Origin of the sequence: Candidatus Lernaella stagnicola, from assembly GCA_030765525.1 — a bacterium.
GTDB lineage: Bacteria > Lernaellota > Lernaellaia > Lernaellales > Lernaellaceae > Lernaella > Lernaella stagnicola.
This window is the reverse complement of the sequence record JAVCCK010000022.1, coordinates 1-57,671: the sequence shown is the minus strand read 5'-3', so window position 1 is coordinate 57,671 and position 57,671 is coordinate 1. Positions and strand designations below refer to the sequence as shown.

Annotated in this window: 50 protein-coding genes (1 of these 50 running past the window's edge); 31 read left to right on the top strand and 19 right to left on the bottom strand. The window is 59.4% G+C overall.

All coding sequences use genetic code 11. The features are described 5' to 3' along the window. The 5 genes from P9L99_10545 to P9L99_10525 all read left to right on the top strand — a co-directional run. Positions 1–1,254, top strand: the 3' portion of a protein-coding gene (locus tag P9L99_10545) for a trypsin-like serine protease (protein MDP8223787.1). It extends 645 nt beyond the left edge of the window; 1,254 of the gene's 1,899 nt are visible here — the last part of the coding sequence; its start codon lies beyond the left edge, outside the window; the stop codon is at positions 1,252–1,254. Positions 1,255–1,579: 325 nt separating this feature from the next. Continuing rightward, positions 1,580–2,977 (top strand): cytochrome ubiquinol oxidase subunit I, encoded by a 1,398-nt coding sequence (locus P9L99_10540; GenBank protein MDP8223786.1) that lies wholly within the window; start codon positions 1,580–1,582, stop codon positions 2,975–2,977. Then, on the top strand, positions 2,974–3,990 hold the full coding sequence (gene cydB / locus P9L99_10535) for a cytochrome d ubiquinol oxidase subunit II (protein MDP8223785.1): 1,017 nt from the start codon (positions 2,974–2,976) through the stop codon (positions 3,988–3,990). The genes P9L99_10540 and cydB overlap by 4 nt, the downstream gene beginning before the upstream one ends. Before the next feature lie 255 nt (positions 3,991–4,245). Then, positions 4,246–5,688: a hypothetical protein gene (locus P9L99_10530; GenBank protein ID MDP8223784.1), complete on the top strand. Its 1,443-nt coding sequence runs from the start codon at positions 4,246–4,248 to the stop codon at positions 5,686–5,688. Between the two features lie 215 nt (positions 5,689–5,903). Then, a complete protein-coding gene (locus tag P9L99_10525) occupies positions 5,904–7,811 on the top strand; it encodes a KamA family radical SAM protein (GenBank protein ID MDP8223783.1) in 1,908 nt (635 codons plus the stop codon). A gap of 69 nt (positions 7,812–7,880) precedes the next feature. On the opposite strand, the gene P9L99_10520 is transcribed toward P9L99_10525, so the two are convergent. Next, the gene (locus P9L99_10520) at positions 7,881–8,189 is read right to left on the bottom strand and encodes a cytochrome c3 family protein (protein MDP8223782.1); all 309 of its coding nucleotides are present in this window, start codon (positions 8,187–8,189) and stop codon (positions 7,881–7,883) included. Positions 8,190–8,411: 222 nt separating this feature from the next. Here P9L99_10520 and P9L99_10515 point away from each other — a divergent pair, with 222 nt between their 5' ends. The 3 genes from P9L99_10515 to P9L99_10505 are packed head-to-tail and all read left to right on the top strand — an operon-like array spanning position 8,412 to position 13,030. After that, positions 8,412–10,898: a hypothetical protein gene (locus P9L99_10515; protein MDP8223781.1), complete on the top strand. Its 2,487-nt coding sequence runs from the start codon at positions 8,412–8,414 to the stop codon at positions 10,896–10,898. A gap of 15 nt (positions 10,899–10,913) precedes the next feature. Then, positions 10,914–11,891 (top strand): ArsA family ATPase, encoded by a 978-nt coding sequence (locus P9L99_10510; protein MDP8223780.1) that lies wholly within the window; start codon positions 10,914–10,916, stop codon positions 11,889–11,891. Next, a complete protein-coding gene (locus tag P9L99_10505; GenBank protein MDP8223779.1) occupies positions 11,888–13,030 on the top strand; it encodes an ArsA-related P-loop ATPase in 1,143 nt (380 codons plus the stop codon). Before P9L99_10510 ends, P9L99_10505 begins: the two co-directional genes overlap by 4 nt. A 15-nt stretch (positions 13,031–13,045) precedes the next feature. Here P9L99_10505 and P9L99_10500 read toward each other — a convergent pair whose 3' ends face one another. Beyond that, positions 13,046–14,035, bottom strand: coding sequence for an MBL fold metallo-hydrolase (locus P9L99_10500; protein MDP8223778.1), 990 nt, complete (start codon positions 14,033–14,035; stop codon positions 13,046–13,048). Between the two features lie 245 nt (positions 14,036–14,280). On the opposite strand from P9L99_10500, the gene P9L99_10495 reads away from it, so the two are divergent. Both P9L99_10495 and P9L99_10490 read left to right on the top strand, forming a co-directional pair. Further along, positions 14,281–16,107 carry a glycoside hydrolase family 31 protein gene (locus tag P9L99_10495; protein MDP8223777.1) on the top strand — a complete coding sequence of 609 codons (1,827 nt, stop codon included), beginning with the start codon at positions 14,281–14,283 and terminating at the stop codon, positions 16,105–16,107. A gap of 25 nt (positions 16,108–16,132) precedes the next feature. Then, positions 16,133–19,306 carry a PAS domain S-box protein gene (locus tag P9L99_10490; GenBank protein ID MDP8223776.1) on the top strand — a complete coding sequence of 1,058 codons (3,174 nt, stop codon included), beginning with the start codon at positions 16,133–16,135 and terminating at the stop codon, positions 19,304–19,306. On the opposite strand, the gene P9L99_10485 is transcribed toward P9L99_10490, so the two are convergent. The 5 genes from P9L99_10485 to pncA form a co-directional block, all read right to left on the bottom strand. Then, complete coding sequence (locus tag P9L99_10485) at positions 19,303–19,686, bottom strand: response regulator (GenBank protein ID MDP8223775.1); 384 nt, start codon at positions 19,684–19,686, stop codon at positions 19,303–19,305. The two genes, P9L99_10490 and P9L99_10485, sit on opposite strands and share 4 nt — an antisense overlap. 34 nt (positions 19,687–19,720) lie before the next feature. Continuing rightward, complete coding sequence (locus tag P9L99_10480; GenBank protein ID MDP8223774.1) at positions 19,721–21,400, bottom strand: response regulator; 1,680 nt, start codon at positions 21,398–21,400, stop codon at positions 19,721–19,723. Between the two features lie 607 nt (positions 21,401–22,007). Then, on the bottom strand, positions 22,008–22,532 hold the full coding sequence (locus tag P9L99_10475) for a type 1 glutamine amidotransferase domain-containing protein (protein MDP8223773.1): 525 nt from the start codon (positions 22,530–22,532) through the stop codon (positions 22,008–22,010). Between the two features lie 76 nt (positions 22,533–22,608). Further along, positions 22,609–24,036, bottom strand: a complete 1,428-nt coding sequence (locus P9L99_10470; protein ID MDP8223772.1) for a nicotinate phosphoribosyltransferase — start codon at positions 24,034–24,036, stop codon at positions 22,609–22,611. A 19-nt stretch (positions 24,037–24,055) separates the two neighbouring features. After that, complete coding sequence (gene pncA / locus P9L99_10465; protein MDP8223771.1) at positions 24,056–24,676, bottom strand: bifunctional nicotinamidase/pyrazinamidase; 621 nt, start codon at positions 24,674–24,676, stop codon at positions 24,056–24,058. Positions 24,677–24,787: 111 nt separating this feature from the next. Between pncA and P9L99_10460 the strand changes: the two genes are divergently transcribed. The 16 genes from P9L99_10460 (at position 24,788) to P9L99_10385 (ending at position 38,381) form a co-directional block, all read left to right on the top strand. After that, positions 24,788–25,417 carry an O-methyltransferase gene (locus P9L99_10460; protein ID MDP8223770.1) on the top strand — a complete coding sequence of 210 codons (630 nt, stop codon included), beginning with the start codon at positions 24,788–24,790 and terminating at the stop codon, positions 25,415–25,417. Between the two features lie 382 nt (positions 25,418–25,799). Then, positions 25,800–27,614, top strand: a complete 1,815-nt coding sequence (locus P9L99_10455; protein MDP8223769.1) for an NAD(P)H-dependent oxidoreductase subunit E — start codon at positions 25,800–25,802, stop codon at positions 27,612–27,614. Positions 27,615–27,624: 10 nt separating this feature from the next. Next, positions 27,625–28,350 (top strand): 2Fe-2S iron-sulfur cluster-binding protein, encoded by a 726-nt coding sequence (locus P9L99_10450; GenBank protein ID MDP8223768.1) that lies wholly within the window; start codon positions 27,625–27,627, stop codon positions 28,348–28,350. Between the two features lie 12 nt (positions 28,351–28,362). After that, positions 28,363–28,908 (top strand): hypothetical protein, encoded by a 546-nt coding sequence (locus P9L99_10445; GenBank protein ID MDP8223767.1) that lies wholly within the window; start codon positions 28,363–28,365, stop codon positions 28,906–28,908. A 22-nt stretch (positions 28,909–28,930) separates the two neighbouring features. Further along, complete coding sequence (locus P9L99_10440; GenBank protein ID MDP8223766.1) at positions 28,931–30,373, top strand: Ni/Fe hydrogenase subunit alpha; 1,443 nt, start codon at positions 28,931–28,933, stop codon at positions 30,371–30,373. Beyond that, positions 30,370–30,873: a hydrogenase maturation protease gene (locus tag P9L99_10435; GenBank protein ID MDP8223765.1), complete on the top strand. Its 504-nt coding sequence runs from the start codon at positions 30,370–30,372 to the stop codon at positions 30,871–30,873. Before P9L99_10440 ends, P9L99_10435 begins: the two co-directional genes overlap by 4 nt. An 8-nt stretch (positions 30,874–30,881) precedes the next feature. Beyond that, positions 30,882–31,256 carry a response regulator gene (locus tag P9L99_10430; GenBank protein ID MDP8223764.1) on the top strand — a complete coding sequence of 125 codons (375 nt, stop codon included), beginning with the start codon at positions 30,882–30,884 and terminating at the stop codon, positions 31,254–31,256. An 82-nt stretch (positions 31,257–31,338) separates the two neighbouring features. Further along, positions 31,339–32,436 carry a hypothetical protein gene (locus P9L99_10425; protein MDP8223763.1) on the top strand — a complete coding sequence of 366 codons (1,098 nt, stop codon included), beginning with the start codon at positions 31,339–31,341 and terminating at the stop codon, positions 32,434–32,436. Between the two features lie 22 nt (positions 32,437–32,458). Further along, positions 32,459–32,722, top strand: a complete 264-nt coding sequence (locus tag P9L99_10420; protein ID MDP8223762.1) for a HypC/HybG/HupF family hydrogenase formation chaperone — start codon at positions 32,459–32,461, stop codon at positions 32,720–32,722. Further along, entirely contained in the window at positions 32,712–33,809 is a 1,098-nt protein-coding gene (gene hypD, locus P9L99_10415; protein ID MDP8223761.1) for a hydrogenase formation protein HypD, read from the top strand. Before P9L99_10420 ends, hypD begins: the two co-directional genes overlap by 11 nt. Then, entirely contained in the window at positions 33,802–34,815 is a 1,014-nt protein-coding gene (gene hypE / locus P9L99_10410; protein MDP8223760.1) for a hydrogenase expression/formation protein HypE, read from the top strand. The genes hypD and hypE overlap by 8 nt, the downstream gene beginning before the upstream one ends. 1 nt (position 34,816) lies before the next feature. Beyond that, positions 34,817–35,161: a hydrogenase maturation nickel metallochaperone HypA gene (locus P9L99_10405; protein ID MDP8223759.1), complete on the top strand. Its 345-nt coding sequence runs from the start codon at positions 34,817–34,819 to the stop codon at positions 35,159–35,161. Continuing rightward, positions 35,158–35,841: a hydrogenase nickel incorporation protein HypB gene (gene hypB, locus P9L99_10400; protein ID MDP8223758.1), complete on the top strand. Its 684-nt coding sequence runs from the start codon at positions 35,158–35,160 to the stop codon at positions 35,839–35,841. The genes P9L99_10405 and hypB overlap by 4 nt, the downstream gene beginning before the upstream one ends. A gap of 52 nt (positions 35,842–35,893) precedes the next feature. Continuing rightward, entirely contained in the window at positions 35,894–36,160 is a 267-nt protein-coding gene (locus P9L99_10395; GenBank protein ID MDP8223757.1) for a hypothetical protein, read from the top strand. Then, positions 36,105–36,806, top strand: coding sequence for a hypothetical protein (locus P9L99_10390; protein MDP8223756.1), 702 nt, complete (start codon positions 36,105–36,107; stop codon positions 36,804–36,806). The genes P9L99_10395 and P9L99_10390 overlap by 56 nt, the downstream gene beginning before the upstream one ends. A 54-nt stretch (positions 36,807–36,860) precedes the next feature. Continuing rightward, the gene (locus tag P9L99_10385; GenBank protein MDP8223755.1) at positions 36,861–38,381 is read left to right on the top strand and encodes a radical SAM protein; all 1,521 of its coding nucleotides are present in this window, start codon (positions 36,861–36,863) and stop codon (positions 38,379–38,381) included. Between the two features lie 12 nt (positions 38,382–38,393). On the opposite strand, the gene P9L99_10380 is transcribed toward P9L99_10385, so the two are convergent. Next, a complete protein-coding gene (locus tag P9L99_10380; protein MDP8223754.1) occupies positions 38,394–38,690 on the bottom strand; it encodes a hypothetical protein in 297 nt (98 codons plus the stop codon). A 124-nt stretch (positions 38,691–38,814) separates the two neighbouring features. Here P9L99_10380 and P9L99_10375 point away from each other — a divergent pair, with 124 nt between their 5' ends. Then, the gene (locus P9L99_10375; GenBank protein ID MDP8223753.1) at positions 38,815–40,482 is read left to right on the top strand and encodes a diguanylate cyclase; all 1,668 of its coding nucleotides are present in this window, start codon (positions 38,815–38,817) and stop codon (positions 40,480–40,482) included. On the opposite strand, the gene P9L99_10370 is transcribed toward P9L99_10375, so the two are convergent. The 4 genes from P9L99_10370 to P9L99_10355 all read right to left on the bottom strand — a co-directional run bounded on the left by P9L99_10370 (position 40,479) and on the right by P9L99_10355 (position 44,195). Beyond that, positions 40,479–41,966, bottom strand: coding sequence for a hypothetical protein (locus P9L99_10370; protein ID MDP8223752.1), 1,488 nt, complete (start codon positions 41,964–41,966; stop codon positions 40,479–40,481). The genes P9L99_10375 and P9L99_10370 overlap by 4 nt on opposite strands. Then, a complete protein-coding gene (locus P9L99_10365) occupies positions 41,963–42,604 on the bottom strand; it encodes a hypothetical protein (protein ID MDP8223751.1) in 642 nt (213 codons plus the stop codon). The genes P9L99_10370 and P9L99_10365 overlap by 4 nt, the downstream gene beginning before the upstream one ends. After that, a complete protein-coding gene (locus tag P9L99_10360; GenBank protein MDP8223750.1) occupies positions 42,601–42,840 on the bottom strand; it encodes an SEC-C metal-binding domain-containing protein in 240 nt (79 codons plus the stop codon). The genes P9L99_10365 and P9L99_10360 overlap by 4 nt, the downstream gene beginning before the upstream one ends. 62 nt (positions 42,841–42,902) lie before the next feature. Beyond that, the gene (locus P9L99_10355) at positions 42,903–44,195 is read right to left on the bottom strand and encodes an SDR family oxidoreductase (GenBank protein ID MDP8223749.1); all 1,293 of its coding nucleotides are present in this window, start codon (positions 44,193–44,195) and stop codon (positions 42,903–42,905) included. A 286-nt stretch (positions 44,196–44,481) separates the two neighbouring features. Here P9L99_10355 and P9L99_10350 point away from each other — a divergent pair, with 286 nt between their 5' ends. Genes P9L99_10350 through P9L99_10340 form a run of 3 tightly spaced genes read left to right on the top strand, consistent with a single transcriptional unit; the run spans position 44,482 to position 46,521 of the window. Beyond that, positions 44,482–45,144, top strand: a complete 663-nt coding sequence (locus tag P9L99_10350; protein ID MDP8223748.1) for a TIGR00266 family protein — start codon at positions 44,482–44,484, stop codon at positions 45,142–45,144. 12 nt (positions 45,145–45,156) lie between these two features. Next, complete coding sequence (locus tag P9L99_10345) at positions 45,157–45,840, top strand: TIGR00266 family protein (GenBank protein ID MDP8223747.1); 684 nt, start codon at positions 45,157–45,159, stop codon at positions 45,838–45,840. 9 nt (positions 45,841–45,849) lie between these two features. Next, positions 45,850–46,521: a TIGR00266 family protein gene (locus tag P9L99_10340; GenBank protein ID MDP8223746.1), complete on the top strand. Its 672-nt coding sequence runs from the start codon at positions 45,850–45,852 to the stop codon at positions 46,519–46,521. Between the two features lie 59 nt (positions 46,522–46,580). On the opposite strand, the gene P9L99_10335 is transcribed toward P9L99_10340, so the two are convergent. Then, positions 46,581–47,909, bottom strand: coding sequence for a GH1 family beta-glucosidase (locus P9L99_10335; protein ID MDP8223745.1), 1,329 nt, complete (start codon positions 47,907–47,909; stop codon positions 46,581–46,583). Continuing rightward, positions 47,906–48,907 carry a creatininase family protein gene (locus tag P9L99_10330; protein MDP8223744.1) on the bottom strand — a complete coding sequence of 334 codons (1,002 nt, stop codon included), beginning with the start codon at positions 48,905–48,907 and terminating at the stop codon, positions 47,906–47,908. The genes P9L99_10335 and P9L99_10330 overlap by 4 nt, the downstream gene beginning before the upstream one ends. Positions 48,908–48,943: 36 nt before the next feature. Here P9L99_10330 and P9L99_10325 point away from each other — a divergent pair, with 36 nt between their 5' ends. Further along, positions 48,944–50,092, top strand: a complete 1,149-nt coding sequence (locus P9L99_10325) for an FAD-dependent oxidoreductase (GenBank protein MDP8223743.1) — start codon at positions 48,944–48,946, stop codon at positions 50,090–50,092. Positions 50,093–50,142: 50 nt separating this feature from the next. On the opposite strand, the gene P9L99_10320 is transcribed toward P9L99_10325, so the two are convergent. From P9L99_10320 to P9L99_10300, 5 genes are all read right to left on the bottom strand, one after another. Beyond that, entirely contained in the window at positions 50,143–54,210 is a 4,068-nt protein-coding gene (locus P9L99_10320) for a S8 family serine peptidase (GenBank protein ID MDP8223742.1), read from the bottom strand. Positions 54,211–54,341: 131 nt separating this feature from the next. Further along, the gene (locus P9L99_10315) at positions 54,342–55,025 is read right to left on the bottom strand and encodes a hypothetical protein (protein MDP8223741.1); all 684 of its coding nucleotides are present in this window, start codon (positions 55,023–55,025) and stop codon (positions 54,342–54,344) included. Beyond that, positions 55,026–55,898, bottom strand: a complete 873-nt coding sequence (locus P9L99_10310; GenBank protein MDP8223740.1) for a hypothetical protein — start codon at positions 55,896–55,898, stop codon at positions 55,026–55,028. A gap of 2 nt (positions 55,899–55,900) precedes the next feature. Continuing rightward, entirely contained in the window at positions 55,901–56,521 is a 621-nt protein-coding gene (locus P9L99_10305; GenBank protein ID MDP8223739.1) for a hypothetical protein, read from the bottom strand. 6 nt (positions 56,522–56,527) lie between these two features. After that, a partial coding sequence (locus P9L99_10300) for a hypothetical protein (protein MDP8223738.1) occupies positions 56,528–57,671 on the bottom strand: 1,144 nt, incomplete at its 5' end.

Here is a 57,671-nt window from a genome sequence, read left to right as displayed (position 1 = left end):
ACTGCGGCTCATTGCGTATTCAACCGCGATAAAGGCTCGTTTATACAGAACATTACCGTATCGCCCGGCGTGGAGGGGGGCGTTGCCTATTTCGGGCACGCGCAGGTCCTCAAAGCGTACATACCGTACCAATATTTCTTGGGCGGACAGGAGGCATACGATTTCGCGGTGATCAAGTTGGATCGTCGAATCGGAGCTTATACCGGCTATTGGACCATGGCGGCGCTCGACCCCGTGGCCATGACCTACACGACGTCGCACACCGCGGGCTACCCCAGCGATATCGACGACGGAGTAGACCTGAGGTACACGTGGAGCGACTGGAACGACGTAACGCAAAGCTATTTCTACACATGCATGGACAACATGACTCGACAAAGCGGCAGCCCGATTTGGTATCACGTGAACGGACTACGCTACATTGGGGGAGTCTTCACCAGACAAAGGACGGTTTGCAATTCGGCATCCCGGATTACCCAGGAAGGACTGAATGCCATCGTCCATTGGGCGACGGCCGACGGGGTTTTCCCGCAACGCGATGACCGACCCGACCTCGTCTCCGACGGTTTCCCGGGAGGCGGAGTCAGTGCGACCAGCGTCATCCCCGGCCAATCCGATTTCACCGTGTATCACGAAATCAATAACATCGGTACTGTGGCGGTAGGCGGAGGGAAAGTCGATTTCTATATCTCGACCGACCAAACCATTGACGCCACGGATTACTACCTCGGGCAAGTTACGTTCAACGTTTTTCCGTTCCAACCAAAGCTCGCACAATGGGAAGGAACATTCCCCGAGGAGATTCCTCCAGGCCAGTATTACGTTGGATACATCATTGACCCCAACAACACCTTCGACGAGTACAGCGAAAACAATAACGACGGCTTGGTCACACCGCTGCGGGTGACTGCGACGCAGCGTCAATGGACAATCTCCGGTTCCGTAATGATGTCAGGCGGTGATCCGCTGCCGGATGTCGAAATGCAAGGCTTCCCGGCGACGGTCGTCACGAACGGAGACGGGTATTACGCCGGCGCCGTGCCGGAAGGATGGGTCGGAACCGTTACTCCGGTGAAAAACAACTATGAGTTCGATCCAGCCGACCGTAACTACACCAATATCGTCATCAACCGAACAGACGAAAGTTACAGTGCGACAACCAACTACTGCAACGACAAGCAAAGCGCCCCTGGGACGCTGGCCCTGCTGACCCTCGTCGGCATCGGCCTGATGTTCTTGAGGCGGCATAACTAACCTAAGCGGTCAGTAAGCGAATAACCGACGCACGGCACGCCCCTCTCCCGGTTGGGAGGGGGGCTTTTTTATAGCGGGTTAATGTGCGCCGAAGCGGCGGGCAAGGATTGGCCAACGGCGACCAGGCTGTTGTGGCTGGCGCGAATATCCAGCGCTTATTCTTGAAACAGCGGGGCTTTCCAATATCGTTTTGACGGTGTTATAAGCGTATTCGACACGCTGGATATTGGATTTTTGTCTTTTTCACGCGCTTTTAAAAAAGAAGAGAAAAATCGGGTCCGTCCCGTCCCTGCAATAGAATCATTCGGTTCAAGGAGGCAAAACGTTGGACGCGACAATCCTGGCACGGATTCAATTCGCGGTAACCATCGGTTTTCATTACATCTGGCCGCAGATCACCATCGGCATGGCGTGGATCCTGGTGTGGATGATGGTCCGTTGGGTGAAGACCGGCGACACCTTTTATCAGTCGATGGCTCGCTTTTGGGTGCACGTGTTTGCGCTTTCCTTTGCCATCGGCGTGGCGACGGGCATCGTGATGGAGTTTCAGTTCGGCACCAATTGGGCGGACTACTCCCGCTTCGTCGGCGACATTTTTGGCGCGCCGCTGGCCGCCGAGGGAGTGATCGCGTTCTTCCTGGAATCGACGTTCCTCGGGTTCCTGCTTTTTGGATGGAAGAAACTCAAACCCAAATGGCATATGTTTTCGGCGATCATGGTGGCGTTTGGGTCGACCCTGTCGGGGCTTTGGATTCTCATCGCCAACTCGTGGCAGCAAACGCCGGCCGGTTACGCGGTCGAAAACGGCCGCGCGGTGCTGGTCGATTTCTTCGCCGCAGCCCTTAACCCGTCGGTCGCGATTCGTTTTCTGCACACGATCGACGGCGCCGTCATGACCGGCGCGTTCATGGTCGCGGGTTTGAGCGCGTGGTTCCTGGCGCGCGGACGGCACGTCAAGTTCGCGACGGAGTCGATGAGAATGGCGCTGATTATCGGCTTGATTGCTACCGGCGCGCAGTTCATTTTCGGGCATCACCACGCGGTGCAGGTTTACAAAACGCAGCCGATCAAGCTTGCGGCCTTCGAAGGCCATTTCGAGACCACGAAAAACGCGCCGCTGCTGGTGTTCGGCATTCCGGACCGGGAGGCACGCGAAACGCATTTCAAAATCCCGCTGCCGGGAATGTTGAGCTTCGGCGTTTCCGGCGATTTCGAAACCGAAATCAAGGGCCTCAACGACTACGAGGAAGAGCATTGGCCGCCGCTGCTTCCGACCTTCCTTTCTTTCCACACGATGGTTGCGCTGTGGGCGGTCATGATGGGGCTGATGATCCTGGGCGTCGTGCTGATGTGGAAAAATTCGTTGCAGAAATTCAAACCGTACCTGCACGCGATGGTTTGGGCGATCCCGATTCCCATCATCGCCAACACCTTGGGTTGGATTGTCACCGAAGTCGGGCGACAGCCGTGGGTCGTGTATCCGGTGTTCAAGGACGGCGTGATCTTCGACGATTCCATCGCGCTGCTCACCCGTGACGGTGTGTCGCCGCTCGTTTCGGCGGGGGAAATCATCTTTTCGCTGGCGCTGTTCAGTGTGATCTACGCGCTGCTTTTCGGCGTGTGGTTTTTCTTGATTCGACACAAGTTGAACAAGGGGCCGGATATCCAGGAGGCCGTATCGGCCAAGGGTGAAGCAATCACCGGAAAGGAGGCGTCGGCATGATGACGCTGCAGGTCCTCTGGTATTTCCTGGTCGGTATCTTGCTCACGGGTTACGCGGTGCTCGACGGCTTCGATTTGGGCACGGGTTACTGGTATCTCCGGGACAGTAAAGATAGGCATCGCACGATCATGCTCAACGCCATCGGGCCGGTGTGGGACGGCAATGAAGTGTGGTTGATCACCGGCGGCGGCGCGTTGTTCGCGGCGTTTCCGATGGTCTACGCGTCGGTTTTTTCGGGCATGTATTTGGCGTTGATCCTCGTGCTTTTCGGGCTGATTCTGCGCGCTACGTCGATTGAGTTTCGCGGTCAACTCGAAAACCCGAAGTGGCGGCGGGTTTGGGATCTCGCGTTCGGCGTCGGTAGTTTGCTGCCGGCGCTGTTGTTCGGCGTGGCGCTGGGTAACGTCATCGTCGGGATGGATCTGAACGACCACGGAGACTACGTCGGCGGCTTCCTGGGGCTGCTCAATCCTTATTCGCTATTCGCCGGGGTTTATACGGTCGTCGCCTTCGTCGTGCACGGCGCGCTTTTTCTGCTGATGAAGACCGAAGACGAACTTGCCGAAAAAATCAAAGCCCACCTGCCGATCTGGTGGAAGGCGTATCTCGCGCTCTTCCTGCTGGTCGGGCCGATGACCGCGATATTCGCCTTGCACATGTTCCGGAACTTCATGAAGTTTCCGATTTTCTTCTTCATGCCGGCGGCGATCCTGGCCGGTATCGTGTTGATCAGCGTGTACGTCAAGAAAGAGGAATTCGGCAAAGCTTTCCTGGCTTCGGCGGTCGCCATCGCCTCGATCATGCTGACGGTGGGCGTCATGGCCTTTCCCACTTTGGTCCACGCCACGGACGCGGCAAACCATTTGACGGCGTTCAATTCGTCCTCCGGGAAGCTGACGCTTGCGGTGATGCTGGGGATCGCCTTGTTCGGCATGCCGATCGTGTTGGTCTACAATATTTGGATCTACCGCACCTTCGCCGGGAAAGTGAAACCGGAAGACTTAGCGTACTGAGGAAAGCCAAGTGGGCGGGGGCTTATCGATCCCAACGCCCGAGTTTGAACGGTCACTCAAATAATCCGTCCGAAAACGCGAAAATCAGCTATAAATAAAGACCGGCGGTCGTTCGCTGCGGCCGCGGCAACCCAGGAAAAACGATGTTCCGAAATCTCGCGATTCTTTTCTTGTCGGTGGTTCTCGTGGTCTGCGGCGCCGCGGCTTTCGCGCAGGAACCCGATCCGGACCTGTTGGCCAAAGCGCAAGGCTACGATGAGCAGGCGCCGTTACGGCACGTGCCCGCCTACGGGGGGGTTGGTGCAGAATGTCTACACCGACACGACCTACACCGAGATTCTTTATTACCGCGGGCAGGGCGACTCGACCATGTGGACCTCCACGTACGGCGCGACGCAGGCGTTGCGGTATGCCGTCACCGGGGAAGCGGCGGCCAAAGCAAATACCATCGCCGTCGTCGAGACGTTGCGCGATCATTTGCGCGTGACACGCACCGAGGGCTATGTCGGGCGTTACGTCGGGCCGCTGGACAACCCGATTTTTTGGCTCGACGTGTTCCAGCTCGATGAGTTTCGTTACGGCGAAGGCATATGGTTGGGCACGTTCTACCTCTCGAATTCGAGTTCCGACCAATACGACGGCTTCTTCAACAACCTTGCGACGATATATGATCTGGTGGACGACGCGGCGACGCGGCAATTGATCAAGTCCATGATCAAGGAAGTGATCGACAAGCTGGCGGCGAACCGCTGGCTGATCTTGAACGAGGAAGGGCTGCCGACCACCGCCGCGCCGCAAATCGCCGGCAGCGAACGAATCTCCTTCGCGCTGATCGCGGCCCACATCATCGACACACCGGAATATTGGCAACTCTACGAGGACGTCTACGAAGACCAAATACAGACCCTGCCGTTCAGTTCAGTCGCCTTCTGGAATCGGTATACCGAGTACTTCGCGATGAATCTGAAACACTTAAACTATTTCACGATTTTTCGTCTCGAACCCGACGAAGAACGCTTGCGGGAGCTGTTTCGGATTTACATGCAGAAAGTGCGGCCTTGGGTCGAAGACGGCCGCCAGGTGTATTTCGACTACGTCTACCTCACGGGCTGCGAGCGGCTGGGTGTCTGCGAGGGCTCCTACGGAATCATGGAGAGGGGCGTCAACTCGCTGCACAAATTCCGGGAGTGGCCCAACGTGCAGTGGTTCGTGACCCCGCCGCCGGCCGAGGTGGATCCCATCTCTCAATGGCTGGTCGACCTTCAAGAGAAGCTGCCGGCGTTCCTACAGGACCTCTTAGGCTTCGAACTCCAAGCCAAGCAGGGGTACGACTTGGACGAGCGCTGCATCCAGGACTACATGTGGCAACGCAGCCCCTACAAAATGAGTTGCGGCCCGTTCCCGCTGGACTGGCCGGAACACATGCTGCCCGGCGCGGACTACCTGATGGCCTATTGGCTTGGCCGCCATACGGGCTACCTCACTCCGCACGACATCGACGCGCCGCCGGGCGACGACGACGATGACAACGACGATACCACTGACGATGACGCCGGAGACGATGATGCGGGGGATGACGATGCCGGGGACGACGATGCCGCCGACGATGACACCGCCGACGACGATGCCGCCGATGACGACAATGACGATGCGGCGGGGTCGGACGACGAATCCGAGCAGGGCGGTTGCGGCTGCTAAGAAGGGCCATTATTCAGAGTCTGCGGATACCCCAAAAACAGCAAAAAACAATTTCTTACGACGTTTTAGTTAAAGTTCGGCCTCACGTCCGCCGCCGTTGCGATACTCGGCCGGAATGCCTATGATTAATACAGTTGTTATTGAATTCGGCAGTTATTGCCAGGCGTGTATCTGCTTAATACAGCATTGTGATGTCTTAACATGAAGGGAGAATCATGCCCCGAAAACCCGACCTGACTTCGATTCCCAAAAAAGAACCGGCCGGCCCCCGCGAACAGGCCGCACGTCCCGGCGATGCGAGTGTTAGCGCAGCCTCATGGTATTCGGCATATGCGGAAATACCGAATTCCAAGCTTCGGTTTTCCGCGGCGGATTTTCGGTTGGAAGCCGCGGAGTTGCTCGCGGCCGTCCGTGACGCCAAGAGTATCGATGAGGCACGAGGGAGGGCGATCGATTTTATCAATCAGACGGCCCACGATTTGTGCAACCGGTCGGATTTATCGACGTCGGAGGAGATTATCGGCCGGCACGCGGCGCGAATTTGGCGGAATCTGCTATCGCTTCACGCCGAGCAACGATCCGATTTCTCAACGCTACGGGCGTTGATCGACTTGGCCGGCGGCAAAAAGCGGGCGGACTTGTCTCCGGGTTTTTTCGCGGAATTAACCCATTTATGGCGTGCCGTGGCGGGAGATACCGGCGTGTTGCCCGCCGAGGACGATCATCGCCAAGAGAGGCTGTCGGGTCGCGAGGCCGCGCGGTGCCGGTCGAATCAACTCGATCGCTTTTGGGTAAGCGCTAAAACAAAGCTCGAACGATACCGCCACGGGTTGGAGCCGGAGTTCGCCGAATTGCGTCGGCACCAGCGCCGCAACATACGCATGCTATTCGATGCGTCACTGGAGCAATGGAACGACTGGCACTGGCAAGCGGCGCATGTGATCAAAGACCCGGAACTCATTGCGCGAGCCGTTTCGATTCCGGCCCCTTTGTTTGAGTCGGTTTGCGAAGCTCGTCGAAACGGTTTGCCCTTTGGTGTGACGCCGTTCTACCTTTCCCTATTCGACCCCCAAGGGAGGTACGACCAAGCCCTGCGGGCGATCGTGTTGCCGCCGCCGGACTACGTGGCCGAACTTTCCAACAAGCGGGAAAGCCGAAGCGAGTCGTTCGACTTCATGCGCGAGCATGACACTTCCCCCGTGGACTTGGTGACCCGTCGCTATCCGAACATCGCCATTTTCAAGCCTTACAATACGTGCCCGCAAATCTGTGTGTACTGTCAGCGGAATTGGGAAATCGATGACGCGATGGATCCACATGCCATGGCGTCAGCGGAGAAAATCGATGCGGCCATCAAGTGGCTTGCCGCGCATCCGGCGATCTACGAGATTTTATTCACGGGCGGCGACCCCTTGGTAATGAGTGATCGCAAACTCAAGGAGATACTCGACCGTCTGGCGGCCATTCCGCACGTGGAACGAATTCGTATCGGCACGCGTACGCCGGTGACCATGCCCATGCGCATTACCGACAAACTGGTGGAATTACTTGGCAGCTACCGCGAACCGGGGCGTCGCGAGATTTGTGTGATCACCCACATCGAGCATCCTTTTGAGGTGAATCAAGACATGGTGTCGGCGGTGGAACGCCTGCGCCGCCGCGGTATTCCGGTATACAACCAGCACGTCTACACCTTTTACTCTTCAAGGCGTTTTGAGGCGGTGGCGTTGCGGCGCTTGCTGCGATTGATTGGTGTGGATTCCTATTACACCTTCAACGCGAAGGGAAAAGAGGAAACGGCGGCGTACCGCGTGCCGATTGCGCGGTTGCTGCAGGAACAACGCGAGGAGGCGCGGCTTTCGCCCGGTCTCGTGCGAAGCGACGAGGCCGTGTACAACGTGCCGGCACTGGGTAAGAACTATATACGGGCTGCGCAGGATCGTGAATTGCTTGCGATTCTGCCCGATGGTTCGCGGTTGTACGAGTTTCACCCCTGGGAAAAATTTACATCCAGCAAGAAAACCTATGTCGCTCGCGACGTCTCGATTCTCAGTTACCTAAAGCGACTCGAAGCGATCGGCGAAGATCCCGACGATTACGCCACGATCTGGTATCATTACTGAGTATTTCTCGGCCCATAAAAAAAGCCCGCCGCATCATGCGGCGGGCTCGGTCGTTTTAACGCTGACTAATCAGCTGGGGTACTCGTGGCACTCGAGGCACACGGCGTCGATGGTCTCTTCATCAATGGCGCCCCCGTGCGCATCGATGGTGTCCTGATCGCTATGGCAATCCATGCACGCGTTTTCCGCGACGGGTTCATGCCCGATAACCGGCGCCGTAGCGGCCGTATCGTCGTCGGCCGGTTCGTCGGTGTCGTCGTCGGCCGGTACGTCGGTATCGTTGTCGTCGTCGTCGTCATCATCGTCGCACGCAACGATAGCCTGCACCGCAAACGCGGCGATCAGGAACAGCAGAAAGACGAACAGTGTTTTTTTCATGGGCCCTCTCCTTGGTTATTTTGTCCCTAACTACCTGAAAAAGTATCTCAATTTCGGAGAGTTAATGTCAAGTTTTTGTGGACGCAGTGGGTTTTTTAATTCTAAATACCCTTAACTGTATAGATTTTGTTGGGTGGCGTCGGGGCCTCACGGGCGAAAAAGGTCAGCTTGACCGCGTGTCCAGATACCCCTTAAATAACAGCGACTGATTGGGAGGACCCGATGCGCAAAACCACCGTGATTTTTTTCTTCCTCTTGTGCGCAATTGGTGCGCTGGTCGCAGGCTGTAGTTCGGGTGATTCGAATGTTTACGACTCGCCGAATTATCACCCGCCGGGACTCGACGACGATGCGGCCGATGACGACACCGATGGCGGTCCATCTTCGGGAGACGACGACGGAAACGAGACGGGCGACCTGCCGCAATGGTTGCTCGACCGCCCGTACTTACAGAATCGTAGCTTATGGGCGCAGGAAATCGATATGGCCGATCCCGAGTGGGTCCGCAATCTGGGCTGCATGGGCGTGGGCAACGGCAAGGTCTTCGGGATCCTCGGCGATCAGTATCCATCGGGCACGTGGCACAATTTGGGCGGGCCGAACTACGAAATGGATCTGAAGTGGTTTTCCGATAAGGAACCGTGGCTGATTGCGCACAACCATTACGTCAAGCCGACCAGGCAATCCATCGCCCGGGTGCGGCGTTCGCCGGTGGTCGTCGCGAGCCACACCGACGAAGTACTCGAGTGGACGAGCGTGAATTTCGCGCCCATCGGCGCCACCGATGAATTGGCCGAGCACGCATTGGTTTCGGTCTGGATCGTGCGCAACGTGTCGCCGTATCCCATCGACAATATCTTCTTGGAGATCGATTCGAATTTCGGTCGCTACATGAATACGTACTTCAGCGAGCAGAATTACGAAGGTCGCCGGCTCTACATCCGTCCCATCGGCGTCGAACCGACCGCGGGCGACGCTTTCAACGATATGTGGATTCCTTACGGCACCATCGCGGCGGGCGAGGAGAAGGTCGTCGTGCTGCCGTATGTATTCACCGAGGATGACGAAGACCCCACCGCCGTATTCGAAGCCGTGCGCGAGGAAGGCGTCGACGCTCTGCTGCAGAAAACGGTGGTGTGGTGGGACGAATGGTACTCGCGGATGACCCGCTTCGACACGCCGAACCAGAAATTTAACGACCTGATGAACGCCCTCGCGCTGGCGGTGAAGGTCAACCAGGCCGAGCCGGGCGGCATTTCCCAGATGGTGCAATACTCCCACGTCTGGAACCGCGACACCTACGGGCCGACGTTGTTTTTCCCGTATGTCGGATTTGCCGACGACATGCGCGCCGCCCTCGATTACCACTGGGGCGCCGTGCTCAACGCCGGCAACCTGGGCAACGCCTATCCCGCCGATCTCGACCTGAGCGAACTGCCGCCGCAACCCGATTGGGAAAGCCTTGGCGTGATGGGCGGCTTCACGCGGGCTGAAGGACCGAGCACCGTCGTGCTGCAATACGAGCATCTATACAAGGCGACCGGCGATCTCGACGTAATCGAAGAGCGGTGGGGGATGCTGAAGCACGCCCTGGTCAAACAGCAATTCGTCGACGGGTGTTTGCTGCATTTCTCCGGCGACGAAACTTTCGAAGACCTTATGGAACTGGCTTTCGGCGAATTCCCGATGCCGGACCCCGACGAGTCGGTGCTTTCGTTGTACTCCTCGCTGCTGATGATCAAGGCGGCGCGCTTCATGGCGTCCATGGCCGAAGAACTCGGCTACGAGGATGACGAAGACTTGTTCGTCGACCTGGCCGACGCGGTGGAACAGTGCGCGGAGGACACCTATTGGCTCCCCGACCGCGGCTTCTACGCCGTCAAGGCCGATACCGCCACCCGCGAGCCCTACGAGCGGCCCTACGAAGACATCAGCACGATGCCGCTGTGGCTGGATGCGCTGCCGCGCGACAGCGAACGCGTCGTGGCGAACTTCGAGAACGTTATGGAGTTGATCGGCCGCGACAACGGCACGCTGGTGACGGATCTGGCTTGGATCGTGCAAAAGTTGCTGCCTCTCTATGGCCCGGCGATTCAAACCGGCATGAGCCACGGCTACTGGCTGGTCAATCTCGACAAGATGTTCCACCCCATGGCCGACGAAGCCTTCGAGCGCTGGCAAGACGTGCCTTCGCCGGCGGGCTTTACCGAAGAGGGCGTGACGGTGACCGACTACGGGCACCTGCAACTGATCCGGGATCCCTTCGGCATCGTCTGCAACACGTCGGCGCGGTTTCGCAGTTGGGAATCGGGCATCATGGGGCACGCCTTCATGTTCCACCTCACGGGCTTTGATCGCAGCGTGCCGGGATCGTGGGTGAAACTCGCGCCGCACCTGCCGAAGCGATGGAACGAATTCGCCGTGCGCGGCTTGTCGTTCGGTGATGGGCGAATCGATTTGGAGGTGTACCGCTACGGGCGCCAGGGTCGCCGGCTGGTCATCACGACCGACGGCGATGCATCGTTCGATCTTTCCTTGACGGTGCCGCTAGATGGCGAGGTGACCGGGGTCAAAGCAAACGGTGTGCCGATTCCCGAGGCGAATTACGACGCGTCGGTCAACGATTACGGCCGGACGGTCGTCGAAATTGACGCCTTTGAGGTCGCGCCGGACACGGAAGTGGCGATTATCGTGGAAACTGTCGAGTAACGTGGGTCGCTGATCTTGGCGAAGCAACTATTCCGACGCAGGCTGCTTTTAGTCACCGGCAAGGGAGGTGTGGGTAAAACAACGATCGCCGCCGGTTTGGCCGTGGCGGCCCGGGATCGCGGCTTGAACGTTTTGCTCGTTCAACTCGGCAAGATCGACAACATCGGGCCGATCTTCGGCAAGCGCATCCCACCCTACAAGTTCGTCGAGCTCGAGCACCGGCTGACCGCTTTTTCCATCGAACCGTATCTGGCGTTGCACGAATACTTGGTCAACCAAGTCAAAGTGCAATTCGTCGTCGACATGTTCCTGGAAAACCGCGTCATTCAGTACCTCACGCAAGCGGCACCCGGTTGGCGGGAATTGATCACCGTCGGAAAAATCTGGCAAATTCAAAATCAAACCCTCGGCTACCGCAAACGACCGCGCTTCGACCTGATAGTTGTCGACGCCCCCGCGACCGGCCACGGCATCAGCTTTTTGCGGGTACCGGCGATCATTCTCAACACCATCCGATTCGGCCCCATTCGCCGGCATACCTTGGAAGTCCAGAAACTGTTGCTCGATCCCGATCGCACGTTGCTGGTGGGCGTGGCCCTGCCGGAGGAAATGCCGGTCAACGAGGTGGCCGAAATCCATAAGGCGGCGCGGTCGATGCTGCACATTCCCTACGGCGGCACGGTCCTCAACGCCTTTACCACGCCCGCCGCCGATCGGGAGACCGCACCGCTGCTGCGCAAGTTGCTGGCGGATAAAAAGGCCATGGCCCTCGTGGACAAGACGGTGCCCGGCGGCGCAAAACCGCTGCTGGATGCGCTGGATACGCGAGGCGCGCGTGCCGCGTTGTCCGAGCGTTACCTCGCGGAAATCGCCGCGCGTATCGGCGGCGACGTCTTCCTGGTGCCGATGCTGCCCCAGGCGCGCCTGGATCGCGAGTCCATTGCGAAGGTGGCGCGGGTGCTTGACGACCAAGTGGAGGACATTTCGCAATGAGCGCCGGCCTGCTGGAACACATCGCCGACAAACGCATCGTCATTTGCGTCGGGTCCGGCGGCGTGGGCAAGACGACGCTGGCGGCCGCCATTGCCCTCGGGGCGGCGATCGCCGGGCGCAAGACGCTCGTGTTGACGATCGACCCGGCGCGGCGGCTCGCCAACAGCCTGGGCTTGGAGGAACTGGACAACACCGAGACGCGCATTCCGGCTGCCGTGTTCAGCGCCGCGAAAATCAAGCCTCAAGGCGAGTTGTGGGGCATGATGCTGGACGTCAAACGAACTTTTGACGAACTGATCAAACGCATTGCGCCGACTGACGATGCGGCGGAACGAATCCTGGAGAATCATTACTACCAAAACCTCTCCGACGCGCTGGCCGGCAGCCAGGAATACATGGCGATGGAGAAACTCCACGAAGTTCAGGCGGAGCGCGACTACGATCTAATTGTTGTGGATACGCCGCCGACCAAGCACGCGCTGGATTTTCTCGAAGCCCCGGCCCGCATGGAGGATTTCCTCAACGGCAAGGTCATTCAGTGGTTTTTGAAACCCTACATGGTGGCCGGCAAGGTGGGGGCTGCCTTCGCCCAACGCAGCGCGGCGATGACTTTCAAGATGCTGGAGCGTTTTACCGGCTACGAGGCCATGGCGGATTTGGCGGAGTTTTTTCTCGCGTTCGATGGCATGTACGAAGGGTTCAAGGAGCGCGCGCGCCACGTCAAGGAACTGCTGGCGGCCGAGGACACGGCGTTCGTCTTGGTGACCAGCCCCGCCAGCCCGGCCATCGAGGAGGCGGAGTTCTTCTACACGCGTCTGACCCGTGATCGCATGCGGCCGCTGGCGGTTGTATTCAACCGGGTTCACGTGTGGGAAGGCGGTGAGAACGGCGAGTTCGCCGACGCGCTTGTCGGGGCCGGGGAGAAACTCATCGCCAAATTGCCCGCATACGCGCCGGCCATCGACGCGGTGATCGACAATGCCGCGGGAATGATTCAAATGGCGGCGGCGGACAAAAAGGCGGTCGAGCGTTTTCTTGAGAAGACGCAACACGGGCGCGAAGCGTTTCGCATTCCGGCCTTTGCGACCGACGTGCACGACCTGCAATCGTTGGCTGAATTGGGTGCTTTTCTGATCTAAGAGCAGCGACTACGGCTAGACGATATCTTCCGACACGCCCTGAAAAAACAAGCAGTTTTCACGGAACTCCTGGGTCACCTGACCTTGTTCCTCGAGCAATTCAAGATACCCGACGATTTCGGATACCCACAGGAACAATTCAAAATCCGGCAGGTCTTCGGTCATCTCGCGGGCAATGTCGTAAGGGGTGCGCGCGCGGCCGTTGAGCATGTGAAACACTTCGTTACGGCGGCGGCGGTGGTGACGCAGCGTTTTCTCGGCCGCATCCCGCGGGTTGCCGAAGGGACGGCCGTGACCGGGAAGGGCGAGGGTGGCTTTGGTGTTCATCAGGCGTTTGAGGGTTTGCATGTGTTGTAGGACGACGCGTGGGCGGGAGCCGGTGGGTGAAGTCGGTCGCGCCAGGAGAATACTTGGGGCGATACGCGCTTGCAGGGTGTCTCCGACAAAGATCACGCGCATTTCGGGCGATTCGAAACTGGCGTCGTGCGGCGTGTGTCCGGGGGTGTGCAGCACGCGCAGCGAGAAGTCGTCGAACTCGATCTCATCGCCGTCGGAAAGCGGCTCGTCGAGGTCGACCTGGCATCCGTACCTGACATAGTCCCGGCCGGCCTGCAGCAGCGCTTGAATTTGTGGATCGGGAACGCCGCAGAAGTGCAGAAAGTGCGTGAAGTATTTATCGTTGGCGTCCCATTCCTTTTGGATGTCGGCGAGCATGTCGCGGGCGCCTTCCATCGCGTACACCCGGGCGCCGGATTCGATTTTGATGCGCGCGGCCAAGCCGAAATGGTCGATGTGGGGGTGGGTGACCAGGATCCGCTTGATGTCGGCGAAATGGTAGCCGATCGAATGGAGCGCCTTCTGCAACTCGGTGGCGCATCGCTCCACATTGGGGCCGGTGTCGATCAGGGTCGGGAGGCGGTCGGCGATGAAATACACGTTCGTTGAGCCGACTGGAAACGGCGTGTCCAGGCAGAGACAAAACACGCGGTCATTAATTTTCCGCACACCGGGTGAAGCCATATAACGTCCATTCTACGCAAAAAAAACAAAACGACCGCATTTGCGCGGTCGGTCCTTCGGCTCTCCCCCGTGCCCAGAACCATGGGTCTGCTGGGGAGGCATTGTGGACTCCCGGCGTCTGTTTGGCAAGGTGCGCGAGGCGATCTCATCCATTGTGGACTTGTGCAAAAGAGAGGATTCCACTAAACTACTTGGTTACGAACGTCGGCTCATTCCGTGGGGAGAAAAAGATGTTGCACAACAAGCTTTGGGTTTGGATCGCGATCCTCGCGCTCGTTTCGGTTTCGGTGGCTCTTTTGGGCTGCGGTGACGACGACGACGATAACAATGACGACAACGACAGCGGCGATGACGACAACGACAGCGCCGATGACGATAACGACAACGACGACGACGACGACACCGGCGACGACGACACCGGCGGCGATGACGATACCGGCGATTTCGTCGTACCGCCGGTAACCAATCCCGCGCCGCCTTGGCCGGAATGGGCGCTGCGCCACTGGGTTTGGGAAGATGAATCCACCCAGGAATCGGCTACCGCGCTCGTGGCGGACTACGTGGCGCACGACATCCCGGTCGGCGCAATTATCATCGACAGCCCTTGGGCGACCGGTTACAACACCTTCGACTGGAACCTCGACGATTACCCGAACGCCGAGCAAATGGTGCAGGACATCCACGCGCTGGGTGCCCGGGTAATGGTGTGGATCACCGCGAACATGAATGTCGACTCTCCCTTGTACCAACACGGGCTCGACAACGATTACTACATCAATGACGGCCGGGTGTACGAATGGTGGAAGGGCGACGGCAGCCTCATCGACTTCTGGAACGAAGACGCGATGACGTGGTGGCACGGCCTGGTCGACCAAATCCTCGACATCGATATTGACGGGTGGAAGTGCGACGGATCCGAGTTCATGACCTACCTCTGGATGGTCGTGCAAACCGCCGACGGCCCGAAGTCGCCGCAGGAATACCAATTCAAATATTACCGGGACTTTTTCGAATACACGCGGGCGATTCTCGGCGATGACCGCCTCATCACGGCGCGGCCGGTCGATTCCTACGGCATTCCCTTTTGGGGACCGAGCTTCACGCCTCGCGACGTCAATTTCGCCGGGTGGGTGGGTGACCAGGATCCGACTTGGTTCGGCCTGAGCGCGGCGATGACAAACATGTATTTTTCGGGCAAGCGCGGCTACGTCAACTTCGGCAGCGACATTGGCGCTTACCGCAGCGACGATGACATGCGCGATGAAGAGCTTTTCGTGCGATGGGCGCAATTCGGCGCGATGAGTCCGGTGATGGAAAACGGCGGTTCCGGCGAACATCGACCGTGGATGTACAGTGCGGACGTGCTTGATATCTATCGCGACTTTGCCAAGCTACACCATGCGCTGATTCCCTACCTGTACAGCCAGGGTGCCGAATACTATGACGACGGCCTCTCGCTCTACCGGCCGCTTCACAAATTCAACTGGCACCACATGCTTGGCGATAACCTGCTCGTCGCGCCGATTCATAATGCGGGCAACGCGAAAGACGTGCTGTTCCCGGAGGGCACGTGGATCGATTTCTTCACCGGTGAGCAGTATGTGGGGCCGCGTGAGGAGCGATTGACGTTCCCCCTCGAGCGCTTTCCGATCTTCGTGCGCCAGGGGGCGATCATTCCCTTCGACCTTCGTGAGGGCGGCGTGTTCGACGGCGCAACCGACGACTTGCCGCCGCTAACGGTTTCGATCTACGTGGACCAAGGCGACGGTTTCAACATCTATGAAGAGGGCGGCGAGGGCGCTCGCGTGGAATATCAGGCGGGCGAGACGGGAACTACGGTGCGCCTGTCGGCTACGCAACGGCGCTATGCGTTTCGCTTGATTGGGGTGGCGGCGCCCAACGCCGTGCAGGTCGACCCGACCGGCGAGCTGCTTCAGGCCGCGGATCTCGCGGCGCTCGGCGACGCCGAAACTGGTTGGACATACCTGTCGGACGATCAAGAACTTTGGATAAAACCGGGTGATGCGGAAAACGGTATAATCATCGTTACGCAATAGAGAAAACGATTTTATCGGTGGATCCATGAACAACGCGCAATTGGGCGAAACTCGCCGCTTGTTTCGAATTTTTGACGCCGACCCGACGCCCGTGCTCATTACCGACAGCCAATGGATCGTTTTGTACGCGAACGAGGCCGCCGTGTTTCTCTTGGAGACCGACGCGTCGGATTTGCTTCAAACAAAACTGAATCGCTTGCCACAATTCCAACCTCTGCAGTCGCTGTTCAAACAGATGGATTGTAGTTTGCAGAAAGCCGACCAATTCGTGAGCGGCCGGCAATGGCTCGACTTTGCGGGACGCCGCGCCGCCGACATTCGCGTCGAAAAGCTCGGCGCTTTCATCGACGGCGAGGAAAACCTGTTGTGGCGTATTTTCGTGCAGACTCCCTACCGGCCCGACGCGGCTATGGGTTCGGAGAGCGCCGAGATGTACCGCAATCTCGTGGAGGTAGCGAGCGACGGTATCTGCATCATTCAGGATGAGATAGTTGTCTACGCGAATCCGCAACTGTGTGCGATGGTCGGGTGGACGGCCCTAGAGTTGCTCGGCATGCCGTTCGCGGACCATATAGATATGGACGACGTCGACAAATTGCGCGACTTGTATTCGCGTCACCACGGCGGCGCGAGGGAATTGGGAGTCATACCGATTCGCGTGTTGCATCGGGACGGCACGGTCGTGGATGTGGAAATTGACGGCTCAATCATCCCCTACAAAGGGAAACCCGCGACGTTGGTGACACTGCGCGATGTCACCGAAACCTTGGCGGCGAAAAGAGCGTTGGAACGTAGCGAGGGGCGCTATCGGCAGGTGACCGAAAGCACGACCGATATCATCTGGAGCTACGACCTTGCCGAGCAGTGCTTCAGCTTCTTCTCCAACGCGGCCGAAAGTATCCTGGGTTACTCACCGGAAACGGATGAGCACATCACGCTGTTGCATATCCTGCCGCGCGATCACGCCGATTGGGTGGCGAATCAGTTCGAAGAATTAATTGCTCAATGGCCCGAGAGGGACACCTTGGCGTTTGAATTGCAGCATTATCGCAAAGACAGAACCAAGGTGTGGCTAGAGGTTAACGGGCGCCTTGTAGCCGAAGGAACCACGGACCGCCCGACGATGGTAGTCGGCGTCTCGCGCGATGTGACCGACCGGCACGAAGCAGCGCGACAGCTCGTGGAAAGCGAGGGCCGGTATCGCCGCTTGGTGACCCTGGTTCCCGAGTTGATTTGCGTGGTTCAGGATGGGCAGTTCAAGTTCATCAACGAAGGCGGCGCGCGAATTCTCGGGGCGGAATCTCCGGACGAATTGACCGGCGTGGATAACGAACGCTTCGTACATCCGTCCTATCTGGAGGCCGTCAAAAAGCGAACGAAAAAACTGATCGACGAAGAAACAGAAACCGACGTCTACACGTATCTTTGCCGACGCCTGGATGGCTCGGACGTTTACTTGGAAACCGCTTCCATACCGTTCCAATTCGAAAACCGCCCGGCCTTGCTTTCGGTAGGACGCGACGTAACCGCGCATCGACACGCCGCCGAGGCGCTGAACTACCGCATGCGATTGCTCAAACTGATTACCCAGATCACGACTCGATTCATCGCCCTGGATCCGGAAGAAACCGATCGCGCTATTGAAGAGGCGCTGGAAGAAATCGGAACATTTGTGGGGGCTGATCGGGGCTATATCTACCAGTATCGCGCCGGGGGTCACGTCGCGGACAACACTCACGAATGGGCGCGGGATGTTTTGCAGCGCGTGAAGATAGACCAGCAAAACGTCCCCATTCGCGAGGAATTCCCTTGGTGGACCGAGAGTTTTTCCGGAGAAGGCATCTTCCTTTGCCGGGACATCGAAGAGTTGCCGCCGGAAGCCGACGCGGAGAAAGAACTGTTCCGGGTACAGCAGGTCAAGTCCATGGCCATCGTCCCGCTTACCTACGGCGACAAAGTGACCGGGTTTTTCGGATTCGACGACACAAAGGCCCGGCGGGATTGGGACGAAGAAGCCATCGCGCTGCTACGAATCGCGGGCGTCGCGTTTACCAACGCCCTGACTCACAAGCGCGCGAACGCCGCGTTGCGCGAAAGCGAAGAAACGGCGCTATCGCTGCTCAACGCTACCGACGCCCTGGCGGTATTGACCGACCGGGACGGTACCATTTTGGCCGTCAACGAGATCACCGCGAAGATCCTGCAATGCAGTGCCGACGATTTGATCCGCACAGACTCGCTGCAGGCGCTTCCGGAGCGATGGCATGAGCAGGCAAAAGAAATCCGTCGCCAAGTGCTGGCGGATGGGAAGCCCTATCGGAATCAACACCGCATTTATGGACGTTGGTATTTGGTTAACGTTCAGCCGGTGATCGACGAAAGCGGCGTGGTGCGGCGCTTGAGCGTCTACGCGCGGGACATTCACGATTTGAAAAGGCAGGAAGAGGAATTGCTCGAGGCTCTGCGCAAGGCGCAGGAAGCGGAACTGCTGAAGACACGGTTCCTGGCCAATATGAGTCACGAAATTCGAACGCCGCTCAATCATATTATCGGTTTAGCTTCGGTCTTGTTGATTCAACCGGATATCTCCGCCGAGGAGCGCGAAGGCTATCTGAAAATCATCAAACGAGGTGGGCAGTCGATGCTCGAACTGCTAACGGCGATTCTCGACCTTTCGAAGATCGAGTCGGGCCGCCTGGAACCGAAGCATACGCCTTTTCACGTCAGGGAATGGCTAGAGCAACAGACGGAACGGTATTCGCTGCAGGCCGGCGCTAAGGGCTTGAAGTTTCGCAGTTACTGTGAGGACTCGGTCCCCGGGGTCGTGGCGTCGGATCCGGTGAAGATCGGCCAGGTTCTGGGTAACCTCGTGGACAACGCATTGAAATTTACTCGCGAGGGATCGGTGGAAGTACATTTGGAAGGCAAACCGCATGAAAAGGGCGGTTGGGAATTGATCTTCCGGGTGGTCGATACGGGAATCGGGATTGAGCCGGACAAGCTGACTAGAGTCTTCGATTCGTTTTATCAGGCGGATGACTCATCGACTCGCGAATTTCGCGGCGCCGGTTTGGGCCTGACGATATCGCGCGAACTTGTGCGCATGTTGGGCGGTCAAATTAAGGTGATCAGCAAACCGGGACAGGGGTGCACGTTCACGTTCACTTGCCACGCGTTGTCCGCGCGCGAGGCCGACTAGGCGCGCTGCTTTACCACCTCGTCCAAAATCGCGTGAATTTCTTCGATTTGAATGGGTTTATCCACGACGTAATCCGCGCCGACGTCTAGGAACTCGCGTCGCCGATCTTCATCTACGTACGCCGATACGATGGCGACTTTGCACGCTCCTTTGCTTTCTAAGCATTTCAGGTCTCGGAGAAACAAGGTGCCGTCGATTTTCGGCATCATGTAATCAAGGAAAATCAGGTCGGGTCCGAAATCGGCGACCCGAACCAACGCCTCGTAGCCGTTCCAGCACCATTCCACGCGGGCATCCGGAAATTTGTTTTGCACGAAATTCTGCAGAATTTCGGCCGCCACCTCGTCGTCTTCAATAATCAAAATTGACAAATCTTTCATGACAATCCTCGTTGAATTGAAGCCGCGATACGGATCAGCCACGGAATCCCAGGTCGCGGGATCGCCGTTTCTTGATCTGGAGCAGCTTCACTTCTCGTCGCGCATCTTCGTTGGCAGGATTTATCTCGTTGGCGCGCCGAAAATAGGTACCGGCCAAACTGTCTTTGCCCTCTGCCTTGAAAATTCGGCCGAGCAGCAAATACGCCTCGTCGTTGGTGTCGTCAAGACTAATCGCCTTTTTCAACATCTCCTTGGCTTCATAGATAATCGTGATGTCCTGCTTACCGGATAGTTCGTAAATGCACCAAGCCATCAGTGCTACCGCTTCGCTGCTGACGGGATTGAGATCGAGGGCTTTTTCGAGAAAGTGGTGTGCGCCGCGAAAATCTCCGCGATTAAAGAACGTGCGGCCTTCGGTTAGGTTCGTGCTGTATTCTTCAAGGTTCCAGTCGAGAAGTTGCGGGTCGACGTTATCGTCGGGTTCGCCGATCAGTTCGAATTCGCGCACGAGGAGGTCATCGGCCGCTTCCTCCTCGGGATCGAACATGTCGCCGAAAACCAATCCTTTGGCCATGATGGGTAAAAACGCGACACGCATGTATGTTTCGAAACGGTCCGAACTGGTTTCTTTCAAACGGTGGAGGCTCATGTTGTTTAGGGTATCGGCAATGTGATAGAGGTCTGGATCCAGCCGCAACTCTTTCATGATCTCGGTGTGCCCTTGCCCCAACTCCATAACGCAGCTTTCTTTGCGGTTTCGCGCGAAGGCTCGCTGCAGGGTTTCAGCCTCCGCGAATTCGAGGATGCCTCTTTTGAGAATATCAACTAACGGGACGGGGTCGAGGTCGTATCGTCGGGAACTAAGGCGCTCGGCGGCGAAATGAAAAGCGGCGCCACGCCACATCGCGGTAAAAACTTGTAGGACTTTCAGGATCTTCTGCTGGGCCAGGTAATAGTCGAGTTCATTTTGATTGAGAATGTTCATCATCACCAGCGCTTGTCCCTGCGGAATCCCCTTTTCCTCCGAAAGGCGTATGGAAGCGTCGTTTTCGCGCGGTGTGATTTTATCGACCTGAATGAGAAAGCGACCCAACGTATTGTCGCGAATGTAGTTCGATTTCAGTTCCACTACCGATCCGGATTGAATCAGTATTTTTAGCTGGCGTCGGTCGCCCTTGAAGCGCAGCGTTCCCGATTCCCCGAAATGAATCAGGTGCAAAAACAAGCGGGACAGGGAGGACGGCGACACCTTGCCCTTATTCCAGGGGCGCCCGCTCTTCGCTTGGGACGCATTGACGAGGGGACCGGCCATCTTCTGATTGATGGTTTGCGGCTTATTGCGTTCCGTCAACCAGCGTTCGATCTTCTTCAACAGACCGGCTCGTTCGGCAGGCAACTCGATGAAGTCGTCGGCCATAATCCGCATACCGGCCCGCTCCATTTCTTCCACGGGAGGCATTTTGCGAGTGACCATCAGAAACGGAATGTTGCAGAGAACCTCGTGACTCTTGAACAGGCGGGCCAATTCACGACCGTTGATCACGGGCAGATCACGCTCGCAAACGACCAAATCTGGTTGAAGGTGCAGTGCAATGCCCAGCGCCTGTCGGGCATCGTGACAATACTTAACGGCGTAACCGTCACTCGCGAGGAGCTTCCCGATTTTCCGGCCTGCACTATTCTCCGCGCTCAGTACAAGTATTGTCTGCTTCATCCCGCCCTCACGTCGATACTCCACTGCCCTCCGAACTCTCGACGTTCTGAATGATGCCCCACATATACTTACGGGACGGCATTCCCAGATTCCGTGCCTTGCCGACAATGTTCACATTCGGACACAGCCAACCAGCAAAACATCTCGGCCCGATTCGGGGATATTGCCGCCCTTCGCGGATGCACTCTTCACCTTGTGGGACCCGTAGTATTTTTCCGATCCCCGGCCATCCAAGCCGAATAGTGACGTATATACTAGAAAAAGTTCTAGGTCTACACAAGACCCGGAAAAATCTTTTTCTCCTGTTTTCCAACTAGAAAGGAGCGGGAAATCGGCGACGATTAACAATGGTATCTATCGGTTTTCTTTGATCTGTGATTCGATTCACAATCGCTGTCTGGCTCCTGTCGCAATAGTGGACCGGCCGTTTCGGGCCATATGTTCGGCGGATCTCAACAGCGAATGACATGCGGTGGCTTCCGACAATACGAGGGAGCAAGAGTACCGCATTCTTGCCGAGTGGACACCGGATATGAAATAAACAATGAGGGATGGTGACGAGCGCTCGAAAGGTGCCTATTTGGTAAAAGATACCAGGATCGTGACCCTAATGACGCATGGCGGCAATAATCGCCTTGTTGAATGCCGGCAGGTCATCGGGGTGGCGGCTTGTGATGAGGTTACCGTCTACTACGACTTCCTCGTCCAAGAAGATTGCGCCGGCGTTCTCCAAGTCCACGCGAATGGCGGGTGAAGCAGTGACTCTTTTGCCCCGCACTACGTCGGCCGAGCACAGAACCCAGGGACCGTGGCAAATCGACGCGACCGGAACGCCGTTGTCGAACGCTTCACGCGTGATGCGAATGATATCCTTGTACCGCCGCAGCTTATCGGGCGCGTAACCGCCGGGAATGATCAGCGCGTCACAGTGGCTACCAGAGAAATCCGCCGCGGCTCCGTCCACCGTCACCGGATACGAGCCCTTTTTCCCTTTGTATTCGCGGGCCGATCCCGTGCCGATGATGAACACTTCCGCCCCGGCTTCCCGCAGGCGATAAACGGGAACCCAAAGTTCCATTTCCTCATACAGGTCTTCCGCGAAAACGTAGACCGTCTTACCTTTGAGACTCATGACTCCCCCTCGCATCTTTTTGTTGAATAAAAAATAGACACGGCAAACAAGGATGCAAATAGGGAGGCGGCGGCGTTTAGCCCTTTCTTGTGCTGTGAAGCAACGCGACCAGGTGTTTGCCAAGTGCCACTTGATAGGCGGAGGTCGGGTGCGACTCCTGGACTTCTAGAGGTAAACCGGCGATTTCTTCCTTGGCTCGGGCGCGGATATCTGCCAACGGCGGCGCGGTTTCGAGGGCTTCCCCGTCCCGAAAAACGAGTTCGAGCAACGGTCGAGCGCTCGTCGTCGACCATGTATCGCCGGGCTTCAAGGTTCGGCGATCGAAAACTTCCAGCGGCGCGTTCAACCGCGGCTCGTGTTCCGCCATTTCGACGTAGTCACCCAGCAAACGTGCTTCGCTGTCGGCGACGCGCCAAACCTGTTTGATGCCCGGCAACGTCGCCTTTTCCGGCGTGTCGGATTCCTTGTGTACCGGACGCAACACACCGCGCCGGTCGGTCAAACAGGCCAATTTGTAGACGCCGGACAGGGCCGGGTCGTCGTGCGCCGTGACCAGCCGCGTTCCGACACCCCACAGGTCGATGGGCGCTCCGGCTTTACGCAGCGCGGTGATCCGGTGTTCGTCCAAATCGCTGGACGCCACGATCTTGACGTAATGGAGCCCGGCCGCGTCCAACATCGCTCTTGTTTGCTTGGCGAGGTTGGCTAAATCGCCCGAATCAAGACGAACGCCGATTAACTTGTGGCCGGCGGTTTCCATTTCATGGGCTACGGTAATGGCGTTGGGGATACCGCTTTCCATCGTGTGGTATGTGTCCACGAGGAGAATCGCACCGTCCGGATAATGGCGGACATAGGCGCGAAAAGCGGCAAGTTCGTCCGGGAAGGCCATGATCCAACTGTGAGCGTGCGTGCCGCGTACCGGAATGCCGAAATGCCGCCCGGCCTCGACGTTGGAAGAGCCGGAACACCCTCCGATGAACGCCGCCCGACTGGCGCTGAGGGCTCCGTCGCGACCTTGTGCCCGCCGCATTCCGAAATCGAACACCGCTCCGTCCCCGGCGGCCCGACACACCCGGGCGGCTTTCGTGGCGATCAACGTTTGGAAATTGATGGTGTTGAGCAGCGAAGTCTCGACGAGTTGGCATTCGGCCAGCCCGCCCTCGACACGCAACAACGGTTCGTAAGGAAAAGCAGGTGTTCCCTCGGGCACGGCGTGAACCGTGCCGCCAAAACGGAAGTCGCCCAGGTAGGTCAGAAAAGGCTCATCAAACAAGCCGAGCGAGCGCAAATAGCCGATTTCCGGCGGCGAAAAGGCGAGATCGTGTAGGAAGGCCAGCGCGTCGGCCAAACCCGCGGTCAGCGCGAAACCGCCGCCGAAGGGCAGGGTGCGAAAAAATAGGTCGAAACAAGCCCACCGTTCGTGCATTCCTTCCCGAAAATAGCCCTGCATCATCGTTAGCTGATACAGATCGGTGAACAGCGGTGAAGTCGGGTAGGGCATCGTCGGTTGTCCCGTCCCTTTACAAATGCGACGACGTGACGCGGTTGACGCCCGCCTCGTCCATATCTCGCCACGCGTTTTCCAGCGAGCCGTTCAAATCGATCCCGCGACACGCGTCCTCGATCACGGTGACCTCAAAGCCGAGCCGTCGGGCATCGAGCGACGACCACAACACGCAAAAATCGGTGGCAAGCCCGGCGAGCAGTACGTGTCGAACGCCGCGGTCACGCAGATAGCCCGCCAGGCCGGTGGACGTCCGCTTGTCATTTTCGAAAAACGTTGAATAGGAGTCGATCTCCGGCGTTGTGCCCTTGCGGATGATCAAGTTGGCGCAGTCGAGGCGCAATTCCGGGTGGAAAGCGGCGCCTTGGCGGCCCTGCACGCAGTGGTCCGGCCATAACACCTGCTCGCCGTAGGCCATCGGGACAACGTCGTAGGGTTCGCGACCCGGGTGGGTCGAGGCGAAGGAACGGTGATTCGCCGGATGCCAATCTTGTGTGAAAACGACCAACTCGAATCGATCGAGCAAGCGATTGACCACCGGCACGACCCGGTCGCCCTCAGGAACGGCCAAAGCGCCGCCCGGGCAAAAATCGTTCTGCACATCGACAACAACAAGCACGTGATCGTGGGTTCGCATCGCTGCCTCTCTCGCATTTGCTCATAACCTAGCGCGCCTGTGTGTCGCTGCCAAGTTTACCTTTGCGTCGGTGATTATTATGTTTTTCAGAATCGAAAAGGAGCAGGCCCGATGTTGCCTATCGTCCACCCGAAATTGGAACAGTACCTCGAAAGCGTCAGCGCGCCGCGCGACGCGGTTCTCACCGAGATGGAAGCGATCGCCGCGGAGCGCGACTTCCCTATCATCGGCCCCGACGTGGGTCGCTTCTTATTTGCCGTCACTCGATTTGCCGGGGCAAAACGCGTGCTGGAATTGGGCTCCGGTTACGGATATAGCGCCTACTGGTTCGCGCTGGCGATGCCTGCCGGGGGTGTTGTGGAGTGCATCGACACCGAACCTGAGAACCGGGCACATGCGGAGGCGTTTTTTCAGCGCGCCGGTTTGGCCGACAAGCTTCGCTTTCACATCGGCGAAGCGCTAGGCGTGGCGGAGGGGCTGGAAGGTCCCTACGACATCGTATTTAACGACATTGACAAGGAGGACTACCCGGCTTCGATCGCCGTAGCCAGAAGATTGCTGCGCCCCGGCGGTCTTTTCGTCACCGACAACGCGCTTTGGCACGGCAAGGTTGTCGACGAGGACTTCGACCCGGCCACCGCGGGGGTTTTGGCGTTCAACCAGGCGCTCGCGGAGAGTACGGATTTTGAAACCGTGGTACTGCCGTTGCGGGACGGTCTTTCTGTCGCTGTGAAGTTGTAAATAACTTAAAAACAGGAACTTCTCATTACTTTAACAATGTGCGGGGGTGAGCGTTATATTATGGCTATTATGCGTTCAGCTCTGATTTGTCGTTGGCGATGCTCGGGGCCGCGTCACCGTTGTGCATTAGACCTTGGGGGTTGCCGAAGGTCTTGGAATGTATAGCAAAATTGCCGATCACCGCGTCGCCGCCGCGGTCGGGCATGTCCATGGGAATCTTGCCGATCCCCGGTCTCAAAAGCGGGATAATAATGCGAAAATAGTCTTGACGCGTAATATCGTAACCGGTATGGTTTCGCCTACGAGGAAAATATGAATGAGTGCTCATTCACATACACGTATTTGAACCCCGAACGAACGTTTCTTAACAGTGAGGTTATCGATGAACGAGAGTTTGGCAGCAACTATCCAGAGAGTCTGTGGTGAGGTCGGGAACGATCGCACCCGCTTGATGGACGTAGTCCGTTTGGTCCAGGCCGAACACGACTACCTTTCGAGCGAGGCAATCGACCTGATCGCGAAAGAGTTGAACATGCCCCGGGTCGAGGTGTCGAGTCTGATTTCATTTTACTCCTTCTACTACGGTGAACCGAGGGGGGAAATCGTCATCCGACTGTGTAACGACATTGTGGACCGCTACCAAGGGGCCGACAAAGTCGCCGACGCTTTTCGCGAGGAATTGGGCATCGATTTCGGCGAAACAACGCCGGACGGCAAGATTTCGCTGGAGTGGACGCCGTGCATCGGCATGAGCGACCAGGCACCGGCCGCGATGATCAACGATGTGATCATCACATACTTGAACAGCGACAAAGCTCGCGAAATCGTCCAAGGCCTGCGCGACGACGGCGATCCGCACAAGCTGATCAAGCGCTTGGGCGACGGTAACAATGCGCACGAATTGGTTAAAGCCATGGTGCACAACAACATCCGTCGCAAAGGCGAGGTGATCTTCGCTCCCTTCGAAATGGGCAGGGCTTTGCACAAGGCGCTGTCGATGAGCCCGGTCGAGGTCATCAAGGAAATCAAGAACGCGCGCTTACGCGGCCGCGGCGGCGCCGGTTTCCCGACCGGCTTGAAGTGGGAATTTACCCGCGGCGCCGAGGGCGACCAGAAGTACATCCTCTGCAACGCCGATGAGGGTGAGCCCGGCACGTTCAAAGACCGCGTGCTGCTTACCGAGCGCGCCGAAATGCTTTTTGAAGGCATGATCATCGCCGGGTACGCCTGCGGCGCAACGCAGGGTGTTGTCTACTTGCGGGCCGAATACGCCTACTTGTACGACTTCCTGAATGACATGCTGGATAACGCCCGAGCCAACAACTACTTGGGCGAAAACGTGATGGGCAAGCAGGGCTTCACTTTTGACCTGCGGATCCAACTCGGGGCCGGCGCGTATGTCTGCGGTGAAGAGACGGCGCTGATCAGTTCCTGCGAAGGCACGCGCGGCGATCCCAAGAATCGGCCGCCGTTCCCGGCGCAGAAGGGCTACCTCGGACATCCGACAGTCGTGAACAACGTGGAAACCTTGTGCTGTGTTTCGCGGATCATGGAGCGCGGCGCCGCGTTCTTCAACGAAATCGGCACGCACGGCACGACGGGCACGAAGTTGATGTCGGTCTCCGGCGATTGCTCGGGTCCCGGCGTGTACGAATTACCTTTCGGCATCACGGTTCGCGAGTTGCTCGAAACCGTCGGCGCCGAGGACGTCAACGCCGTGCAAATCGGCGGCCCGTCCGGCCAACTGATCGGCGAGGGCGACTTCGACCGCTGTCTTTGCTTCGACGACTTGGCCACCGGCGGTTCGATCATGGTGTTCAGTGCGGAGCGTGACGTGCTGGAGATCGCCGAATCCTTCATGGACTTCTTCATTCACGAAAGCTGCGGTTACTGTACGCCCTGTCGCGTCGGCAACCGTTTGTTGAGGCAGAAGCTGCATGAGATTCGCACCGGCAAGGGCAAGAAGTCGGACGTCGACTACCTGCAGAACCTTGGCGATACGATCATCAAAGCCAGCCGTTGCGGTTTGGGGCAAACGTCGCCGAACCCCGTGCTCACCACCCTTAATAACTTCCGTTCGGCCTTTGATGCCTTGCTCCAGGAAGAGACCGGTTTCCAACCGACTTTCAGCCTGGACGAAGCGTTGAAATTGGCCGAAAGCGTTCAGGGCCGTAAATCGGTCCACCACGACGGCTAGGGGGAAGACGATGAGCGGAACCTTTACGATTACCATTGACGGCGTCGAGATCACGGCGAAAGCCGGACAGACGATCTTGGAAGCCGCCGAGGCGGCCGGCGTATATATCCCCCGCCTTTGTTACCACCCGGATTTGAAGGTACACGGCAGTTGCCGGGTTTGTTCGGTGAAGGTGAACGGCAAGGCCATGGCCGCGTGCACCCAGCCTGCGGCCCCGGGCATGATTGTCGAAAACGATACCGAGGAAGTGCTGAACATCCGCCGCGCGATCATCGATATGCTGTTCGTGGAAGGCAATCACTTCTGCATGTTCTGCGAGAAAAGCGGTAACTGCGAATTGCAGGCGTTGGCCTATCGCTTTGGCATCACCGCGCCGCAGTTCCCCTTCATGTTTCCGCAACGCGAATTGGACGCCACGCACCCGGATATCTTCATCGATCGCAATCGTTGCATCCTGTGCGGTCGCTGCGTCCGCGCGTCGCAAGAACTGGACGGTAAGAACGTGTTCGAGTTCATCGGCCGCGGGCACCATAAAAAGGTGGCCGTCAACGCCGAAGCGGATCTGGTTAAGACTGACGCCGCCGGCACCGACAAGGCCATCGACGTATGTCCGGTCGGCGCCTTGTTGCACAAGCGCGTCGGTTACACGGTCCCCGTGGGGCAGCGCCTTTATGACGCCAAGCCGATCGGGAACGACGTAGAAGTAAAACGCCAGTCGGCCGATGCCGACAGTTGATGAGGAGTGATCATGGAAAAACCGAAAGTTGCCACGGCATCGTTGGCCGGCTGCTTTGGCTGTCACATGTCGATCCTGGACATCGACGATCGGATCCTCAAACTCGTCGAGCTCGTCGATTTCGACAAATCGCCGATTGACGATATCAAGGAATTCACCGGTCGTTGCCTGGTCGGCCTGATTGAGGGCGGCGTAGCCAACGAAGAGAACGCGCGGGTCCTGATGGACTTCCGCAAAAACTGCGACATTCTGATTTCGCTCGGCGACTGCGCCATCTCGGGTGGCCTGCCGGCGATGAGGAATATGGTGCCGCTCAGGGAATGCCTCGATGAGGCGTACTTGAGTGGGCCCTCGGTCTACAACCCCGACGGGATCATCCCCAACGACGTGGAAATCCCGCTGTTGCTCGACAAAGTCTATCCGTGTCACGAGGTCGTGAAAATCGACTACCACCTGCCCGGTTGTCCGCCCCCGGCCGACACCATCTGGCAGGCCTTGGTTGCCCTCCTCGAGGGCAAACCGCTCGACCTCGCATACGGCTTGATCAAGTACGACTGATCGAGAAAGGATCGGTAAAATCATGGAAGTAACCAAGGGAACCAAACGCGTGATTATCGAGCCGGTAACTCGCGTGGAAGGCCACGGCAAGGTTTCGATCTATCTCGATGAGAATAACAAGGTCAAACAGGCCCGCCTCCACATCGTCGAGTTCCGCGGCTTCGAACGCTTTGTTCAGGGTCGCCCCTACTGGGAAGTGCCCGTGCTGGTGCAGCGTCTTTGCGGCATCTGCCCGGTCAGCCACCACTTGGCGGCGGCCAAGGCGATGGACATCATCGTCGGCGGCGAGAAACTGACCCCGACGGCCGAGAAAATGCGTCGCTTGATGCATTACGGCCAGATGTTCCAGTCGCACGCGCTACACTTTTTCCACCTGGCTTCGCCGGATCTGCTCTTCGGCTTCGATGCCGACCCCGCGATCCGCAACGTCATCGGCATCATCGCCAAGCACCCGGATCTCGCGGTGCAGGCGGTCATGATGCGAAAATACGGCCAGGAAGTTATCCTGCGCACGGCCGGCAAGAAAATCCACGGTACCGGCGCCATTCCGGGCGGGATTAACAAGAATCTGTCGATCCAAGAGCGCGACGAGTTGCTCGCCGACCTCGATCAGATGATCGAATGGTCGCGGGCCTCGGTGAAGATCGCCAAGGACATTACGTTAGATCGCATCGCCGAGCTGGCGCCCTTCGGCAGCTTCGATTCCAGCCACATGTCTTTGGTGCGCGAAGACGGAGCCATGGACCTGTACCACGGCGTGCTTCGCGCGGTCGACAAAGACGGCAAGACGATCATCGACGACGTGGATTACCAGGGCTACCTCGACTACATCGCCGAGGAAGTGAAGTCGTGGTCGTACATGAAGTTCCCGTTCATCAAGAGCATCGGCCCCGAAGACGGTTGGTACCGCGTCGGGCCGTTGGCGCGCTTGAACACGGCGACGTTCATCGACACGCCCGAAGCGGAAGCGGCACGTCAGGAATACGTGGCCGCGTTGGGCCGGACCTGCAACGTGACGATGGCCTATCACTGGGCGCGGATGATCGAGTTGCTGCACTCCATCGAGATGATCAAGGAGCTGTTGCATGACGAGGATCTGCAGGGCACCGACCTGGTCGTCAAGGGTGAGCGGCGTTCGGAAGCCGTCGGCCTGCTCGAGGCGCCGCGCGGCACGCTCTTCCACCACTACAAGGTCAACGAAGACGACCAAGTAGTGATGGCCAATCTCATCGTCTCGACGACGAACAACAACGAGCCGATGAACCGCGCTGTGCAGAAGGTTGTCGCGGACCACATCGACGGCGTGCCGGAGATCACCGAAGGCATGCTCAACAGTGTCGAGGTCGCGATTCGCGCCTACGACCCGTGCTTGTCTTGCGCAACGCACGCGATGGGCCAGATGCCGCTGGAAGTCAAAATGTTTGACGTCGACGGGAATCTCGTCGATCACAAGTTCAAAGAGTGACCGGCGCAGCCAAGAAGATTTTGCTGATAGGCTACGGGAACCCGGTCCGTGAGGACGACGGGCTGGGTCCCGCTTTAGCGGCGGATATCGAGAAGCGCGCACTGCCGGGCGTCACCGTGGAGTCGAACTACCAGCTTAGCGTCGAAGACGCCGAGGCGTTGACGCACGCGGACGCGGTGATTTTCGCCGACGCGGCGGTGGAAGGGCCGGAGCCGTATTGCTTTCGGCGCATACAACCGAAAGAAGACCTCAGCTTTTCCACGCATAGCGTCACGCCCGACAGTTTGCTCGGCTTGGCCCGTTCGCTCTTTGACTCGCAAACGCCGGGATACATGCTGGGTATTCGCGGCTATTCGTTTGCGATGTTCACCGAGCAAATGACCGACCAGGCTGCGGCGAATCTGCGGGCGGCAATCGAGTTTTTAGTTCCCGTTCTGGTTAGCGGACAACTGGACGCCCAGGTCGGAGAGGAAACAGACGGCAACACCAAACATGGGTGAGGTTTGCGATGAAAGACGGTAAATACGTGATCCTGTGCATTGACGACGATCCCGATGTGCTTATGGTTTTGCGCACGGTGATTGAAAACGCCGGGTATGTTGTGGCCGAGGCGCAGAGTGCCGAAGAAGGCCTGAAAGTGTTTAAATCCGAAGCGCCCGATTTCGTCATCGTCGACTTGATGATGGAAGAAGTCGACGCCGGCAAGAACTTCGTCAAGGAATTGAAAGTCATGCATTCGGAAGTGCCGATCTACATGCTCAGCTCGGTCGGCGATTCGCTGGCGCAAAACGTCGCTTATACCGATTTGGGACTTACGGGGATCTTCCAGAAACCTGTCGACCCCAATACGCTGTTGGCGACTCTCAAGTCGAAACTGAAGTAGCTCGACGACATAGAAAAGGACCGAAGGACGGCGGGCCCGGTCAGGGTCCGCGTTCCTTCTTTTACGCCCCATGAAAATAGGCTTGCCCGAAAAATTGTCGAAACCGGTCATCGCCCTGGGAGGCGATTTAAAGTGCCAACCGGTATACGCGGCAGGCGACACCGCCGAGGTCCTGCCGGAAATTGGCGACCTGGCGTCGCCCGACAACCAAGACGCACTCGAGGACTTGGTCGACCGCTACGAACCGGAACTCGTGGTTTGCGATAAGCATCCCGGTTATTTTTCCACGACGCTTGCCGAGCGGCTCGCCGCCGAACGCGGACTCGGCTTGGTCAAAGTGCAACACCACCGCGCTCACGTGGCGGCGGTTGCAATGGAACACGGCTTATTTCACGAGCCCATTGTGGGACTTGCCTTCGACGGCACCGGTTATGGCGACGACGCCGTGGCGTGGGGCGGCGAATTCTTCTCCGGATCCGTCGCTTCGGGCTTGGCGCGCCGGGCGCACATGGCGCCGCTGCCTCTGCCGGGGGGCGACGTTGCCGTGCGCGCACCGTGGCGGATAGCATTGGCGACGCTTATCGAACGCGGCGCTGATGACGAGACGATAAACGCCTGGCTGGAATCCCGCGGCGTTCAGCTTCGCGATGTGGAATTGTTCAAAACCGGGCTCGCCAGAAAGTTGGCGGTCGGCCGCTCCACCTCCGTCGGGCGTTGGTTCGATGCCGTGGCCGCGTTACTCGGTGTGCGAACGGAAGTCGAATTCGAGGCTCAGGGCGCGATCGAACTTCAGCAATTGGCCGAGGCGAACGCTTACGACGTGCAATCCGGCGACTGGCCGTATGCGATCAGCGAGGAAGAGCCGCGGGTTGTGGACTTCCCGGCGTTTGTGGATATTGCGTCGCGGCCGGCGGGTGATGCTCCGCGGCTGGCCTATGCGTTTCACGTCGCGTGCGCCGCAGCGGCCGCCGAAACCGCGAAACGGCTGGCCGACGAAACCGGCGCGAAGCACGTGCTGGTCTCCGGCGGCGTGTTTTTCAACCGGCTGCTCGATGGTCTGTTGGCCGAACGCGTCGGCGCGCACGGCCTTGCCTACACGAAACCGATTCAGCTCATGCCGGGCGACACCGCCATCGCGTTGGGGCAAGTCGGTCTTGTTCTGGCCGGTACGGAAACGTAGAGTTAATCCCCTGGAGGAAAACATGTGCCTCGCCAAGCCTATGAAAATAATCAGCATCGATGAGGCTTCCCATACCGGCAGCGTGGACGCCGGCGGCACGAATCTCAACGTCGGGCTCGATCTGGTCCCGGAAGTGAAAATCGGCGATTACGTCCTCGTTCACGCCGGTGTGGCCATTGACGTGTTGCTCGAGCAGGACGCCCGCGACATTCTGGCCGCTTACGATGAATTCGTGCATACCGGCGATGCGCTGTCCCCCGAGGATCCGCGACTCGATGAGCGCTAATCCCTATCGCGACAAGCAGACGATCCGCGACTTGACCGAAGCGTTACGCGGGGAGGCGGCCGGGCTGCCCCCAATGTCGATCATGCATGTTTGCGGTACCCACGAGCACGAAATCCGTCGGCACGCGCTGCGCCAATTGCTGCCGGAACACGTGCGCTTGGTGGCCGGCCCCGGGTGCCCCGTGTGCATCACCCCGGCGTCCGCGATTGCCACGGCGATCGAACTGGCCCGCCTGCCGGAACGCCCTATCGTGTGCGCCTACGGAGATATCGTCCGCACGCCGATTCGCACGGGGTCGCTGTTTGATGCGAGGGGCGAGGGCGCGGATGTGCGCGTGGTTTACGACTTGCGCGAACCGGTGAGGCTGGCCCGCGAAAACCCCAGCCGGCGCGTAATTTTTTTCAGCATTGGTTTCGAGACCACCGCCGCGCCCGTGGCAGTGTTGCTGCGGGGCGAATTGCCCGCGAATTTCTTCATCTATACGTGCCATCGTTGGGTGCCCGCCGCAGTGGAAGCGTTGGCGCAAAACGACGACGGCGTGATTGCCGGCTACTTGCTGCCGGGCCACGCGGCGGTCATCACAGGCCAGGTCGCCTATCAATTTTTGCCCGAGAAATATTCCCGCGCCGCCGCCGTCGCCGGTTTCGAGCCGGCGGAAATTCTCGCAGCCATGTTGTCGATTGTGCGGCAGGTCAAAAGCGGTCGCTTGACCGTCGCCAATTGCTACGCCCGCGCGGTGCGACGGGAAGGAAACCAGCGGGCGCAGGAAGTGCTCTTTGAAGTTTTCAAAATCGGAACGGCCGCGTGGCGCGGTATCGGCGAATTGCCCGGCACCGGTTTGCACTTGCGCGAGGCCTACGAACGGTACGACGCCCTGGGGGCCACCGGCGTTGCCGAAGCGACAGACGTCGAGGACGTGATGCCCGGCTGCCAATGCCATTTGATCATGGTCGGCCGACGCATGCCGGAAGACTGCGCGCTGTTCGGCGGCGAGTGCGCGCCGGACCACCCGAAGGGGCCGTGTATGGTCGGCGGCGAGGGGACGTGCCGCGCTCATTACTTGTATCCGGAGGAACCTGATGACTGACACCGTCCGCCTGGCTCATGGCTTCGGCGGCAAGTTGACCCAAGATCTTCTCGACGAATTGATTATCCCGGCGCTGACCGGTAAGCCGGGGCACGCCGTCACGCTCGATGCGGCGGTGTTGACGGACCTCACGCCGCCCGTGGTGGTGTCCACGGACAGCTTTACGATCACGCCGCGTTTTTTTCCCGGTGGGGATATCGGCAAGCTGGCCGTCGTCGGGACGATCAACGACGTTGCCATGATGGGCGCGACGCCGCGCTATCTGTCGCTTGGTTTGATCATCGAAGAAGGCCTGCCGCTGGATGAATTGCGGCGTGTCATGGAATCGATCGGGCGCGTCTGCCGCGAATGCGGCGTGCAAGTCGTGACCGGCGATACGAAGGTGATCGAAAAAGGCGCGGTGGACGGTCTGTTCATCAATACGACGGGTTTCGGCCCGCGTACCTTCGGCCCCGTCGGCCCCGAATTCATTCGCGAGGGTGACGCCATACTCATCAGCGGGACGATTGGTGACCACGGCGCGGCCATTCTCAACGTGCGGGAGAATCTCGGCTTTGCCGGTCAGCTCATCAGTGATTGCGCGCCGCTGCACGAGTTGGTCGCCCAGGCCGCGGAAATCGCCGGCGAGCACTTGCACGCTTTGCGCGATCCCACCCGGGGCGGCGTGTCGGCCACGCTCAACGAATTCGCGCAAGACACCGGTCTGCAATTCGTGCTGGAGGAAGAAAAACTACCCGTGCGGCCCGCGGTTGCGGCGTTTATCGAAACCCTGGGCCTAGACCCACTGCCGCTGGCGAACGAAGGCAAGGCCTTGCTCTTTGTGGCGCCCGAAGCCGTGGATCAGACGTTGGAAGTGCTGCGGCGGCATCCGACCGGCGCCGAAGCCGCGGTGATCGGCCGCGTGGAAGCCGCGAAGCGGCGCGGTCGTGTTGTGATGGAAACGAGTATTGGCACGCGGCGGGTCGTGGAGATGCCGCTCGAGGCCGGTTTGCCGAGGATTTGCTGAGATGCACGAAGGGGCGACCACGCAGTCCATTATCGACTCGACGCTCGCCTCGTTAGAGGAACACGATCTCGCGGGCAAAGTGATTGCCGTGTGCGTAACCATCGGCGTCACGCAAGGCATGGTGCCCGAGGCGATGCAGATGTTTTTCGAAATGCAAACCTACGACACGCCCTTGGAAGGCGCGCGTTTGGAGGTCACGCTGCAGGGGATTGTCGGGCAGTGTGAATCGTGCGCCAAAGAGTTTGAACTCGACGAGGCCTACATGATTTGTCCGGAGTGTCAGGGGCCGTTATTGATGATCAAAGGCAAGGAACTGTTGCTCACATCGATCGAGGTGGAGACATGACGACCAGCATTCCCGTGGGAAAGGATCCGCGAAATAGAAATCAACTCATCGCGGCGGGCATTCGTGACGATTTGGCGAAGCGTGGGATTTACTGCATCAATTTGATCAGTTCGCCCGGCTCCGGCAAAACCACGCTGCTGGAGTGCGCGTTGCCGACGCTCGGCGAAAACCTGCGTCTGGCGGTGATCGAAGCCGATGCGGCGACCACGAACGACGCCGACCGTCTCGAGCATATCGGCGTGCGTGTGGAACCGTTAGTGACAGGCATCACCAGTTGCCATATCGCGCAGCCGTCGGCGAAGTCGGCGTTCGATAAGCTCGATTTGGACGCGCTGGAGTTCATCGTAATTGAAAACGTCGGCAACTTGGTGTGTCCCGCCGAGGAAGACCTGGGCGAGGACGACAAGATCGCGATGCTGTCGGTGGCCGAGGGTGAGGACAAGCCGCTCAAGTACCCGTTGCTGTTTCAGGAAGCGACGCTGGCGTTGGTGAATAAGATCGACGCCGCCGACGCCTTGGGAGCCGACGTCGACCTCATGGAGCGCAACATCCGCGCGGTCAATCCGCACGTGGAAGTGATACGCATCTCCGCCCGCACGGGCCAGGGCGTGGACGAGTTCGTCAAATGGATACTCGCCCGTTGCGCCGCGAAACGGCCTTCCAAAAACCTCGCCGAATGACAGGCTGAGCGGAAGCGGTTATAATTAGCGGAATTTTTTTCGGGACGTTTGTATGCCGCGTTGTCTTAGCTGCGGGCGGGAAATCGTTGAAACAAAACACCATGGGGAAACCTACGCGATCGACGGCTATTGCCTGCATACCGGAAAAACCAAACGCGTAAGCGCGAAAAACGACAACGGGACGGCCATCGAATTCCTGCAGATGTCCGAGCCCAAAGATTATTTCCTGTGCATTAACTGCTTTGCCAAAACGGGGACGCGGGATGTATGGATGTCGACCTTCCCGGACGCCGGCGACATTACCACTCTGTGCCGCTAGCGTCACGCGGCGCCTGAGGCGCCTCTACCAACGTGCCTTCGAACACTTCGGCCCGCTGCATTGGTGGCCCGGCGATTCACCGTTCGAGGTTTGCGTCGGGGCGATCCTCACCCAGAACACTGCGTGGACCAACGTCGAAAAAGCCATCACCAACCTGAAGGCGCGACGTTTCCTGTCAGTGCGCGGCATGCACCTGGTGGACGAAGTGTTGCTTGCCAACGCGATTCGCCCTTCCGGGTATTACAACCAGAAAGCTAAAAAGCTAAAAGCGTTTTGCGAGTACGTGACGCGCCGCCACCAAGGCAGCCTGCGTGTCATGCTCTCGCAGCCGATCGATACCCTGCGCGAGGAACTGCTGTCGATCAACGGCGTGGGCCCGGAGACGGCGGATTCCATCATCCTGTATGCCGCGCAGCAGCCGGTGTTCGTTGTCGACGCCTACACGCGGCGCATCCTCTACCGCATGGGGCTCACGGCCGAAGACGCCGCCTACCACGAACTGCAGGACCTCTTCCACGCCCGACTGCCGCGCGACACCGCCTACTACAACGAGTTTCACGCCCAAATCGTGTATGTGGGCAAGGAGTTTTGCCGCAAGTCCAAGCCGCGCTGCGACCGCTGCCCCGTCCGCCTGCGCTCCCGTTAGTTTGACGCCCGCGAAACCCGCCGCTACCGTGGTTGCACAGAAGGAGAGAGCGCCATGCGCCTGGCCCTGATCCATCCGCCCGAACCCATGAAGTCGATCGCCAGCGAGGTGTGCCAACACCCGATCAACTTGGCGCAGCTTGCGGCTTACGTGCGCGATCGGCTGGCTGTCGAGGTGGAGATATGGGACTACGGCGTCCTACCGTATTCGCCGGAGCATCTGCGGGAAAACGTCACGCGCTTTCAGCCGCAGATCGTCGGCTTTTCAGCGATGACCCCGCTGGTGCGCACGGCGGCGCAACTGGCGGCCGTCGTCAAGGAGTGTGACCGCAACATCGTCACCATCGTTGGCGGACCGCATGTCTCGGCGCTGCCCGAACGAACCTTGGCCGAATTTGAGAGCTTCGATTTGGGCGTTATCGGCGAGGGCGAACTGACGCTGGCGGAGTTGTGCGCCGATGTACAACGCGGCCGGCGCGAGTGGGCCGGCGTCGCGGGCACGGTCTATCGCGATGACGGCGACATCCGGGTTGCGCCGTCGCGCCCCCTGATCGCCAACCTCGACGATCTCTCCTACCCGGCGCGCGACTTGCTGGATTTCTCGCTGTACCAAGGCAGTTCGAGCCCGGGGCTGTCGAGCAAAATTCGCAACATCACCGAACTGTTTACCAGCCGAGGTTGCCCCGTCCGCTGCTTTTTTTGCGCCAGCCACGTGACACACCGCGGCCGCGTGCGTTTCCGCAGTGCCCGCCACGTTCTGGGCGAGGTGCGCGAGTGCGTCGAGCGTTTCGGCATCGAGCACTTCACGATCGACGACGATACCTTCACGTTCGGTCGGCAGCGGCTGCTGGAAATCGTACGCGGCCTGCGCGAGATGAACGTGTCCTGGGATTGCGACAGCCGTGTGACGAACGTCGACGCGGCCCTACTGCGCGAGATGGCAGCGTCGGGATGCGTGAAGATCGCCTTCGGCGTCGAAAGCGGTAGCCCGCGCATGCTCGAGGCCGTGCGCAAGAAGATCACGTTGCCGCAGGTCGAGGCGGCGTTCGACGGGGCAAAACGGGCGGGCATTCTCACCGCGGCCTTCATCATGATCGGCGCTCACCCGAGCGAGACGGCCGCCGAGGTCGAGCAGACCTTCCGCCTCATGCTTCGCATCCGTCCCGATTTCGTCATGGTCTATCTTGCCGTACCTTTCCCCGGCACCGACCTGTACGAAGCGATGCGCCGCGAGGGAATGCTGCTTTCGGAAGATTGGGACGAATTCGACATCGTGCGCGGCGAACCCGTATGGCGCACGGAGCACTTTTCCCCCGCGCAGTTGATCGCCCTGCAGCGGTCCATGTACCGCCGCATCTATTTGCGGCCCGGATTCGTGCTTCGCAAGCTGGCGATGATCAAAAGCGGTGACGACCTTCGTTACTTCGCCGATGCCTTCGTTAAATTCATCAAGTACATCTTTGGAAAACGCCGCGAAGTCGGAGTGGGCGGCAAGGGCGCGTTAGACGGAGCGGCGGCGCAGCCTCGACTCGACGCGGGCGATTCGCGCGTGGCGACTCAAACGAAAAAGGCGTAGGCAAGAGGGCGGTTAGAGGCAGCCGCAACCGCCGTCGCTGGCCACGAGGGTGTGTCCGGCGTCGATATCGCTATCGGGTGTGTTTTCAGGCTCGGGGCTATCTTCGGTGTCGTCGTCCTCGGCGGTGTCGTCGTCCTCGGCGGTGTCGTCGTCCGCGGCGGTATCATCATCGGCGACCGTGTCGTCATCCGGCGCCGTGTCGTCGTCTAAGGTCATATCGTCGTCGGCTTGCTGCGCATGGGCCAGCCATGCGGTGAAGCCCAGCGTTATAATAACCAACCAGACGGCGAACCAACGCGAGTACTTCATGAACCCTCCCTTGTGAGACCAGGTATGCCGGAATGCCTGCCGAATGTCAATTTTCCTTTCGCGGAAACTTGTTAACCTCGGCCCGCCGTGCTAGAAATAACAAAACACCAAAGGCGGGCGAATCATGGCTGGTAAACCGGAAGACCAAGCGGCCCTCGAAACCCAGCTCGAAGAACTTCGGCGCGAAAATTACAAGTTGGACCAGGAACTGTTCAACCTGACCAGTTTGCTGCAGGCCAACAAGGCGTTCGACAACGTGCTGGAAGCTCGTGAGGTGTATGTCATCTATACAAGCATCGTGCACGAACGCTTCGGCCTGAAGTCGTACGCGCTGTTTGTCATGAGCGAGGACCGCACGGCATTTAATATGGAGCGCGGCTTTGGCTTACCGGATTCGCTGCCCGTGGACTTCTCATTTCCGTGGCACGAGGGCTTGTTGTGGCAGGCGATTTTGCAGGGGCAACCCTTTTCCGTCGTCGACAACCGCGGAAAGCCGCGATTTCGCGTTCCCTTCGAGCAGCACCGGCTCAATGAGCTGGACGCGAAATATTTCCTGCCTCTGGTCCACGGCGGCGAGGTCGTCGGCTTCTTGGCCGTCGGTAAAAAAGAAGACGGGACCACTCTCAGCGATAACGACATCGAGTTCCTTGCGACGTTGTCGTCCCACGCCGCGGTGAGCATGAAAACGACGATGCTCTACGAAAAGAATCAGCAGGACAAAACGGAACTGGACAAAATGGTGAAAAACTTGTCGATGCTCTACGACATCGGCGCCGCCATGATCCACATCAGTGACCTGAAAAAACTGCTGAAGTTCATTCTCGGCGAGGCGATCAACACCACGGCATCGCAAAAAGGTTCGCTGATGCTCTACGACACCGCCACGCAACGCCTCATGGTGCGCGTCGTCAAAGGCCTGCCCGACAAACGCGACGAAGAAGCCATCAACAACGGCGAACGCGAATGCACGAGCTTCGCGGTTGGCGAGGGCATCGCCGGGCGGGTCTTCGAGACAAAGAAGGCGATCATCGTCAATTCCGCCGACAAGGACGACCGCTACGAGTCACACGAACAATCGAATGTGGTATCGATTCTTTGCCTACCGCTCGTAGCCGCCGACGAACCGATCGGCGTGATCAACATCACAAACAAAAAGGACGGCAAGCCCTTTACTCCCGAAGACCTCGAACTGCTCACCGCTATGGCCAACCAGGCCGCGGTAGCGATCAACAACGCCACGCTCTACGAAATGGCGATTACCGACGAACTTACGAAGATCTACATCCGCCGCTTTTTCAATATCCGGCTGGCGGCGGAACTCAAGCGGGCCGAGCGCTACGGCAAGCGGGTTTCGGTGGCGATTTGCGACCTCGACAAATTCAAGTCGGTCAACGATACCTACGGCCATGACGTGGGCGACAGCACGCTGATCAAAATCGCGGATGTCCTGCGCACGCGGGTGCGGGAAGTCGACACGCCGGCGCGATTCGGCGGCGAGGAATTTTCAGTCGTGTTTCCGGAAACAGGCGTGGAAGGCGCGAGCGCGGTCGCCGAGCGCGTTCGGGAAGCCGTCGCCGAGGCCGAAGTGCCGGGCCTGCCCAGAAAAGTGACGATCAGCATCGGCATTGCCAGTTTTCCGGATCATGCTTCCGACAGTGCCGGTTTGATTCGCGCCGCCGACATCGCGTTGTACAAAGCCAAGCACGGCGGCCGCAATCGCGTATGCATCTATGAACCGTCGGACGCCGACGAGCGCGAAGCAAGGACGGAGAACGAGGGTGAGACCGACTAAGGCATGGGCGTCAGAGCGAATACGCCAAGTGCGGAGGCGGCGATAATCCGATGGCGCCGCGCATCGTAGGTCACGTTCCGCAAACGGCGCCCGACGTGACGGCGTGATTCTCCAGCGAGCGTAACCGCGTCGACCTCCCGCAGGTCTCCTGTGAAAAAATTCCCCACCACAAGGCGACCGTCTTTTGTAAGTGCCGAGAAGCGAATGCCCGGCTCCAGCCGTCGCTCTGCGGTCCGCCGGGACGTGCGAAGGTCGAAGCGAACGAGGCGGCCGGTGTAAAAACCGTGTACCCAAAGAATCTCGTGAGCAGGATCGTAGGTTAGCTGAATGAGAAAATCGCGCACGCGGTCTTGCCCGAGCAGGCGGCGGTCGCTCAGCCGGTAGGTATACAGGCTGCCGCCCCACGACGCGATGACCAGGCGGTCGCGGTCGGGGTCGATGATCCAGTCCGTCACGAAGTGGGGGAACTCCCAAGATTCAGGTTGGTCTTGATCGGGGTACACGACGAGCAGCCGTTTCGCGTTGTCGGCGGAGGCATAGACGGTGCCGTCCGGCGCGGTCCACAACTTCGAGATGCGGTCGATGTCGTGAGTGACGACGACTCCTTCCGAAGTGAGATCGTCGTGGCGCAGCCGCAGGATCGAACCGGAGTTCCACAAGCCGACGTTGATGCGGTTTCGCGGGCAATCGACGGCGATAAAATCGCTGACCGGGCCGCAATGCGCGATCGCTGCGTTCTCGCCTTCGACGCGAACCAGGCCGGCGTCGCCGTGACGCGTGCCGAGCAAAAGATCGCCATGGCAATCGGGGACTCCGAAGCGGGTTTTGTCGCCGAGCAGCGGGCGCAAAGGAGAGGCCTTCTGACGGTAGTCAAAAATCGCCGTGACACCGGGCTGGGCGAGGATTTTCTCGGTCGATCCCGATGGTCGCCCCTGGTAGAAGGGCACCAACACCGACCCCAGCATTGCCACCCATAGTGCGAGCAGCCAACGCAAACCGCGCGGGTAGTACGTCGCGTTCGTTCGTGTCGCCGCGGCCAGGCCGAGCATGACCAGCGGCAAGCCGAGAAGCAGCCAATGAAAGCGCGGCAATCCGGCGGCGAACGCCGCGAAAAGTGGTAGTACAGCGACCGGCCAATCGCGTAGCGTCTTGCGTTGCTCGATCACGTACGCCGCGGTGGCCAAGGCGAGCAGGACAATCGTCAACGGAAGGGAAACCAGCAGGGCCGGGTAGAACATCGTCAACCACGCGGCAACCGCCATGAGCCAAAGTAAGACGCTGAGAAATCGCGATACGGGTTTCGTTTTGGGCCAATGGCGCAGCGCGAAACGAAGGGCGAGGAGAGTTAGCGCGGCGAGTAGCCAGAGCAGGGAGAAAAGCGCAACGTCGAGGACCAGGCCGTACCACGCGCCGAGCACGACGCCGCCGGCGACCGGCAAACCCAGCAGCGAACGCATCCACCAGGTTGGCCGCGCCTCGCTCATTGCCGCGCCACGAAGGAAAGATCGCCGGGCAGGGCGTGCGCAACGAGGCGAGTCGCCGGGCCCGTGGCGACCACGATATCGTCGGCCGTATTCCACCGGCGGTCTTGTCCACTACTACGCAGCCGGAATTCGTGAACGCCGATTTTTGCGTACTCGTATTTGCAGCCCCATTCGTCGTGGCGCGGCACCCGTGGATAATGCACGACGCGTTTCCCCGCCTCGTTTGGCATCGACAACGGCTGCCAGACGCCGGCGGTTGCGAACACTCCGCGAAGCTCTTCCCAGGCGATGCTCTCCGGGAGCGGGAGGCCGGTTGTCTCCATCTTTTGCAGATCGTCGGCCACGGTCAGCAGGACGTTGCGCGCCACCGTGCGCTTGACTTGGCTTACCCAAACCGCGCGCAACTGCGCCAAATGCCCCAGCATCAGCATCGTGATGATGATGCCGGTGATCGTGAGAATTTTCGGCGGGCCGATCTCGCGCCGCCAGGCGAAAATCCAAATGCACAAGGCGAGCAAGACGAGTTGTGCCAGAAGGGTATGCTCGTCGTAATCCGTGTCGACGGCCAGGTAAAGCACCCACACGGCGAGCGCTGCGAGGGTCAGCAGGGCTCCGACCGGGCGGAAAGCGCGGGTCATTTTTTGTCGCGCTTGAACAGGCGGGCCAAGAATGACGGCTCCTGATCTTTCTTCGCCTTTTTTGCCATTTTGTGCAAAAAGGTGTCACCCTTCTCGATGCAGCAATTTTTGTATTTCTTGCCGCTGCCGCAGGGGCAGGGATCGTTGCGGCCTACTTGCATGGTCGCACGCGGTGAAGTCACGACACTTTTTCGAAAGGCCATCTTGGGGCTGATGCGAGTCGTGCGGTAACGCATGTACGATATCCTCCATTCGCGAAAAAAAGCCCCCGGGGACATGTCCGGGGCGCGAACCAACCTCAATACTTAGCGGTTTTCTCCTCGTTGTCGAGATGCTCTTTGACGAAATCGATCAGTGTCCCGAGGTAGTTGGGCACCCGCGGACACGTGATGTCGCTGTTTTTCAAAAACGCGGTCGTGTTCCGGCAGTCATAAACCACGTAATGATTGGCATAGTCCAGCGTCTCTTCCGGGATGCGCATGAAATCGGCGAGACCCGGCATGACCGACAACATACGCGCCACTGTCAGCGGCAGAGCGCCGAACGTGCGGCCGATGCCGAAGTGGGCGTAGAGTTCGTCGATAAACTCGCGGCCGGTCAAGGGGTCCGGATCACAGAGCGCAAACGTTTTGCCGATCGCCGCGTCTTGCGCGGCAATGTGAACGGCGGCGCGCGCTATGTAATCGACAGGCACGACGTGAAAATACGTTGCGCCCTTGCCGATGCTCGGTAGCCGGAAGTTCTGCAGGGGTTTGAGGTATCCGTCGCGTTGCGCCGCGGCCAGGAAGCGAATCATAAAATACGCGCCGTCGAATTTGTCCGTGACGCCGCTGCGACTGTCACCCATTACGATGCCGGGCCGCATGACGATCGTGGGCACGTTGCCCGCCCGTCGCCGCACCAATACTTCGGCTTCGAATTTCGAGGACTCGTAGTTGTTCTTGAACCCTTGGCCGTATTCGAGTTCGTCCTCCAAGACCAACCCGGTGCGAAGCCCAGAGACGCAGAAACTGGAGAAATACACCAGCTTTTGCAGGCCCTTGATGCCCTTGCACAAATCAAGCACGCGCGTCGTGCCCTGAACAGTCACGTCCCAAGCGGTCTTGGCGCTGACCTTGATGTCGTACGCTGCGGCCAAGTGCCACACTTCGGTGACTTCCTTTTTCAACGTGGCGACCATCTTCTTGGTCAGGCCCAGGTCATCGTGGGTCAAATCGCCGACGAAGAACTCGACGTCGCTCTTCGCACCGAGAATGTCCGCCGCTTTCCGTTTGGCGGCCTCCAGGAATTTGTCCTGCACAAGAAAATAGAACTTCGTTTTCGGAGCCTGGGCGAGGATTTCCTTTGCGACCCATGTGCCGAGAAAACCGGGGAAGCCGGTGAAGAAGATCGTGCGCGCCGTCGATTTCTTTTTCGCCGGAGCTTTCTTCTTGGTCGGGGCTTTCTTTTTTGCTGGGACCTTCACGGCCACGGCTTTCTTTTTGGCCGGGACCTTCTTCTTGGCCGGAGCTTTTTTCTCTTTGGTCTTGGTGGTTTTCGCCTTGGCGGCGGTCGGCGCTTTCCGGGCTGTTTTCTTGCTCTTTTCGGCCATGGCCTACCTCATGTGAATAACGGTTCCGACGGACTTCCGAATGCGGAAGCAAGCAGGCAAAGGTTGCCCAAGAATCGCCTCACTGTCAACCGGACGGCCTTTTTGGCTGTTGCTTTTCGACCCAAAAACATGGAGGTCTATTGCTTTACAAGGAGCGCGGTTATATTGATAGAGTTTCCAACGGAGAAAAATAAGAGGCGTACGGCAAGTTATCTTGACGGGGTAATTTCCGGCTTGTGCCGGGAATATGCGTGATTCCGATCACACGGTATGAGAGGAGGTAGCGTTGAAACACGAAATCAAGCACGGTCCCTCTTTCGCCAGTCTCCACGTGGAGCTGGATAAAGGAGACGAGGTGCGCACGGAGGCCGGCTCCATGGTGGCGATGTCCTCGAACATGGACATCCAAACCAAGGTGTACGGCAGTTTTCTCAAAGCCTTGATTCGTAAGTTACTGGGCGGCGAGAGCATCTTCCAGAACACCTATTCGCCCAAGGGCGAAGGCGGCTCCCTCGTGTTGTCGCCTTCGGTGCCGGGGCAAATAGTCCACTACCCGCTGTCGGGTTCTTCGGTCGTATTGCAGGCGTCGGCCTTCCTGGCCAGTTCGCCGCAAATCGCTTTGAAGACGAAATACGGCGGGCTCAAATCCATGATGTCCGGCGAGGGCTTGTTCCTGCTGGAGGCCAAGGGCACCGGCGACTTGTGGTTCAACGCCTACGGCAACATCGTGGAAATCGAGGTTGACGGGGAATACGTGGTCGACACCGGGCACATCGTCGCCTTTGAACCGGGCCTGAATTTCAAGGTCAAGAAAATCGGCGGCCTGAAGTCGACGCTGCTGTCGGGCGAGGGCTTCGTGGCGCGGTTTAACGGCAAAGGCAAACTGTGGATCCAAAGCCGGACGGTCGGCTCGCTCGTGAGCTGGCTTGAAGGCTTGTTACCGCACTAAGGAGGGGATGCCATGAGAATTGAGATTCAGCACCGGCCATCCTATGCGGTGGCCGACGTGCACCTCGGCGACGGGGAAGCAGTCATTTCCGAAGGCGGAGCGATGGTCTGCATGAGCACCAACGTATCCGTCGAAACCAGCACTTTTTCCCGGGGCGGCGGGGGCGGCTTGCTCAAAGCGGCCAAACGTCTGCTCGCGGGTGAAAATTTCTTCTTGAACAAATTCACGGCATCAGGAGACGGCCACGTTTCCTTGGCGCCAACGCTCATCGGCGACATCGAGCACATTCAGCTTGACGGCGGCAAAGCCGTTATCGTGCAGGGCTCGAGTTTCCTCGCCGGCAGCACGGGCCTCGATTTGGACACCCAGTTCGCCGGTTTCAAGGGCTTGTTCTCCGGCGAGAACATCTTTTGGATCAAGGTTACCGGCACGGGCGACTTGCTCGTCAACAGTTTCGGCGGTGTCTTCTCCGTGGATGTGGACGGCGAATACGTGGTTGATACCGGCCACATCGTCGCCTACGAGGAGAGCCTCGAATTCAAGCCGCAGAAAGTCGGCGGTTGGAAAGCGACGTTGCTTTCCGGCGAGGGCCTGGTCTGCAAATTCACCGGCAAGGGCAAACTGTGGATGCAAACCCACAACGCCCCGGGCTTCGGCCAGTTTCTCGGCGCGAAGCTGCCACCGCGCGAACGGTAGGAGGACGCCATGGACTACGAACTGACGGGAAAACCTGATTACGCGTTGGTGGAATTGTCACTCGAGGCCGGCGAAAGCGTCGTCGCCGAACCCGGCGCGATGGTGGCGATGAGCGCCAACGTGCAAATCAAAACAGAGATGAAGGGCGGCCTGCTCGGCGGACTGAAACGCAAATTGGCCGGCGAAAACTTCATGACCAACACCTTCACCGCCGAAGGCGCCCCGGGCACGATCAAACTTGCGCCCTCGACACCCGGCGATGTGGAGGCGATCGAACTCAGCGGCGGCACCTACTTCCTGCAAGCCGGTGCGTACATCGCGCACGTGGGTGACATCGAAATCGACGCGAAGTTCGGCGGAGCCAAGAGCTTCTTCTCCGGCGAGGGATTCATTCTGCTCAAAATAAGCGGAACCGGAACGCTCTTTATCTCCAGTTACGGCGGCTTGAAAAAAGTGCACGTGGATGGCGAATACATCGTCGACACCACGCACATCGTCGCCTTCCCCGACACCATCGACTACAAGGTCGAGGCGGTCGGCGGCCTCAAAGCGACCTTCCTCTCGGGCGAGGGGTTGGTGTGTCGCTATCGGGGTCAGGGAGACATTTTCATCCAGACGCGCAGCGGCCCGGCGTTCGCCGGTTGGGTGAATCCCTTCCGGGCGGTCAAAAAGAAAAATTAGGTTAGAGACAGCAAGGGAGGTCGGGTGAAAATCCGGCCTCTCTTGTTTTGTGACGCGAATTACTCGCTTTCGAAACCGTTATCCGCAATCACCTGCGCATACCAACGCGCGCTTTCCTTGATCGTGCGCGCCTGCGTCTCGTAGTCGACGTGAATCAAACCGAAACGGACGGAGTAGCCGTACGCCCACTCAAAGTTGTCGAGCAGCGACCAGGCGAAGTACCCCTTCACCGGCACGCCGTCGGTGATGGCGCGGTGGAGCGTGGCGAGGTATTGCGCGAAATACGCCTGCCGTTTCGGATCGCGCACGCGCCCGTCGGCGTCGAGTACGTCGTTGTACGCCGCGCCGTTTTCCGTGATGTAAAACGGGCCGAGCTTGTAGTTCGCATGCACCCGCGCCAGCGCGTCGTAGAATGCTTCCGGAACGACTTCCCAACCGAAATCGGTGTAGGGGCGATCCGGTAGCCGTTCCACTTCGCCGTCTCGGCCGACGACCACCCGCGAGTAATGGTTGACGCCAAGGAAATCCAGCGGCTGGCCGATCAACTCCAAATCACCGTCCAGAACCTTCGGACGGCTGTCGCCCAGCGCCTCCCAGGCCTTGGCGGGGTAGCGCTTCAACCCCAGCGGTTCCAAGAACCAAGCCCACCGCTTCTCCCACAACAGCTCCGCCGCTTCGATATCGGCCGGGTCGTCGGTCGCCGGGTACACGGGCCAGATATCCGGCGCAATGCCGATCTGGAATCGCTCGCCGCCAATCGCCCGCAGAGCTTGCGTCGCCAGGCCGTGCGAAAGAAGCACGTTGTGGGCCACCTGGTACGCTTTCTTCTCATCGACGATGCCCGGCGGCATCGTGCCTTCGAGATAAGCTTCCATCGTCGCGCCCGGTTCGTTGTGGGTGATCCAGTGCGTGACGCGGTCGCCGAGACGTTCGGCGCAAAGCTCGGCGTAATCGGCGAACAGCGAGACGATCTCCCGGCTCTCCCAGCCGCCGATCTCAGCCTGCAGCGGCTGCGGCAGATCCCAGTGATACAACGTCACAAAAGGCGTGATGCCCGCGTCGAGAAGCGCGTCGACCAAGCGGTCGTAGAAATCCAATCCCGCCTCGTTGACCGGGCCGCACCCGTAAGGCTGCACGCGCGGCCACGCGATGGAAAAGCGGTAGGCCCGCAAACCCAGTTTGCGCATCAGGCCGACGTCTTCGGCATAGCGATGGTAATGGTCGCAGGCCACTTGGGCGGTGTCTCCGTTGCGGATACGGCCCGCTTCGGTTTCGAACACGTCCCATGTGCTGGGTCCTTTGCCGTCGGCGTCGTGCCCGCCCTCGATTTGGTGCGCCGAGGTGGCCGCGCCCCAGAGGAACCCTTCCGGAAAACGTAGCGTGCTCATGCTTGCTCCTCTTCGGGCGACGCGGGGCTGCTGTTCAACCACCGGTCGAAGGCTTCGTTCACGGTTTTGTTGAGTAACAAATGGCGCGCCCTCCAGAGGGGTGAATGCACATCCATCGCCGCGCCTTGTTCGATGAATTCCACGGCGAGTTCGCCCGCTATCTCGGTCAACGCGTGCAGAAGTTTTTTGCCGCGGCGGGCCGAGGCGGCGTGCGGGCGCCCGTAGTACGTGCTCTTTTTGAAATGAGCGATGGAGCGAGCCATCGATGCCGCGGTGTCGGCGCCGTTGCGAACGCGATCCCAAAGCGACGTTGCGCCACGATCAAACAGGAAGGAATCGCTGTCCTGCCCGCCCTCCAGAGGTTTACCGACCGACGCCGGTAGATCCTCCCAGCCGTCGCCCACCAATTCCGGCCACAGATGCAGTGCCAGAGATGTCTCGACGAATCCCGCGTGATGGTCTTCCCGCATTTGATCGAGTGTCAGGTCGAACCCGGCATCGTTCTCGACGGCTTCAAAAAACAAGCGGCCCTCTTTCATCCGCCCCAGCGCGGCGGAGAACAGGCTCATCGCCGCACTCGGGCCGGGCAGTGCCGAGAGACGATGCGCCGCCACTTCCAGCGCCAAGAAATGACGCGGCCCACCGTGGAACGAAGAAAACCCGAGGCGTGCGAACCCGGCGCGGGCGAAGGGCAACATGGTGTGATAGGCCACGTCGCGCACCATGTGCGGCGGAAATGTCACCGTGCCCAAACGCGGAACGGCGTCGGCGGCGACCATGGTCGGCGGTAGGAATAAGAGGTTCCAGTCGGCATGTTGCGCGATGATTTTATCGGCCGTCATTTTTCCCAGCACCTCGGCCGTGAAGATATCTTCCCCGAGCGGCAGGTGGGGGCCGTGTACCTCGATGGGGCTGAAGGAGGCCAGGACGAAGCAGCGGCTTGGGTCCATTCGATTGAGTTCGCTATATGTCAAATCGGCGATGTTCAAGATCGGCATGGAAGGGCCTCCCTGGGTGAAGCGCGATTATGCCCCATGCGCCCGCGAGTGCCAACGCGCCCTTGGCCCGCGCGGCAAAACGACTATCATGCGCGCATGGTGGATGTGGATGTCATTGTTGTCGGCGGCGGCGTCATCGGACTGGCGTGCGGGCTGGAGGCGGCGCGGCGAGGGAAGTCGGTCGTCGTACTTGAGCGGCGCGCCCGCTTCGGCGAAGAAACCAGCACCCACAACAGCGGCGTGGCGCACGCGGGCATCTATTATCCGGAAGGTTCGCTCAAAGCGCGCCTGTGCGTGGCGGGACACCGCCTGCTGCGCGAGACGTTATCACGCTGGAAGGTGCCGGCCCGTTTCAGCGGCAAACTGATCGTCGCCGGCGACGAAAACGAAGTGCCGACGCTCGAAGGCTTGCTGGCTACCGGCCGGGCCAACGGTGTGTCCGGCCTGGAAATCGTTGATCGGGAATTCATCCGCTCGCGGGAACCGAACGTCCGCGGCATCGCCGCGCTGTGGTCGCCTCATACCGGCGTGTTCGATGTCGGCGAGTTCGTGCGCCAGTTGGCGGCGCGCACCGCGTCAGGGGGCGCGGACCTCGTGCCACAAGCCGAAGTGACAGCGGTGGATGTCGGCGCACTCGGAATCACCGTGCACACCACACGGCACGGGTCCATCCGCGGGCGACGTTTGGTCAATGCCGCCGGTTTGTATGCCGACCACGTTGCCCGGCTGTGCGGTGAGACGGGGCATACGATCTATCCTTGCCGCGGCGAATACGCGGTCGTCGTGCCGCGACGGGCCGGGTTGATCCGCCACTTGGTGTATCCGGTGCCGCGTCGCCTGAGTCTCGGCGTTCACCTGACGCGCACAGTGGACGGCGAACTGTGGGTGGGGCCGAACGCCCGTTACATCCGGGAGAAGGACGATTACGAATCCGACCGCCAGCCGCCGGCGGAGTTTCTTGAATCCGCCCGGCGACTTTGTCCTGCGTTGACGCTTGATGACTTGCGCATGGGGCAGGCCGGCATCCGGCCCAAGCGCTACGGGCCGGGCGAGGCGTCGGTCGATTACTGGATTGCGCCGCAGGCCGGCGAGCCGCGCATCATTCACTTGATCGGGTTGGAATCGCCCGGTTTGACGGCCGCCTTGGCCGTCGCGCAGCACGTGACTGACCTCACCGAGGCATAGAAAAAGGCGCGTCGAAACGCGCCTTCATACGGTTAGTCAGTCAAGCGAACTCAGCAGCCGCAACCGCCCTCGTCATCGTCGTCATTGTCGTCATCGTCATCGTCGTCGTCGGCAGCGTCATCATCGTCGTCATCGTCGCCGCTGTCGTCGTCGGCGGAGGTGTCGTCGTTGTCGTCATCGTCATCGTCGTCGGTGGGCTGTGGATCCTCCGGCGCGGCGGCGTTGGAAATCGGCGACACCCAACCGACTTCGTCGTAGGAGCGAATCGCGACGCTCTGCAGATCGTCGACCTGCACGGTCAGCCGCACTTCCTGACCCCCACTGACCGGCGTCGGAGGATCGAGGGTCGCGGCCAGGCCGAAGATGTCCGGATCGCGCAGATCGACGCCTGCGTCGGTGGCGTAGCGAATGTCGTAATAGGCGGCGGTGCCGCAATCGTGATCGTCGCCCGGCGCGGTGAAGACGATTTCGTACACGCCCGGCTCGTCGGTGCGGTAAACGTGCAGGTCGCGCACCAGGCGCGGCGGCGTGGCGTCGGTGTCGTAAAATCCGGAACTATGCGGATCATGCCGGAAACGAGGCCAATCCATCACCGAGCGGTCGCCGACGCAGGACTTGCCGCGCGCGCCCCACGCAAAGAAGTTGCCTTCCTGCGTGACCGCCGCGATTTCCAGGTACCGGTCGCCGTCGATGTCGTCCACCGCCGGGCTGCTCGTCATCCAGTTTTGCGTGAACTTCGGCCACCCGTCCGGTTCCTCCAAATCGATATTGGAGGCGTGCATGATGTAACCGCCGGAACCGGCGATCACCTCGTTGCTGCCGTCGTAGTCGATATCACCGATGATCGGATTGACGAAGAAATTGATGTCCTCGAAGTTTTTACGCCAAGCCGCTTTGGGTAAGTCGTCCAGATTCCAGCCCACGATGTTGAAGGCCGCGGCGCGGAAACCGTTTTCGGTGCCCTGTATGAATCCCGCCGTCGGGAAGAAATACCACATGGAGTCGTCGTTGCCGAAATGGCCGAAACTACCGTTGGCCGTGACGCCGACGTTGAGCCGCGAACCCAAATGCTTGATCCGCGTGTGTGCGCCGTCCCAGGTAATGAGCTGTGGCAGCCAGAAAAAGCTGCCGACGCTGATGATCAACTCACCATTGTGAATCACGCCGGCCGGGCTGGAGGTCATGCCGATCGTCAATGGCGGAATCGGCAGTTCGTCCCCCAGTGGCATCAGTACGACCGCGGGCCACCCGGGTAGGAAGGGGCCGTCTTCGTTTTCCAGGCCGTTCCAGTACACGGCGTACACGCGGCCCGTGAAACCACCGCTGCCGCGGCACGCTTCGGAGGTCGGCACCACGATCGCCGGATGGTTGGCGATATCGGGGTTGCTGTGGTCGGGGTCGAGAATCGCGGCCATCGGTGAGCCGAGAACCTGCGCGGGCATGTTCGTGTCGCAAATCATCGCCGGCGGAACCAGCCCCGCTTCAGCACTGGAATCCAGCGGCACGGGAAAGCCCGGCACGATGTCGGCTTCGCCGTCCAAATCTCCGTCCACGGTTTTCCACGCGTACAGGTGCTGATCGTAGGATGCGGCGACGATTTCCAACACGCCGTCACCGTCCAGGTCCACCAATGTGGGGGAGGCGAGAAATGCGTTGCCGTGGGCGAAGCTCAAGCCGCTACTATTGTCCGGCTCCATTGCCGAGACCGGGAAGCCCTCCACAAAAGGACCGCCGGGATGATCGTTGCCGTCGGCGTGAATCAGGTACACAAAACCGTGGTTCGTGGCAATGGCGATGTAGGGTATGCCGTCGCCGTACACCTGGCCGATGGCGACCGAGGCGATCACCGCGTCTTCGTAGAGGCGCTCGGGGTTGGGCGGCAAGTCCACAGGGAAGCCGGAGGCCTGCTCCAGGCCACCTGTTTCCGGATTATGTTTCCACATTTCAACAGCGGGCGTTGAGTCGCCGAAGATCACTTCCAACGCGCCGTCGACGTCGCCGTCCATGTCGTAGAGCACCGGGCTGGACACGCCCGACGCGCCGATGAACTTCGGGAAGCCGGGCAGCAAGCCCGTGTTCGGGTCGTCGTCGATATGCCACGCCAGCGCCTTGCGGATCTCACCCAGCACCGGTTCGTCTCCCTCCGGCGTCCAGGTGGCGCGCAGCTTCAGCGTCACCGTAAAGTCGTTCGGCGCTTCGGGTCGACGCCGCAGCCATGCTTCGTCCACGTAATCGAAAAGGTCGATAGTGGCCAGCTTGCCGGCGAAAGCCGCCTGACCGCTGCCCGTGGCCACAGAGATAAACTCGTCGGCATTGGGTTCCACGCCGAAACCGATCTGCAATTCCCAGTTGTAGGGGCGGCCGCGCGCGTAGATCTCGCCGTCCACGTCGAAGGTCGATTGTTCATCGGCCCAGATCGTCGTCCACCAGCGCGGCGCGGTGATCCGCACGTCGGGCGGGATGCGTTCGGGCACGTTGAACAGGGGGTCGCCGAGCCGGTCGATCGCCAGTTTGGCGTTGACGCGGCCGTAGGCGAAATTCTCTTCCCAGCCTTCTTTGCAACCACGCAGATTGATCGCGACGCACGAATCCTTGATGTCCTCCGCGGTCATGTTGAGAAGCTGACGAATCTCCCCGGGGGTCAAATCCATGCCCAGATGGCGGGCGTAGGAAATCAACAGACCCGCGATGCCGGCGATGTTCGACGTCGCCTCGGAACTGCACGCGCCGGTCACGCCCGTGGCGTCGATGCGCGCGCCGTAATTCGTGCAGTAGCTTTCCACGAATGCGAGTTTGGAAAGGTCCAGGGGGCCGTATTCGACCGGCGGCAGCGGCATGAGCCCTTTGACGGAATACACGTCCTCGCCCGCGGCGGGGTAGATGTGGTGGAAGCCCAGTTCGTCGCCGGAAGCCGCGACCACGAAGACGCCGCGTTCAAACGCGTCGACGAAAGCCATTTCCGACTCGTAGTTGTAGTTCGCCACGCCCATCGCCACGATGATGACGTCCGCGCCCATGTCCACGGCGTATTGCATGCCCGCGGTCATGAGGTTGAATTCGGTCACGATCGCTTCCCCGACCCGCACCGAAAGCACCGAGCAATCGGGGCAGAAGCCGGGCTTGTTGCCCACGCCGTTGTCGGCTTGCGCCACCGCGTCTTCCGACCGCAGGCGTGCGTGCGTACCTTCGGGGAACTGCCCCACGCCGATAGCCTGGTTCACATTGCGGAAAAAGTCCCAACCGCTGATGTCATCCACGTGGCCGTTGCCGTCGTTGTCGATCTCGTCGGAGAGCAATTGAATCAAGTCGTCCGGGTCGAGCAATCCACTGGCGTTGATGTCATACACGCCGGCGTGGTTTGCGTAGTCGTCGGCGGCAAAACGGCCGTCGCCGTTGCAGTCCCAATCGGGGCAGGGCGTGCCGTCGTCTTCGGGTTGGGGCAACTCGCCCCGGTTCAGGAATAGGCGATGCGCCAACTCGGCGTTGCTGTAGCGGTCGATGCCCACGTCGATCACGGCGATGAGCACGTCCGGAGTGCCGGTCCATATCTTCCACGCTTCGGTGGCCGACATGCCGGGTACGTAGTTCATCTCCGCTGAGGTGGGCGACTCGGGATCCAGCGGATTGAAGCCGAGCAGCACGTTGGCGTTGACGTACAATTCAATGGGAAACGACGGTGGGAACGATACCTGCTCGGGGCGCTCGAAGTCGTTGGGAAGATTGGCCACGAAAACGCCCAGGTGCGGCAATTCACCGGAGAATCCGGCGCCGCCTAAATCTTCCAGGTCGGTCGACAGCGACACCTGGAGCCGGCGGGCGAACGGGAAAAAGCCGGTCGTGGGTGTGAACACCAGCGTGTCGTCGGCGACGGTCGTGGATTCCAGGGAGGTCGTCCCGGCGATTGTGCCGCCTTCTTTCAGATCGTCGATGACCACGGCGTCGGCGCCCACGGACGCGGGGTCGAGGGATTGGTCGAAGACCAGCACCAGCGGTTCGTCGGTGAATACCTCGTACCGGTCGTATCGGGGTTGCATGGAGACCAGGTCGAACCCCCACGCGGTACCGAGAAAGGAGAGGGAAATCAACACGCCGGCGAGAAAAACTATCGATTTCTTCATATCCAACCTCAACGAGTAAAAGACCTTCCCAAAGCCGCGGTTAGATTAAGGTGTTTGGGTATCGGGCGCAAGACGATTTTTGAAAGCATATTCAAACGGAGAGCGGGGAAGGGAAGCGCTGGCGATCCAGACTAATCGATGATCATTAACCAGTCGCGCAAAAGGAAAAGCACCCGGCCGATCAGCAGGCTGATGCGCGCCATGACAGTGTATCCGAACGACGCTCCGAAGCCGATCATCAGGATCCACGTTCCGAAACGCGCCACATAGCCCACGGGTCCTTCGTGCGGCAGCGAGAAAAAGAAGTAGACGATCGCCGCGACCGTACCCAGCAGCATGATGATGCCGCCGATCAACATGCGTAGGCCCGCTTGGGTCAAGACCGCGGTTTCCGGGTTGGCGAATTCGATGTTGGCCATGCCGCCCAGTTGCGCCACGACCATCGCCATCATCGTATTGGGAATGGCCATACCGGCGCCGATCCCCACGACGAAGGAAATCGGAATGCGCGACATCCAGGCAATCTTGGGGAAGACGCGGGTGAAGATCAGCAGCATCATAATCAGCGGCAGCACCAAGCGAAGCTTGCCCTGGCCGAAGAGCGGCTCGACCAGCTCCGGCTGGATGTTGTTCACCCACATGATGATAACCAGGTAGCCCGCCGCCACGCCGATGAAGATGTTCTCGACGAACTTGTAGACGACGTTGTCCTTGTACAGGAAGGTGTAAATCGCCAGCGTGAAAAACGCCGCCACCCAAACGCCGAGGCTGCTGGAGAAATATCCGCCGATCAACGGTTCAGTTATCCCGTTCATCTAGATGCTCCTCCGGCGACCGGCGAAAAAGGCGATGTTGCCCATGAGGATAAAGGCAATCACCACCAAGTGACACAAGGTTTGGCTGTCCAGCCCGCGCGACGCATCGCGCAACGAGGGTATCAGGTCCTCGCGAATCCCTTCCTTTTCGAGTTTATCGATCAACAACTGTTCGTATTCAGCCGCGCCCTTCATGCCGCCGAGCAGGCCGATGCTTTGGCCGGTTTGAATGTACGGGTACATATCGGTAGCCGAGACCGCCGTACACCCGATCGCGTACGGGAAGTCAAAAGGCTCTGAGGCGTAAATAATCCAATATTCCACCAGGCGCGTGCCCGAAAGACCGATCACGAGGCCGAAGTCATCGTAGTTGCGAATGCCTTTTAGGATCGGTATGTCGTTGATCGGCGTCTTGCTGTAGTCCTCTTCGTAGGAAAGACGCAGGTCCGTCGCCATGTTCAGCATGACGTTCGCAAAAGCGACCTTGTTGCCGAGAAACACGTAATCGATGCCGTATTTCTTTTCCGGGAACGGGTCGGTGGCCTGCTTGAGGCGCAACTCGGCCAGCGCTGTACCGGTATAGATGAAATTGAAAAGAATCAACGGCGTGTCGTTGACCAGAGCATGAGTCATTATCGCGTGAGCCATCGGCCCGATTTCGGCGTCGGTGCCGGGGTCGAAGTCGAAGGATACCACCAGCGGTTTGCCCGCGTCCTTCAAAGCTTCCACGGCGTCGAACACCGCTGTCACTTCCTTCGTCGGCGTGATCGCCAGGCCCAGCGGCACGAAAAAGGGCAACACCGCCGCCACCGCCATCGCCAGGAAGGTCCAGCGGCGGTCCAGTGATGTGATTTTGCCCCAAATCGACGGCACGGTTACCCCTTGTCTCCTAGATAGCCTCGTTCAATACCCAGAATGATTTTCAGTGCCGTGGCTACCATACCCAAGCCGACGCCGATCATGATGCCGCGTTTCGCGGCGGTATTCGGAAAGTCCAGAATGAAATCCGTGGTCGCCGGCAGCCACTCGCTGATCGCGTGGCCGATGGGTACGCGACCGATCATAATCAACGTCGCAGCCACCAGCAGCAGCGTCGCCTCGATGTTGCGGGCGCGGAAGGCCCGGAACGCGGCCGAGGCGATGTAGAAGGCCAGGAGGCTGAAAGTCGTCGCCTCCATCGGCGCCAGGACATAGCGGAACACCCACATGAAGGGGGTGCCGTCTGAAACGCCCCAGAAGCCGGTCACGATGGTGGCGATCATTGAGAGCATGGCCACCACGGCATACCCCCAACCCTCGCGTTGGCGAAGCATTTTGTCGGTTAGGTGCTTAGTCAGCGACAAGGTGCCCAGGATAAGGGCCGCCGCCCAGATCAAATTTGCCCAGCGGTTGATTTCCTCAACGAGATTCTGCACGTACCGGTGGGGCACGAAGTATTGCACGGCCATAAATAGCCCGATGCCGAAAGCGATAAAGATGGGCAGTCGCCGTTTCATCTCGTATCAGCCTCCCAACGTCTTGGCCAGCCAATGCCAGCCGAACAGGGAGCCGATCAACGAAACGCCCAGGATGGACAGGAGAACGACTTTCATCCAATCCAGCGCCTTGAGCGAGCCGACGAGAATCGCGTCGCCGCTCAAATAGGCCGAAGCAGCGTACAACTCCTCGCCGATGAGCGTGTAGTCGCAGGCGGCGATGAAAAACGGCAATTGCGCGACCTGGTCCGTGCCGGCGATCTGAATCGCCCCGATCGCGGCACCCGTTTCGGCGAGGATCAGGCTCTCGGCGTAGAACATGCCGAAGAAGAAATTGGTTGCCGGTTTGTCGCGCATCATCAGGCCGCTGACCGCAGCCGCGTAAGCGAATTGACGACCGGAGAGGAAGTAGATGTTGTCTTCGTTGTAAGCGTCGGGGCGGCCCACTTTGACGTACGCCTCGCGCACGATTTCCTGCGCCACCGTGTACACGATCGGGTCGCGGTTCGGAACCAAGATCGGCGTGTCGTATTCGGCCACTTTCTCGGCGATAGGGGAAAGAATCGTCAGCCCGGCGAGGGTGGCGACTTCTTGAATTTCCCCGATACCCGGCACGTAAAGGACCGGTTTGCCCATTTCCGTGGCGCGGCCGACCGCTTCTTCCACGGCGTCGATGCCGCTGATCGGTCGCACGAACAACTCTTTGCCGCTGCGAGCGTAGCGAATGAAAAACGTAACCAGCAACACATATACGATCGTGGCGACCAAGGCCACGGTCCGCTCGGTATTGAACCAATGCCCGCGGGCGCTGGCGGTTATCACGCCCGATTCCAGCGCCGGATCTTCGGACACCGAAACCTTATACTCATAGACCGTACCGTCTTCCAAGGGATGACTCGGTTGGCCTTTCGTTGCCGGGTGATAGGCGTCGACGTACTTCCCGGTTGCCGGCGGCGCCTCGCCGAGGCGTTGCCATTCGGTCTCGCCCGAAGCGCGACGCCAGAATACGAGCGTGGCCGCCAGGATGGCCGTATCCTTGGGTTTGGGCTCGTCCCAGAAAATGCGAATCGCCTGTCCCTTGTCGTTGGGGATATCTTCGGCGGCGAGATTGTTCGGCAGTGCGTACGAGATTGATATAACAGGAGTTTCCGGTTCCGCGAGGACGGGGGGG

Coding starts and splice junctions, on each gene's coding strand:
- cydB (MDP8223785.1), top strand. CDS start 2,974: ATGATGACGCTGCAGGTCCTCTGGTATTTCCTGGTCGGTATCTTGCTC.
- P9L99_10530 (MDP8223784.1), top strand. CDS start 4,246: ATGAGCAGGCGCCGTTACGGCACGTGCCCGCCTACGGGGGGGTTGGTG.
- P9L99_10525 (MDP8223783.1), top strand. CDS start 5,904: ATGCCCCGAAAACCCGACCTGACTTCGATTCCCAAAAAAGAACCGGCC.
- P9L99_10520 (MDP8223782.1), bottom strand. CDS start 8,189: ATGAAAAAAACACTGTTCGTCTTTCTGCTGTTCCTGATCGCCGCGTTT.
- P9L99_10515 (MDP8223781.1), top strand. CDS start 8,412: ATGCGCAAAACCACCGTGATTTTTTTCTTCCTCTTGTGCGCAATTGGT.
- P9L99_10505 (MDP8223779.1), top strand. CDS start 11,888: ATGAGCGCCGGCCTGCTGGAACACATCGCCGACAAACGCATCGTCATT.
- P9L99_10495 (MDP8223777.1), top strand. CDS start 14,281: ATGTTGCACAACAAGCTTTGGGTTTGGATCGCGATCCTCGCGCTCGTT.
- P9L99_10490 (MDP8223776.1), top strand. CDS start 16,133: ATGAACAACGCGCAATTGGGCGAAACTCGCCGCTTGTTTCGAATTTTT.
- P9L99_10485 (MDP8223775.1), bottom strand. CDS start 19,686: ATGAAAGATTTGTCAATTTTGATTATTGAAGACGACGAGGTGGCGGCC.
- P9L99_10480 (MDP8223774.1), bottom strand. CDS start 21,400: ATGAAGCAGACAATACTTGTACTGAGCGCGGAGAATAGTGCAGGCCGG.
- P9L99_10475 (MDP8223773.1), bottom strand. CDS start 22,532: ATGAGTCTCAAAGGTAAGACGGTCTACGTTTTCGCGGAAGACCTGTAT.
- P9L99_10470 (MDP8223772.1), bottom strand. CDS start 24,036: ATGCCCTACCCGACTTCACCGCTGTTCACCGATCTGTATCAGCTAACG.
- pncA (MDP8223771.1), bottom strand. CDS start 24,676: ATGCGAACCCACGATCACGTGCTTGTTGTTGTCGATGTGCAGAACGAT.
- P9L99_10460 (MDP8223770.1), top strand. CDS start 24,788: ATGTTGCCTATCGTCCACCCGAAATTGGAACAGTACCTCGAAAGCGTC.
- P9L99_10455 (MDP8223769.1), top strand. CDS start 25,800: ATGAACGAGAGTTTGGCAGCAACTATCCAGAGAGTCTGTGGTGAGGTC.
- P9L99_10450 (MDP8223768.1), top strand. CDS start 27,625: ATGAGCGGAACCTTTACGATTACCATTGACGGCGTCGAGATCACGGCG.
- P9L99_10445 (MDP8223767.1), top strand. CDS start 28,363: ATGGAAAAACCGAAAGTTGCCACGGCATCGTTGGCCGGCTGCTTTGGC.
- P9L99_10440 (MDP8223766.1), top strand. CDS start 28,931: ATGGAAGTAACCAAGGGAACCAAACGCGTGATTATCGAGCCGGTAACT.
- P9L99_10430 (MDP8223764.1), top strand. CDS start 30,882: ATGAAAGACGGTAAATACGTGATCCTGTGCATTGACGACGATCCCGAT.
- P9L99_10420 (MDP8223762.1), top strand. CDS start 32,459: ATGTGCCTCGCCAAGCCTATGAAAATAATCAGCATCGATGAGGCTTCC.
- hypD (MDP8223761.1), top strand. CDS start 32,712: ATGAGCGCTAATCCCTATCGCGACAAGCAGACGATCCGCGACTTGACC.
- hypE (MDP8223760.1), top strand. CDS start 33,802: ATGACTGACACCGTCCGCCTGGCTCATGGCTTCGGCGGCAAGTTGACC.
- P9L99_10405 (MDP8223759.1), top strand. CDS start 34,817: ATGCACGAAGGGGCGACCACGCAGTCCATTATCGACTCGACGCTCGCC.
- hypB (MDP8223758.1), top strand. CDS start 35,158: ATGACGACCAGCATTCCCGTGGGAAAGGATCCGCGAAATAGAAATCAA.
- P9L99_10395 (MDP8223757.1), top strand. CDS start 35,894: ATGCCGCGTTGTCTTAGCTGCGGGCGGGAAATCGTTGAAACAAAACAC.
- P9L99_10390 (MDP8223756.1), top strand. CDS start 36,105: ATGTATGGATGTCGACCTTCCCGGACGCCGGCGACATTACCACTCTGT.
- P9L99_10385 (MDP8223755.1), top strand. CDS start 36,861: ATGCGCCTGGCCCTGATCCATCCGCCCGAACCCATGAAGTCGATCGCC.
- P9L99_10380 (MDP8223754.1), bottom strand. CDS start 38,690: ATGAAGTACTCGCGTTGGTTCGCCGTCTGGTTGGTTATTATAACGCTG.
- P9L99_10375 (MDP8223753.1), top strand. CDS start 38,815: ATGGCTGGTAAACCGGAAGACCAAGCGGCCCTCGAAACCCAGCTCGAA.
- P9L99_10370 (MDP8223752.1), bottom strand. CDS start 41,966: ATGAGCGAGGCGCGGCCAACCTGGTGGATGCGTTCGCTGCTGGGTTTG.
- P9L99_10365 (MDP8223751.1), bottom strand. CDS start 42,604: ATGACCCGCGCTTTCCGCCCGGTCGGAGCCCTGCTGACCCTCGCAGCG.
- P9L99_10360 (MDP8223750.1), bottom strand. CDS start 42,840: ATGCGTTACCGCACGACTCGCATCAGCCCCAAGATGGCCTTTCGAAAA.
- P9L99_10355 (MDP8223749.1), bottom strand. CDS start 44,195: ATGGCCGAAAAGAGCAAGAAAACAGCCCGGAAAGCGCCGACCGCCGCC.
- P9L99_10345 (MDP8223747.1), top strand. CDS start 45,157: ATGAGAATTGAGATTCAGCACCGGCCATCCTATGCGGTGGCCGACGTG.
- P9L99_10340 (MDP8223746.1), top strand. CDS start 45,850: ATGGACTACGAACTGACGGGAAAACCTGATTACGCGTTGGTGGAATTG.
- P9L99_10335 (MDP8223745.1), bottom strand. CDS start 47,909: ATGAGCACGCTACGTTTTCCGGAAGGGTTCCTCTGGGGCGCGGCCACC.
- P9L99_10330 (MDP8223744.1), bottom strand. CDS start 48,907: ATGCCGATCTTGAACATCGCCGATTTGACATATAGCGAACTCAATCGA.
- P9L99_10325 (MDP8223743.1), top strand. CDS start 48,944: ATGCGCCCGCGAGTGCCAACGCGCCCTTGGCCCGCGCGGCAAAACGAC.
- P9L99_10320 (MDP8223742.1), bottom strand. CDS start 54,210: ATGAAGAAATCGATAGTTTTTCTCGCCGGCGTGTTGATTTCCCTCTCC.
- P9L99_10315 (MDP8223741.1), bottom strand. CDS start 55,025: ATGAACGGGATAACTGAACCGTTGATCGGCGGATATTTCTCCAGCAGC.
- P9L99_10305 (MDP8223739.1), bottom strand. CDS start 56,521: ATGAAACGGCGACTGCCCATCTTTATCGCTTTCGGCATCGGGCTATTT.